Annotated in this window: 45 protein-coding genes, 1 tRNA gene, 1 other RNA gene and 1 pseudogene (1 of these 48 cut by a window edge); 20 read left to right on the top strand and 28 right to left on the bottom strand. The window is 63.2% G+C overall.

The features are described 5' to 3' along the window. The 3 genes from recQ to FFY45_RS00555 all read left to right on the top strand — a co-directional run. Positions 1 to 1,198, top strand: the 3' portion of a protein-coding gene (recQ, locus tag FFY45_RS00565) for a DNA helicase RecQ (protein WP_115040745.1). 605 nt of this gene lie to the left of the window's left edge; only the last 1,198 of its 1,803 coding nucleotides appear in the window; its start codon lies beyond the left edge, outside the window; it ends in the stop codon at positions 1,196 to 1,198. Positions 1,199 to 1,335: 137 nt separating this feature from the next. Beyond that, complete coding sequence (locus tag FFY45_RS00560; RefSeq protein ID WP_176338935.1) at positions 1,336 to 1,818, top strand: hypothetical protein; 483 nt, start codon at positions 1,336 to 1,338, stop codon at positions 1,816 to 1,818. 78 nt (positions 1,819 to 1,896) lie between these two features. After that, positions 1,897 to 2,301 carry a response regulator gene (locus tag FFY45_RS00555; protein WP_043910889.1) on the top strand — a complete coding sequence of 135 codons (405 nt, stop codon included), beginning with the start codon at positions 1,897 to 1,899 and terminating at the stop codon, positions 2,299 to 2,301. Between the two features lie 549 nt (positions 2,302 to 2,850). Here the strand turns inward: FFY45_RS00555 and FFY45_RS00550 are convergent. Further along, positions 2,851 to 3,561 (bottom strand): rRNA pseudouridine synthase, encoded by a 711-nt coding sequence (locus FFY45_RS00550; protein ID WP_104550431.1) that lies wholly within the window; start codon positions 3,559 to 3,561, stop codon positions 2,851 to 2,853. Positions 3,562 to 3,805: 244 nt separating this feature from the next. Between FFY45_RS00550 and FFY45_RS00545 the strand changes: the two genes are divergently transcribed. Next, complete coding sequence (locus tag FFY45_RS00545; RefSeq protein ID WP_006448620.1) at positions 3,806 to 4,012, top strand: hypothetical protein; 207 nt, start codon at positions 3,806 to 3,808, stop codon at positions 4,010 to 4,012. Positions 4,013 to 4,538: 526 nt separating this feature from the next. After that, entirely contained in the window at positions 4,539 to 6,707 is a 2,169-nt protein-coding gene (locus tag FFY45_RS00540) for a methyl-accepting chemotaxis protein (RefSeq protein WP_176338934.1), read from the top strand. 199 nt (positions 6,708 to 6,906) lie between these two features. On the opposite strand, the gene FFY45_RS00535 is transcribed toward FFY45_RS00540, so the two are convergent. Both FFY45_RS00535 and FFY45_RS00530 read right to left on the bottom strand, forming a co-directional pair. Then, the gene (locus FFY45_RS00535; RefSeq protein ID WP_176338933.1) at positions 6,907 to 7,341 is read right to left on the bottom strand and encodes a GNAT family N-acetyltransferase; all 435 of its coding nucleotides are present in this window, start codon (positions 7,339 to 7,341) and stop codon (positions 6,907 to 6,909) included. A 27-nt stretch (positions 7,342 to 7,368) separates the two neighbouring features. Next, positions 7,369 to 7,995 carry a LysE/ArgO family amino acid transporter gene (locus FFY45_RS00530; RefSeq protein WP_176338932.1) on the bottom strand — a complete coding sequence of 209 codons (627 nt, stop codon included), beginning with the start codon at positions 7,993 to 7,995 and terminating at the stop codon, positions 7,369 to 7,371. A 106-nt stretch (positions 7,996 to 8,101) separates the two neighbouring features. Here FFY45_RS00530 and FFY45_RS00525 point away from each other — a divergent pair, with 106 nt between their 5' ends. Further along, positions 8,102 to 9,007, top strand: coding sequence for a LysR family transcriptional regulator ArgP (locus FFY45_RS00525; protein ID WP_176338931.1), 906 nt, complete (start codon positions 8,102 to 8,104; stop codon positions 9,005 to 9,007). 94 nt (positions 9,008 to 9,101) lie between these two features. On the opposite strand, the gene FFY45_RS00520 is transcribed toward FFY45_RS00525, so the two are convergent. Together FFY45_RS00520 and FFY45_RS00515 are read right to left on the bottom strand one after the other, a co-directional pair. Continuing rightward, positions 9,102 to 9,461: a response regulator gene (locus FFY45_RS00520; RefSeq protein ID WP_176338930.1), complete on the bottom strand. Its 360-nt coding sequence runs from the start codon at positions 9,459 to 9,461 to the stop codon at positions 9,102 to 9,104. Beyond that, positions 9,458 to 10,465 carry a sensor histidine kinase gene (locus tag FFY45_RS00515; RefSeq protein ID WP_176338929.1) on the bottom strand — a complete coding sequence of 336 codons (1,008 nt, stop codon included), beginning with the start codon at positions 10,463 to 10,465 and terminating at the stop codon, positions 9,458 to 9,460. The genes FFY45_RS00520 and FFY45_RS00515 overlap by 4 nt, the downstream gene beginning before the upstream one ends. A 299-nt stretch (positions 10,466 to 10,764) precedes the next feature. Between FFY45_RS00515 and queC the strand changes: the two genes are divergently transcribed. From queC to FFY45_RS00500, 3 genes and pseudogenes are all read left to right on the top strand, one after another. Further along, complete coding sequence (queC, locus tag FFY45_RS00510) at positions 10,765 to 11,439, top strand: 7-cyano-7-deazaguanine synthase QueC (protein ID WP_176338928.1); 675 nt, start codon at positions 10,765 to 10,767, stop codon at positions 11,437 to 11,439. A gap of 47 nt (positions 11,440 to 11,486) precedes the next feature. Then, positions 11,487 to 11,562 (top strand) — tRNA-Lys (locus tag FFY45_RS00505). Positions 11,563 to 11,973: 411 nt separating this feature from the next. Continuing rightward, positions 11,974 to 12,226, top strand: a pseudogene (locus FFY45_RS00500) (DNA methyltransferase); the annotation flags it as partial. Between the two features lie 243 nt (positions 12,227 to 12,469). Here the strand turns inward: FFY45_RS00500 and FFY45_RS00495 are convergent. Together FFY45_RS00495 and FFY45_RS00490 are read right to left on the bottom strand one after the other, a co-directional pair. After that, entirely contained in the window at positions 12,470 to 13,981 is a 1,512-nt protein-coding gene (locus FFY45_RS00495) for a M61 family metallopeptidase (protein WP_176338927.1), read from the bottom strand. A gap of 1,148 nt (positions 13,982 to 15,129) precedes the next feature. Beyond that, positions 15,130 to 15,993, bottom strand: coding sequence for an SDR family NAD(P)-dependent oxidoreductase (locus tag FFY45_RS00490; protein ID WP_217902396.1), 864 nt, complete (start codon positions 15,991 to 15,993; stop codon positions 15,130 to 15,132). 46 nt (positions 15,994 to 16,039) lie between these two features. On the opposite strand from FFY45_RS00490, the gene FFY45_RS00485 reads away from it, so the two are divergent. After that, positions 16,040 to 16,702, top strand: coding sequence for a TetR/AcrR family transcriptional regulator (locus FFY45_RS00485; protein WP_176338926.1), 663 nt, complete (start codon positions 16,040 to 16,042; stop codon positions 16,700 to 16,702). 508 nt (positions 16,703 to 17,210) lie between these two features. Then, complete coding sequence (locus tag FFY45_RS00480) at positions 17,211 to 18,077, top strand: aldo/keto reductase family oxidoreductase (protein WP_176338925.1); 867 nt, start codon at positions 17,211 to 17,213, stop codon at positions 18,075 to 18,077. A gap of 170 nt (positions 18,078 to 18,247) precedes the next feature. Here the strand turns inward: FFY45_RS00480 and queE are convergent, their stop codons facing one another. From queE to aspS, 17 genes are all read right to left on the bottom strand, one after another. Further along, positions 18,248 to 18,931 carry a 7-carboxy-7-deazaguanine synthase QueE gene (gene queE, locus FFY45_RS00475; protein ID WP_176338924.1) on the bottom strand — a complete coding sequence of 228 codons (684 nt, stop codon included), beginning with the start codon at positions 18,929 to 18,931 and terminating at the stop codon, positions 18,248 to 18,250. Between the two features lie 42 nt (positions 18,932 to 18,973). Next, on the bottom strand, positions 18,974 to 19,792 hold the full coding sequence (gene ybgF / locus FFY45_RS00470; RefSeq protein WP_095575220.1) for a tol-pal system protein YbgF: 819 nt from the start codon (positions 19,790 to 19,792) through the stop codon (positions 18,974 to 18,976). Positions 19,793 to 19,798: 6 nt separating this feature from the next. Then, complete coding sequence (pal, locus tag FFY45_RS00465) at positions 19,799 to 20,317, bottom strand: peptidoglycan-associated lipoprotein Pal (RefSeq protein ID WP_176338923.1); 519 nt, start codon at positions 20,315 to 20,317, stop codon at positions 19,799 to 19,801. A gap of 56 nt (positions 20,318 to 20,373) precedes the next feature. After that, a complete protein-coding gene (gene tolB / locus FFY45_RS00460; protein WP_176338922.1) occupies positions 20,374 to 21,693 on the bottom strand; it encodes a Tol-Pal system beta propeller repeat protein TolB in 1,320 nt (439 codons plus the stop codon). 157 nt (positions 21,694 to 21,850) lie between these two features. Continuing rightward, positions 21,851 to 22,891 carry a cell envelope integrity protein TolA gene (tolA, locus tag FFY45_RS00455; RefSeq protein ID WP_176338921.1) on the bottom strand — a complete coding sequence of 347 codons (1,041 nt, stop codon included), beginning with the start codon at positions 22,889 to 22,891 and terminating at the stop codon, positions 21,851 to 21,853. Beyond that, positions 22,881 to 23,330, bottom strand: a complete 450-nt coding sequence (gene tolR / locus FFY45_RS00450; RefSeq protein WP_006452377.1) for a protein TolR — start codon at positions 23,328 to 23,330, stop codon at positions 22,881 to 22,883. Before tolR ends, tolA begins: the two co-directional genes overlap by 11 nt. A 139-nt stretch (positions 23,331 to 23,469) precedes the next feature. Continuing rightward, a complete protein-coding gene (gene tolQ, locus FFY45_RS00445) occupies positions 23,470 to 24,249 on the bottom strand; it encodes a protein TolQ (RefSeq protein WP_006452376.1) in 780 nt (259 codons plus the stop codon). Between the two features lie 11 nt (positions 24,250 to 24,260). Next, positions 24,261 to 24,692 carry a tol-pal system-associated acyl-CoA thioesterase gene (gene ybgC, locus FFY45_RS00440; protein WP_043910488.1) on the bottom strand — a complete coding sequence of 144 codons (432 nt, stop codon included), beginning with the start codon at positions 24,690 to 24,692 and terminating at the stop codon, positions 24,261 to 24,263. Continuing rightward, complete coding sequence (gene ruvB / locus FFY45_RS00435; RefSeq protein ID WP_006452374.1) at positions 24,682 to 25,719, bottom strand: Holliday junction branch migration DNA helicase RuvB; 1,038 nt, start codon at positions 25,717 to 25,719, stop codon at positions 24,682 to 24,684. Before ruvB ends, ybgC begins: the two co-directional genes overlap by 11 nt. A 129-nt stretch (positions 25,720 to 25,848) precedes the next feature. Beyond that, positions 25,849 to 27,756 (bottom strand): potassium transporter Kup, encoded by a 1,908-nt coding sequence (locus FFY45_RS00430; RefSeq protein WP_047127030.1) that lies wholly within the window; start codon positions 27,754 to 27,756, stop codon positions 25,849 to 25,851. A gap of 59 nt (positions 27,757 to 27,815) precedes the next feature. Next, positions 27,816 to 27,889: non-coding RNA, sX9 sRNA (locus FFY45_RS00425), on the bottom strand. 61 nt (positions 27,890 to 27,950) lie between these two features. Continuing rightward, positions 27,951 to 28,535, bottom strand: a complete 585-nt coding sequence (ruvA, locus tag FFY45_RS00420; protein WP_006450983.1) for a Holliday junction branch migration protein RuvA — start codon at positions 28,533 to 28,535, stop codon at positions 27,951 to 27,953. Between the two features lie 118 nt (positions 28,536 to 28,653). Then, positions 28,654 to 29,178: a crossover junction endodeoxyribonuclease RuvC gene (gene ruvC, locus FFY45_RS00415; protein WP_176338920.1), complete on the bottom strand. Its 525-nt coding sequence runs from the start codon at positions 29,176 to 29,178 to the stop codon at positions 28,654 to 28,656. Between the two features lie 129 nt (positions 29,179 to 29,307). Next, on the bottom strand, positions 29,308 to 30,036 hold the full coding sequence (locus FFY45_RS00410; protein ID WP_006451885.1) for a YebC/PmpR family DNA-binding transcriptional regulator: 729 nt from the start codon (positions 30,034 to 30,036) through the stop codon (positions 29,308 to 29,310). An 87-nt stretch (positions 30,037 to 30,123) separates the two neighbouring features. Further along, entirely contained in the window at positions 30,124 to 30,801 is a 678-nt protein-coding gene (locus tag FFY45_RS00405; protein ID WP_176338919.1) for an esterase/lipase family protein, read from the bottom strand. Between the two features lie 63 nt (positions 30,802 to 30,864). Beyond that, complete coding sequence (locus FFY45_RS00400) at positions 30,865 to 31,392, bottom strand: GNAT family N-acetyltransferase (RefSeq protein ID WP_016904140.1); 528 nt, start codon at positions 31,390 to 31,392, stop codon at positions 30,865 to 30,867. A 440-nt stretch (positions 31,393 to 31,832) separates the two neighbouring features. Further along, complete coding sequence (gene aspS, locus FFY45_RS00395) at positions 31,833 to 33,584, bottom strand: aspartate--tRNA ligase (RefSeq protein ID WP_176338918.1); 1,752 nt, start codon at positions 33,582 to 33,584, stop codon at positions 31,833 to 31,835. Positions 33,585 to 33,741: 157 nt separating this feature from the next. Between aspS and FFY45_RS00390 the strand changes: the two genes are divergently transcribed. After that, positions 33,742 to 34,512, top strand: coding sequence for a DUF3011 domain-containing protein (locus FFY45_RS00390; RefSeq protein WP_176338917.1), 771 nt, complete (start codon positions 33,742 to 33,744; stop codon positions 34,510 to 34,512). Between the two features lie 211 nt (positions 34,513 to 34,723). Here the strand turns inward: FFY45_RS00390 and FFY45_RS00385 are convergent, their stop codons facing one another. Continuing rightward, positions 34,724 to 35,338, bottom strand: a complete 615-nt coding sequence (locus FFY45_RS00385) for a hypothetical protein (protein ID WP_439333501.1) — start codon at positions 35,336 to 35,338, stop codon at positions 34,724 to 34,726. 92 nt (positions 35,339 to 35,430) lie between these two features. Next, on the bottom strand, positions 35,431 to 35,733 hold the full coding sequence (locus tag FFY45_RS00380; protein ID WP_006451727.1) for an FmdB family zinc ribbon protein: 303 nt from the start codon (positions 35,731 to 35,733) through the stop codon (positions 35,431 to 35,433). 456 nt (positions 35,734 to 36,189) lie between these two features. Here FFY45_RS00380 and FFY45_RS00375 point away from each other — a divergent pair, with 456 nt between their 5' ends. The 3 genes from FFY45_RS00375 to FFY45_RS00365 all read left to right on the top strand — a co-directional run bounded on the left by FFY45_RS00375 (position 36,190) and on the right by FFY45_RS00365 (position 42,931). Next, positions 36,190 to 37,434 (top strand): MFS transporter, encoded by a 1,245-nt coding sequence (locus FFY45_RS00375; protein ID WP_176338916.1) that lies wholly within the window; start codon positions 36,190 to 36,192, stop codon positions 37,432 to 37,434. Positions 37,435 to 38,147: 713 nt separating this feature from the next. Continuing rightward, the gene (locus tag FFY45_RS00370; protein ID WP_176338915.1) at positions 38,148 to 40,559 is read left to right on the top strand and encodes a TonB-dependent receptor domain-containing protein; all 2,412 of its coding nucleotides are present in this window, start codon (positions 38,148 to 38,150) and stop codon (positions 40,557 to 40,559) included. 227 nt (positions 40,560 to 40,786) lie between these two features. Then, positions 40,787 to 42,931, top strand: coding sequence for a phosphocholine-specific phospholipase C (locus FFY45_RS00365; protein ID WP_176338914.1), 2,145 nt, complete (start codon positions 40,787 to 40,789; stop codon positions 42,929 to 42,931). 787 nt (positions 42,932 to 43,718) lie between these two features. Here the strand turns inward: FFY45_RS00365 and bla are convergent. Next, positions 43,719 to 44,612: a class A beta-lactamase gene (gene bla / locus FFY45_RS00360; protein ID WP_176338913.1), complete on the bottom strand. Its 894-nt coding sequence runs from the start codon at positions 44,610 to 44,612 to the stop codon at positions 43,719 to 43,721. Between the two features lie 100 nt (positions 44,613 to 44,712). Here bla and ampR point away from each other — a divergent pair, with 100 nt between their 5' ends. Then, entirely contained in the window at positions 44,713 to 45,582 is an 870-nt protein-coding gene (gene ampR, locus FFY45_RS00355; protein ID WP_176338912.1) for a LysR family transcriptional regulator AmpR, read from the top strand. Positions 45,583 to 45,759: 177 nt separating this feature from the next. Then, positions 45,760 to 47,037, top strand: a complete 1,278-nt coding sequence (locus FFY45_RS00350; protein ID WP_176338911.1) for a lytic murein transglycosylase — start codon at positions 45,760 to 45,762, stop codon at positions 47,035 to 47,037. A gap of 183 nt (positions 47,038 to 47,220) precedes the next feature. Here the strand turns inward: FFY45_RS00350 and FFY45_RS00345 are convergent, their stop codons facing one another. After that, positions 47,221 to 49,083, bottom strand: coding sequence for an ABC-F family ATP-binding cassette domain-containing protein (locus tag FFY45_RS00345; protein WP_176338910.1), 1,863 nt, complete (start codon positions 49,081 to 49,083; stop codon positions 47,221 to 47,223). Positions 49,084 to 49,268: 185 nt separating this feature from the next. On the opposite strand from FFY45_RS00345, the gene FFY45_RS00340 reads away from it, so the two are divergent. From FFY45_RS00340 to FFY45_RS00330, 3 genes are all read left to right on the top strand, one after another. Continuing rightward, positions 49,269 to 51,668 (top strand): TonB-dependent receptor plug domain-containing protein, encoded by a 2,400-nt coding sequence (locus tag FFY45_RS00340; RefSeq protein ID WP_176338909.1) that lies wholly within the window; start codon positions 49,269 to 49,271, stop codon positions 51,666 to 51,668. 511 nt (positions 51,669 to 52,179) lie between these two features. Then, positions 52,180 to 54,567 (top strand): TonB-dependent receptor plug domain-containing protein, encoded by a 2,388-nt coding sequence (locus FFY45_RS00335; protein WP_176338908.1) that lies wholly within the window; start codon positions 52,180 to 52,182, stop codon positions 54,565 to 54,567. 338 nt (positions 54,568 to 54,905) lie between these two features. Beyond that, positions 54,906 to 57,305 (top strand): TonB-dependent receptor plug domain-containing protein, encoded by a 2,400-nt coding sequence (locus tag FFY45_RS00330; RefSeq protein WP_176338907.1) that lies wholly within the window; start codon positions 54,906 to 54,908, stop codon positions 57,303 to 57,305. Positions 57,306 to 57,671: the final 366 nt, after the last annotated feature.

Raw genomic sequence — 57,671 nt, 5'->3', positions numbered from 1 at the left:
CCCCAACATCCGCTACACCGTGGTGCAGAAGGACAACGCGCGCAAGCAGCTGCAGGAGTTCCTGGGCCGCCATCGCGGCTCGGCCGGCATCGTCTACGCCATGTCGCGGCGCAAGGTCGAAGAAACCGCGCAGCAGCTGTGTGCGCAAGGCTTCAACGCCCTGCCCTACCACGCCGGTTTGCCGGCCGAGGTGCGGGCGGAAAACCAGCGCCGCTTCCTGCGCGAAGACGGCATCATCATGACCGCCACCATCGCCTTCGGCATGGGCATCGACAAGCCCGACGTGCGCTTCGTGGCGCATGTGGATCTGCCCAAATCGCTGGAAGGCTACTACCAGGAAACCGGCCGCGCCGGCCGCGATGGCGACCCGGCCGAAGCCTGGCTCTGCTACGGCCTGGGCGACATGGTGCTGCTCAAGCAGATGATCGAACAGGGCGAAGCGGCCGAAGAGCGCAAGCGCCTGGAGCGCGCCAAGCTCGATCACCTGCTGGGCTATTGCGAATCGATGCAATGCCGTCGCCAGGTGCTGCTGGCCGGCTTCGGCGAGACCTATCCCAAGCCCTGCGGCAATTGCGACAACTGCCTCACCCCGGCGGCCGCCTGGGATGCCACGGTGGCTTCGCAAAAAGCGCTCAGTTGCGTGTACCGCAGCGGGCAGCGTTTCGGTGTGGGCCACCTGCTCGACATCCTGCGCGGCAGCGAGAACGAGCGCATCAAGCAGCTCGGCCACGACCAGTTGAGCACCTACGGCATCGGCCGCGATCTGGACGAGCGCACCTGGCGCGGCGTGTTCCGCCAGTTGGTGGCCGCCAGCCTGCTGGAGGTCGACAGCGAAGGCCATGGCGGTCTGCGGCTTACAGATGCCAGCCGCCAGGTACTCAAGGGCGAGCGACAGGTGATGATGCGCCGCGAGAACCCGGCTGCCGGACGCGAGCGTGAGCGTGGCACGCAACGCACCGGCCTGCCGGTGCAACCGCAGGATCTGACCTTGTTCAACGCCTTGCGCGGCTTGCGCGCAGAGCTGGCCAAGGAACAGAACGTGCCGGCGTTTGTGATCTTCCACGACAGCACGCTGCGCAACATCGCCGAACAACGGCCAACCAGCATCGATGCGCTATCGCATATCGGCGGCATCGGTGGCGGCAAACTGGCCCGCTACGGGGCGCAGCTGATCGAGATCGTGCGCGAACAAGGCTGATGCAACGGCGTGTGTCATCGGCATACCAACGCCGGCACAAAAATCCCCAAGATCGACAGCGCGCATTCAATCAGCCGTTGCTAGTTTCACAAGGCGATCTGGCACGCGCTGCCAGTCCCTCATGTAGAGTCCAATCGATGAAACGCAGCCTGCTTCTCCTGGCCACTCTGTTTGCCGCTGGCGGCGCGCTCGCCCAGGCCGGCGACGGCAGTGCCGAGCCGGTCACGGCGCGCTCGCTCGATCTGAGCATTCCGCAGGCACCGGTGCAGTACCGCTCCGATCCCGAGGTCCCCACCGATCCGCCAGGCACCTTTTACGGCGACAAAAGCGGTCCCCAGCCTGCGTTGAACCGGCCCAGTGCCGCTGCCATCGCCGCCGAACGCGCCGAGCAATGCCAGGGCAAGCTGCATGGCGCAGTCGAAACCGGCATGGGCTATGCCAGCCGCGGCGGCAACAGCAACTGGCAGGCGGTCAATCTGAATTCCTGCAAGACCTATTACGACGACGACGGCAAGGCGCACCAGATTGGCGTCAGCATCAGTGTCGGGCGTGGCGAAGGCCCGATTTTCGGCCCGCGTTATGGGCCTGGCGGCTACGGTCCCGGCCCGTTCGGCTGGTAACCATACGGCCCCGTCTGCGTTGACGGAGGGTTCACCCCTGCATCGCTGAGAATGCGGCTTGCCTTACGAGACGCGCTCATGTCACAGAACAAGGAACGGCCAGTTGTCTTCGTCGTCGAAGACGGCGATGGCACCCGACAACTCAGCTGCCTTGTGCTGGAGAGCTATGGGTTCACCTGCCGCAGTGCAGGCTCGGTCGAAGAAGCGCTGACCCTGATCGAAAGTGACCCACGCATCGATGTGCTGTTTTCCGATATCCACTTCCCGGGCGGCCTGACCGGCGTGGATCTGGCGGTCAAGACCGCGCAGGCGCCGTACAAGCTTCCGGTATTGCTCACCTCCGGCCTGGCCGTGGAGTACGTGGAAGAGATCCTGCCCGACGGCGTGGCCTTCCTGGAAAAGCCTTACACCCCCGAGCAATTGCTGACCGCCATCCGCAGCGTGATGGCCAAACACCGGGTGCTTCCCACCCCGGTGGCCTGACGGCGGCGGCCGCCACTGGACGGAGGCCCACAATCCCGGTATGAAATGCCAGCCGTCGCGCCATGCGCCGGCAACGGGGATTGATCAACACACGCGTGTGCCTAAGGATGCGGCGCCATCGCCCGCCTGCAAAAGCCGCTCAGTCAGCCAAACGCTGCAGGGTCTGCTTGCACGATCTGCGCCAGACATTGCGCTTCGACACCAATACACCGAACGTCCATCGCATGACGCCTCACGAATGCAACGTGCAAAGAACATTTGAACCACGCATACGTCGTATTTCACGCGATCAAGCACGGCGCTCGCTAGGCTGGTTCGAATGCAGCGCTTTGCTGCCAAAGAACTCAGGAGATCCCCATGGGCGACAACTCGTTTCTGTCACCGGCTTTCATCATCTTGGTCGTTGCGATTATCGGCGTGGTTTTCTGGCTGGTGACGCGTGCCAAGAAGAAGCGCAACAAGAAGTAAGCGACCTGGGCATCGGTTCGAAGGCTGCGAGTCGTCGCATTGCCTGCAGGTTGCCGCCAGCGTTGAACGCCAGCGGCACTCTCAAAAACGCTCGCCCGCCGGCAGGTAGCGCCATTCGCCGATCGCCAGTTTGCCCAGCGAGATGCGGCCCACGCGCAAGCGCCGGATGCTTACCACGTCCAGCCCGACTTCCTTGCACATGAAGCGCAGTTGCCCGGGCTGCACATGTTTGATCGCAAAGCGCAGCCGCTCTTCGTTCTGCCAACTCACCTTGCACGGCGACAGGCTGCGCTGCTGATAGACCAGGCCGTGCGCAAGCCGTGCCATGCCGTAGGGGCGCAGCTCGCCGCTGACTTCCACCAGGAATTCCTGCTCGATGGAGGTTGCATCGGCGCTGAGCCTGCGGAGCACGCGGCCATCCTGACTCAGGACCAGCAAACCGCTGGCCTCGTCTTCCAGCGGCAACGGCGCGCTCAGGCGCAGGAAATGCCGTTTCAGCACGCGTACGTTGGCCTGATCCAGACTGCTGCGCGCGGCCGGCACGGCCAACCCCAACGCGGCCTCGGCCGTCATTCCGGCAGGCTTGTGCAGCAGCAACGTGGCTGGCTCGGCAGGCGCAAGCACCGCATCGGCTGCCAGCGTCACCTGCTGCGCGGTGGCCAATGTCTGCGGCTCCTCGACCACCACACCGTCCACGCTGACCCAGCCGCCTTCGATGTACTGCTGGGCCTCGCCACGCGAGCAGCCGAACAGCGCGGCAACGCATTTGTCGAGACGGATCGGTTCGGACATCGGACGAGCTCAGCATCAGGGCACGGCAGTGTACGTGCTGGGTCCGTGGATGCGCGAGGTTGGCCTCACTGGCGCGGCGTTGAGGCTCTGCCAACACCTGGGGTATGTCGGCATCCATGTGAACGCCAACGAGTCAGCGCCTTCGCCGGGTACCCATGCAGACTTCGCCCGGCACGTTGCTGCCATCGCGCTTCTGCCGCACCCGACAAAATGGGAAACTGGGCGCTCACACAGGAGATTGCAGATGTTCATCAAATTCGGCACAACCCGGATCCGCCTTGCCCATATCTCCGTCGTCAACGACCCGTTCAACGCCGGCGAGAGCTTCGGTTCGTATTGCCACTCGGTGCGGGTCGGCCTGATCTCCGGCGACGAGGTGTTCGCACGCTTCAACAACGAGGCCGATGCCGAACAGCTTTACGCCAACGTCCTTGCCGCGCTGGAGAGTTGAGCGCAAGACAACACCCATCGCGCCATGCTTGCTGCGCGCGACGGCGCGATGGATCAGTGGCTCGCTAAAAAGTAGCCGGCACAGGCCGGCTCGCGATGTCACGGGCAGGCTGCTCTGCTGCCCAGCATCAACCGAATCGCTCGCGGCATTGATGCATTCGCAGCAATCTTGCGGTTCTCATCCGCCCATACCGCACACATCAGCGAACTCGACCATTCGTCAGTTCCAATCGTTGGCTGTGCGCGCTGCGTTATCCACTTCAGCGCGTCGGTAAAACGTCGGAAAATCGTCCTGCCATTGGCACGCTTCGATCCAGCAATGACGCATTAAACAAGGCGTTTTTGGCGGGATGTCAGGTAGCGGCGGACAGCTGTCGGGAAATTTCTTTCACGTCATGAATCCGCCATAAGTATTTCCGAATACAAGCCTTTAGCTCCTCACTCTCCGGCCGCTAGCTGGGCAAGACGCTTGAGTGGATGCACCCCGCATTCACTGAGCCCTTCAGCTGCGCAACCTGGATGCGGTGATGAACCAGTATCTGCAACACCTCAATGTCGGCCGCCGCTTGGGCGTGGCCTTCGGCATCTTGATCTTATTGTCCGGCCTGCTTGTGGCAACCGGCCTGGTCACCATGTCCACCGCCCGTCTCGAGTTGGACACCATCGTCAACAACAACATGGAGCGGATCAGACTCTCCACCGACATGCTGGACGCCAACACCAACGTGGCGATCGGCCTGCGCGACATCGTCATGGTGTCTGGCGATGCTGCCAACCGCAGCGCAATGGAGATGATCGAAAGCAACCGCGCCCGTTATAAAGCCGCGCACGATGCGCTGGCAGCCATGCCGAGCACCGACGGCGAAAAGAACGCGCTCAAGCTGGTGCAGGAAAAGCGCGACATCTCGGTCAAGTACAACAACCAGATTCTCGAATACGGCATTCATGATCAGAACCAGGAGGCGCAGGGGCTGTTGCAAGGCGCCGCCGCGGTGGCGATGAATGAACAACAAGCCGCCATTCGCGCCAACGCAGCACTGGAAAGCCGCCTCAGCAAACAGGCCTATGCCGCAGCGGTGGCATCGATGCATCGCGGCAAGGTCACGCTCGCCAGTGGCGGCATTGCCGCGTTGGCCATCGGCGCCCTGCTTGCGTGGATGATCACGCGCAGCCTGACCATGCCGCTCAGCCAGGCCACCCGCACTGCCGAGGCCATTGCCGCCGGCAATCTGCAGAACGACGTCCACACCACCGCCACCGATGAAACCGGCCGCCTGTTGCAGGCAATGGACAAGATGCAGTTGCAGCTGCGCAACCTGATCGCCGCGCAGACCGATATGGCCAAGCATCACGACAATGGCCAGATCAGTTTCCGCATCGATGTGGCGGCATTCCCCGGCGATTACGGGCGCATGGCCAACGACACCAATTTACTGGTCGCCTCGCATGTGGCGGTGCAAAACGATCTGGCCCGCATCATGGGGCGTTACGCCATCGGCGAACTCTCCGAAGACATGCAACCACTGCCGGGCGAAAAAGCCGCTTTCAGCGACACCATGTCGCAGGTCAAGCTCAATCTGTCGGCGATGAATCACCAGATCAAGCACCTTGCCCAGTCGGCCGCCAATGGCGACTTCACAGCGCGTGGCGATGTCGAGCGTTTCCAGTTCGATTTCCGCATCATGGTGGAAAGCCTCAATCATCTGATGTCCACCGCCGATGGCAATCTGCAGTCGCTATCGTCGTTGCTGCAGTCGATCGCCGCCGGCGATCTCACCGTACGCATGAGTGGCGAGTTCCGCGGCGTGTTTGCACAGATGCGCGACGATGCCAACGCCACCGCCAGCCAGTTGGCGCAGATCGTCGGCAACATCCAGCAATCGGCGGTCTCGATCAACTCGGCTGCCAGTGAAATCGCTGCCGGCAATCAGGACCTGTCGCAGCGCACCGAGCAACAAGCGGCCAACCTGGAAGAGACTGCTGCCTCGATGGAAGAGCTGACGTCCACCGTCAAACAGAATGCAGAGAGCGCACGCGAGGCCAATCAGCTCGCGATCGGCGCCGCACGCGTGGCCTCGCAAGGCGGCGAGGTGGTGGGCAAGGTCGTCCAGACCATGACCGGTATCGAAGCCTCGTCCAAAAAGATTGCCGACATCATCAGCGTCATCGACGGCATCGCGTTCCAGACCAACATCCTTGCCTTGAACGCCGCGGTGGAAGCCGCGCGTGCAGGGGAACAGGGACGCGGCTTTGCGGTAGTGGCATCGGAGGTGCGCACGCTCGCACAGCGTTCGTCTGGCGCGGCCAAGGAAATCAAGGGGCTTATCGACGATTCGGTGCAGCGTGTGGCCGAAGGCTCGGCGTTGGTGCACAGCGCCGGCAAGACCATGGGCGATGTGGTGGCCAGCGTGCAACGCGTGACCGACATCATGAGCGAGATCTCTGCGGCCTCGCAGGAGCAGTCCGCCGGCATCGAGCAGGTCAACCAGACGATCACGCATATGGACGAGGCCACCCAGCAAAATGCCGCGCTGGTGGAAGAAGCCACGGCCGCCGCACGCTCGATGGAAGAACAGGCTGTGCAGCTCACCGACGCGGTGGCGATCTTCAAGATCGATGCACGGCAGACAAGCCAGGCACAGACGCGCGCGGCAGCACCGGTCGCGCATTTGTTGAACAAGGTCCGTAGCGCCTGAGGAATTGGGCGGTGAAACCAGCTCTGCCCTCAACAGCGTCGTCGGCGTGGTTCCGCTGACGGCACTGGCTGGGGCTTGCATAGATCCGCCCTCGGAATGTCGTCTACGAAAAGCGTCTGGCAAAGCGCTTTTCGTTGTTTCCGACCGTTTAAACCGCGGACACGCAGATCACGTCCACGACTGCAGGCCTGATCAGTTGCTAGGCGCGGTCGCGGGTATATATCCCGGGGAGGTAACGCTCCATCAGCGACTGTGGATACAACGGTGACGTAAACCCGTAGCGCGCGTATAACCCGTGCGCATCGCTGGTGGCCAGGCTGAAACGGCGCAATCCCTGCAGCTCGGGGTGCGCCATGACCGCATCCATCAGCAGCTTGCTATAGCCCTTGCCTTGATGCTCGGGCAGCACGAAGACATCGCCCAGATATGCAACGGTTGCGTAATCGGAAACCACCCGCGCGAACGCCACCTGCGTGCGCTCCACAAACCCGCCAAAGCACAGCGAATTGGCGATGGAGCGCTGCAGCAGCGACAACGGAATGTCCTTGGCCCACGTGGTGTGCTGCGACAGATAGCGGTGGATCATCGGCACATCGAGCTCGGACGTGTCGGTGGTAATGCGCAACGGCGGCATGACGGTGACTCCAGTCATAGGGGGGCGTCAGAGTAGCGCAGCATGCGATGGCAGCAGCAACAAGGCGCACAGCACCAGCATGAACACCGCAATCAATGCATCCAGGACGCGCCATGCGCGCGGATCACGAAAGGCCGGCTGCAGCAAACGCGCGCCATATCCCAAGCTGGAGAACCAGGTAACACTGGCAAGGCACGCACCCGACGCGAACGCCCAGCGCAGCTGGTCTGGATAGCGCGCAGACATGCTGCCCAGCAGCACCATCGTGTCGAGATAGACGTGCGGATTGAGAAACGTGAATGCCAGACAGGTCAGCATGGCGCGCTGCCAGGATTGCGCGCCGCCTGCTGCCGGTGCCAGTGCTCCCTTGCCATGCCAGGCCCTGCGTGCAGCCAGGATTCCGTACGCTGCCAGGAACGCAGCGCCGGCATAGCGAAGAACTTGCAGCACGTCCGGCCACTGCTTCACCAACGCACCGATCCCGGCGACGCCCAGCACGATCAGCGCGATATCGCCGGCTGCGCAGATCAGCACGATCAGGCCCACATGCTGGCGCTTGAGCCCCTGCCGTAACACAAACGCATTTTGTGCCCCGATCGCAATGATGAGACCTGCGCCAGCGATCAAGCCGGCCGCTGCTGCCTGAAGGACCATATGCATCTCCCGAGAACCAGGCCTGCATCGTGATGGCAGCGAGCGATTCAGAAAAACTAAATATTCTGTAGGCTAGTTAGAACTTCTAATCCAGTGAAGAGATGCCATGGATCTGCTGCATCCACAGCTGGCGGCGTTCGCGGCCGTGCTGGAAGAAGGCAGCTTCGATGCTGCTGCGTATCGGCTGTCGGTCACTCCCTCGGCCATCTCGCAGCGCATCAAGGCACTCGAAAACCGGCTTGGCCAGGTGCTGGTGATCCGAAAAGCACCCTGCCGCCCCACCCCGGCGGGTGAACGCCTGTTACGTCGGGTAAGACCGATGCAGGTACTCGAAGCCGAGGCAATGGCCGACTTCCTGCCCGGCGACCACGCAGCTGGACATCCACGCAGCATTGCCATCGCCGTCAACGACGATTCGCTGCAGACCTGGTTCCTGGCCGCATTGGCGTCCTTGCATCAAACGCATGGGTTCCTCTTCGACGTCCATATGGACGACCAGGACCACACCCTGGACTTGCTGCGTGCCGGCACCGTGCTTGGCGCCGTCACCTCGGAGCGCAAGCCGCTGCAAGGCTGCAATGTCGACGCATTGGGTGTGATGCGTTACCACGCCATCGCATCGGCCGCCTTCGTTGCAAGGTATTTCGAGCAGGGTTTCAACGCTACGGCGCTGACGCGTGCGCCGATGCTGGTCTTCAACCGAAAAGACACGCTACAAGCCCGCTTCGTTCGCCGCATCACGCGCGCGCAGGTGGCGCCACCGGTGCACTATCTCCCCACCTCCACCGGCTTCGTCGAAGCTGCCGCGCGTGGACTTGGATGGTGTCTGGCCCCGGACTCGATGGTCACTCCGGCAGTCCGGAACAAGCAGGTGGTCATCATCGATCCCACGCGCTGGCTCGATGTGCCGCTGTACTGGCAATGCGCCGCAGTGCGCTCAAGCGCCTTGCACCATCTCAGTCAGGCGCTGAGTAAGGCGGCAGCTGTCAGTTTGCTGGGTGGCAGGCAGTAGCTTTTGCCGTCGCGCGCACCCGCACGGTGCCTCGATCAGGCAAAGCGTTATTCACTCGCTTTGGCTGGCCTCGACAATTATGCAAAAGCGCGGACTAGCCGGCGTTTGTCTGCTGCAGCAGCGCCAATGCGGCCTGCAGATCACGTAAGTGGAAGGGCTTCTGCAAACCGTGCCGATGCTGGAATTTCTCGGGGATGCCACCCACAGAATAACCAGTCACGAAAATATACGGCACTCCGCGGGCATCCAGTTCCTCGGCGATCGGAAAGGAATAGTTGCCGCCAAGATTGACGTCCAGCAACGCCAGATCAAGATTCCCCTTCTTCACTTCCTCAAGCCCGGCATCCACGTCTCCCACCGTTGCCGCGATCTCGTATCCCAGTTCGATCAAGCAGTCTTCCAGCAGCATGGCAACCACGGATTCGTCTTCGACCAACAAGACGCGCCCGGTCACGTGTGCGCCTCGACCAGCTGGGCCGGCAGCGGCATGCAGACACGGAACGAAACGCCCGCAGGGTCGAAAACGAGTTCGACATCGCCCTTGAGGTCGTGCTTCAAACCACGCTCCAGCAATCGGGAGCCGAAGCCTTTGCGCGTTGGTGGGCGGACAGCCGGCCCGCCGCGTTCCTGCCAGATCAGTTCGAGCTGCGCGTCTGCATCCTGCATTCTGCGTTCCCACGCGATCAGCACGCTGCCTTCCGGAACAGACAGGGCGCCATGCTTGAGCGCGTTGGTACACAGCTCGTGCAGCGCCATCGATAGTGCCAACGCCCGCCGAGGATCGAGCCGGCATGATTGGCCCTGCAGCGCGAAGCGCACGCCATCGTGGGTTTCATACAGTGCGGCAGCATCGCGGGTCAGCTCGAGGATATCGGCACTGACCCAGTTCTCGCGAGTAAGCGTGTCATGGGCTCTGGAGAGCGCCAGCAGACGCGCATCGATCTTTTCTTGCGCATCCGCAAGGCTGGTCGCGTTATTGAACGACTGGCGAGCCAGCGACTGCACCATGATCAGCGAATTGTTGACGCGATGATTGAGCTCGTTGATCAGCAACTGCAGGTGCTGCTCATGCTGTTTGTGTTCGGTGATGTCACGCGTGGCGCCAGCGATCGCCTCCACCTCGCCATCAGGCCCAAAGACCGGTGTAAAGATGTACTCGTACACACGCAGGCCCTTGGTGGTATGCGGAAACGGCACCTCGCCTCGCAGCGGCTGGCCGGTCGCCTTCACCTGCTCGATTTCGGTATCGTGCATCGCCGCGTGCCACGGCTCGTAGCCAATTTCAAGGCAGGTCTTGAGGTGCGCCTCTTCCCAGCGCATCCCCCACATCGTCAACAATGCCTCGTTGGCGTAGATAAAACGATGCTGGATATCGAACACGTACAGAAGGTCCGGAGTCGCTTGTAACAGCGCCTTGTAGATACGCGATTTCGCGGCGTCTTCCTGCTGGTCGGCCATCACGTCATGGACTCCGGATTCGATCCGCACAATAAACCGGTAACCGTGAACAAAAAATCATGCGGCCGCCACTGCAATGTTCACTGGCTGGGCGGTGTAACGGTGCGGCGTGCAGGGAGCCATGCACTATCTCTAGCAGCGGCATCGCGTCAATAAACAAGCGCTAAAAACATTCAAACCCTAGGCCTCGACCGGATGCCGGAACTCCTTGGCAGGACCATGCGGCAATAGCGCGCTGTCGCCGTGCAACGCCGACCCTGCTAGCCTCTCCGCTTCCGTTGTTACAGCCTGATTCCGTCATGAAAAAAGCCGTAGTTCTCCTGTCCGGTGGCATGGATTCCGCCGCCGTCGTCGCGCTCGCGCAGGAACAGGGCTTTGCCGTGCACGCCCTAAGCGTGCGCTACGGCCAGCGCCACACCTCCGAACTGGACGCGGCCGCACGCGTGGCCACCGCGCAAGGGGTCATCGCCCACAAGGTGGTCGACGTGGACCTGCGCAGCATCGGCGGCTCGGCGCTCACCGCCGACATCGACGTGCCCGATGCCGGCGGCGACGGCATTCCGGTTACCTACGTGCCTGCGCGCAACACCATCATGCTGTCGCTCGCGCTGGGCTGGGCCGAGGTGATCGGCGCCAACGACCTGTTCTGCGGCGTCAACGCGGTGGACTATTCGGGCTATCCCGATTGCCGGCCCGAGTTCGTCCGCGCCTTCGAAGTGCTGGCCAACCTGGCCACCAAGGCAGGCGTGGAAGGCGCCGGCCTGCGCGTGCATGCACCGCTGCAGTTCCTCAGCAAGGCCGATATCGTCCGCGAAGGCGTGCGCCTGGGCGTGGACTTCAGCCTCACCGTGTCGTGCTACCGCGCCGACGCCGATGGACGCGCCTGCGGCCACTGCGACGCCTGCCGCCTGCGCGCCGCCGGCTTCACCGACGCCGGCATCCCGGACCCCACCCACTACGCCATTTCGTCTTGACGCCGGTGTAGGGTAGAATGCGCACCCCGGCGCACTGCCGGGACAGTGGGCCGTTAGCTCAGTCGGTAGAGCAGAAGACTTTTAATCTTTTGGTCGATGGTTCGAATCCATCACGGCCCACCAATCAAATCAGTCACTTGAAGAGCGCCTAAGGCGCTTTTTTTGTGCCTCCGGAAAAATTGGCGGAAAAATGAGCGGCAGGGACGATGTCCCACGGCCACACACGTCGGATGGGATTCACGGCCTGCCTGGTCTGGCGTGGCGGCTTCACCGCCGGGATATCATGCCAATCACGTTGCGTCATCTTGCATGTCATGCGGCGCGGCGCATGCTGCCAATTCTTCCTCGCTGATCACATGGTCCGCGTCTTTTGGGTAGGCAATTGCGTGCACCGTGTTCATCGTACGGCTCCGTTGGCGCGCGCGTGGCTCCTCAGCCAAGTGAAGACTTCGACTGCGGGATCAACATGCATGCAAACATGCAGCCGGCCACGCACGACGCTCTGCGCATCGTCGCCCAACAAAACGTCATCGCAGCAAGGGCAACATGCCGCTAGATCGCCGCGCGCCCGTGTTGCCGGGTGTCATCCGTGAATCGGTGCGCAAGGCTGACAAGCATCATCTGACCGGCAAGCCCACCGAATTGATGCGTCAGCCAGTGCGGATCTGCGAGGCGGATGGGCGCGTGCTCGATCCGTTCGCTGGTTCTGGCACAACGTTTGGTTTCCGCGCAGTTAGAGGGCGTCGAGGCGGCCGGCATTGAGATGACAGAACTCTACGCTGAGTAACCCGCAACCGCATGGAAGAGGTCCGGTAGAAAGCCATCTACTCAAGTGGCAGTAGTCGCCTAGCTAACGGCTAATGCCACGGATGCATTTATTCAACTCGTCTAGCGCACGATTTACCTGGAATCGTCTGCCAAGTAAGTGCCTCAGTAGATCCCGACCGTGGAATATACGAAATGGTCATGCGATTCCCATTCCTCTTGATTGACAAAGGGAGTAATCGGTCGACATCGGAGAACAACGGCTTTAATAAGGTGTTGCCCGCCAAAGATCTCCTACTCGCAGTCCAGCGCGCTCGGCATTTGAGCCGGGAGAAACTGAAGCGATCCGATTTCCTCCAGGCTCTTTTGTATATTGCAAGTCAAATATGCCGATTTTTGTTTTGGTGGCCTCTAAGCACGGCCCGAATGCGCCCGCGACTGGGAAGATCGTGTTTCCAGCTAGCATTGCATCTAAGGCCTCAACACCCTCTTTACCGGCGTGGCGCTCGACGACTCCTCGCCATTGGGCAAGACCATGTGGCCTGTTCTGATTTGATTCTTCCTGAAATTCTTTCAGTAGCGTGAAGATCGTATCCTTTCCCTGGCTCCTGCCGCGCACGCGAGCATCGAGGTCGGCGAAGTACAGGGCGCCACGTGTGTATGGGACGGTCCAGGCGTCTGGGGACGCCCACATTTCTTCAGGAATAGATGAGTTCGGAATGTTGCGCCTTGAAGTTCCGTAGTATTGGGTCACCTTGGAATTTATCTCACGCAGATAATCTTCTGGCGAAATGAGTCCCGCTTCATACGGAATCAAAATTGCTAAATATTCAGCAGATCCTTCCGTGAACCAGAGGCTGTCCTCGTCGTCATCAAGGCTTGGCTGAAAGACATGAACAAGCTCGTGAGCAATCAGTTGCTTGAGATTTTCTTTTTTTAATGCTTCATCATGAGTTGGCGCAATATAGAGTAATACTCCATTGGAGTCTGCTCTTCCGCTGTCGAGCGGGCCGCCATCAAAGCTTCTATAAAAGGCTCGGAATGAATCTTTTTCGGCGCCAGAAAAGGCTAGTCGTGTGGCTTCATACTCTTTTGCTGACCAAGAAAAAAACTCGTCAAGGTTTATGTCGTTATCGCCCAATCCATAAGCAATGAATTCACGCTTCCCGGAAGATGGTTGGAATTTCCTCAATTTTCCAGCGAGATAAAAAGCATTTCGTATTTCCCAGGACTGACGTGTTGTGGTGACATCCCCTTGACCAAAACTGCTGATTGCCTCGAAGCCATGAGGTAGCTTCCAGCGGAGACGCAAGTCAATGTCACCCTGTATCTGCGGGAGCATGAGAATGCCATCACCGCTTGTTGTGAAGCCTCCGCCCGCAACAATCAGCTCGCGATGGGCTCCGCGCCCATTGGGTGCAGATGGATCCGCTGGAGAGACGGTATAACTTACGGATACTGCGCCGACATTACTTCTGTCGCTCGTATAAAGAATATTTAAGCCATTATTGCCGGGCGATGAACTCATCATCAATGGCCCCTGCGAATCGCGCACTACTAAGTTTTCGACCTTGTCGGTGGAGCGTCCAGGTGTCGGCGCGAGGAGATCCCACTCTAAAACTAGTGGCGAGTCATTGCCATTGCCCGACAATGTGTAATTGACGTTTATATCGTGCCCGCCATCCTTAGAGATGATTGGGGAGAGCACGAGGTCTAAGGATGCAGTTTTCGCTACTTTTCCCTCTGTGGAAGGGCTGGCCAGAGAAATGGTGCTCATCAGCGACGCATGGGCGATTAAAAATAGAACTAAAATTTGTCGCGAGCGTCGCATCTTGCATCCTAATCTTAGATGAGTTGGGAGGTACAGCTTATCTGGCTTGGTTTCTGCTTGCATTATTTGCAGATGATACTTTTTTAGAACTACCAAAATGTATTTCAAGCAAGTCGACGGATGTGTTGCCCTTGGCAAAAGGCCGCAAAACAAGAGTGTCGGTAATGCAAGACTGTTGCCAGGCCCAACGCGTGGAGGGCTGCGCTCAGCAATCGAGCGTATCAACTATGACACTATTTCAGCGGTTTCAGTCGACGTCTGCTGCGTATTTTCCGCTTAAGAGACGGCCTCATTATTCAGCAAGAATTGATAACTTGTTGCGATCACATCAATCACGCATGGCTAATGCAATCCAAAATTAAAAAGACGCGCAACTAGGTCGCCACGCGTCGTTCGACCGTCAAAAGCCCCCCTCTGGGTTATTTCTTAGATGGGCGTAGTCATGTATCTCGCTATGCGCCATTTTCCGTCGTCTTCCTTCCGAAGAATAAACAACTCCTCAAAAGCCGCAGCCTTAGATTCACCAGTTGCGACAGTGATGGCGGTGCCAGTCGAACTAGTACGGACAAAAGCCCATGTCGGCGCCATGATTGTCACGGCAGTGGCCTTGTGTTTCATTTCAAACCGAACCGCCTTGAACAGATGCTCGTACGCCGTGCGCAAAGCGGACTTGCCCGCAGCCGGTTGTGAAGCGGGCGCTAAGCTCGCCGTCCTCGCTGTATAAAAAGAGCACCAAGCCAATGTTCTGGTCGCGGAGCGCACTCTGCCCTATATAGAAAGATGGCAAGCGGGTTACGCATCGGCACCCAGTTCAGATTGAGCTCGTCCTCTTGGAAGTCTCGGCGGGTGAAGCGAAGCCCAGCTGGATCCGGAGCGCGCTGACGGCAGGCAGAGCCGGATCGGATCGAGACAAGCCGATCCTAGCAAGCGGGCGTAGGTGTGAGGGGGAGGTAGGGCCAACATGACGCGAACTCTCGCGAAGCAAAGTCTCAAAGGTCGAGACGGGCTAAATGTTAGCAAAATTACTAAATTTCAGTTGTCGACAATCCGTGCTGCGTTCAGCAACTACGCCCCGACCGGGGGAGTTGAGCCCTTCAATCATTCATGACGCGCGCAAACAGTGGTTGGTGCAGCCAGCGCGGGGTGGCCCAGATCATGGCCGCGCTGATCTTATTGCCCAACCCGGGGACAATGCTGATACGACCCTTGTGGAGTGCACGGATGCCCGCACGGACTACCGGAGCTGGCTGCATCATCGCCAGCTTCAATCCGAGGGTGATCTTTTGCTGCGCAGCCTGAGCGAATCCTGTGTTGGACATACCCGGGCACAGCGAGGTGACGGTGACGCCGTCGCGCTTGAATTCGCGGTATAGCGCGTCCCCCAAACGCAGGACGTATGCCTTGGATGCACCATAAACAGCCATGTCCTCCACTCCCCAGAGCGCCAGCAGACTGGCAACCAGCAGGATCCTGCCGTGACCGCGCTGGCGCATTTCGGCGCCGAACAGTCGGGTCATGACGGTGAGGCTGGCGATATCCAGCTGCACCATATCCAGGGTGCTTTGCAACGAAGTGTCCAGAAAGGTGCCTTGTAGCCCGTGGCCAGCGTTGTTGATGAGGATTTCCACCTCAATGCCGCGCTCACGGAGGCTGGAATGCAGGGTCGCTATGGCGGTTACTTCTGACAGGTCAACTTGTTCGGTGATGATTTCCACTCCGTGTTCGTGGCGCAGCGTAGTTGCCAGAACCTGCAGGCGGTCCAGCCGACGCGCGACGAGAATCAGCGGGTGGCCCTTAGCTGCGTATTGCCTAGCGAATTCTTCGCCGAAACCGCTGGAGGCGCCGGTGATCAGGACCCAGTCTGTGTTGTTGCTTGGCATGGTGATAGCTCTGTGCGTGGTGGGCGACGTGGCCTGGATCTTGGCTTTCAGGCAAGATTGGAGACCGATGGTCTTCAATTTAGAAGACCATCGGTCTTTTATCAAGTGAGGTGCAGGTTTCCGTATGAATTCGTTCACGCCATATGTCCGCGCACGCTCGGTTGAACAAAAAGAAGAGCGCCGCCGCCACCTTCTAGCCACTGCTCGCGCGATGCTGGATGACAGCCCGGGCGCGCTCGATCTGGGGATCAATGAACTGGCGCGCCAGGCGCAGATGACAAAGTCCAACGTCTATCGCTACTTCGAAAGCAGCGAAGCTGTACTGATAGACGTGCTCGTAGAGGAATACGCGGGCTGGCAGGCCGAACTTGGAGTAGCGCTGGCACTGGACGGCAAGGCCGAGGCAACTGTCGAGGACATTGCAGCGGTCTTTGCGCAGACGTTGTGCGCTCGTCCGTTGCTGTGCCGGCTGACAAGCATCATGCCGTCCATTTTGGAGCGCAAGTTGTCGTTCGAGCGCATGGTCGAATTCAAGCTCAACTTGTTGGCGTTGCGCCATCAGGCTGCGCAGGCCTTCCATGCGCGCTTGCCAGAGATGTCGGTAGATGCGTTCGAGCAGGTGATCAAATACGCGCTGCCGCTGATCATCGGGTTGTGGCCGCTCAGCAATCCGGTCGATGTCGCGGCACAGGTGATTGCGCTTCCAGAGTTAGAGGGGCTGCGCTACGACTTTCAGCATGATGTCGAGCGCGCGGTGCTTATCTTGATGCGTGGTGCCTGCGACTGATTGCGACGGGAAGCCAAGGCGCGGAAAAAAGAGACACGAACCTCCTGCGGCGTGGTGGTTTGCCGCGCTGGTGCCGGGAAAAATAATGGGCATAAGTTATTGATTAAAATCATAAACTGGCTTGCTTTCAATCTTTTGGTCGATGGTTCGAATCCATCACGGCCCACCAATCAAATCAGTCACTTGAAGAGCGCCTAAGGCGCTTTTTTTGTGCCTCCGGAAAACCAAACCGGTTCCGTGTTTAGCGCCGGCCGCATGCATCGCGCATCCGCGTGAGGATCAACAGGCGAACTCAAGTTTGTCGCCATTCAAGCCGCAGACAAGATCCTTCAGGCCGTCAAAACCTGAAACACCGACACGTTTGGCCATACGAATATCTCAGCCGACGCCCCTGCGCCCATGCAGTGCAGGCCTCGGCAGCGACAGCCAGGGCCACATCAAACGCGAATTCACAAGCCGCACCACGTTTCCTATCGTTGTTGGCTCAACGACACGCGAGCACAATGCCATGACCAACATCGACAAAGCCGGAACGTTTCTCCTTGGTGACCGTCAGGTCACCCGCGTCGGCTACGGCGCAATGCAGCTTGCCGGGCCTGGTGTGTTCGGCCCGCCCAAGGATCGCGATGCGGCGTTGGCGGTGCTGCGCGAAGCCATTGCGCTGGGCGTCAACCATATCGATACCAGCGATTTCTACGGGCCGCACATCACCAATCAGCTGATCCGCGAAGCACTGCATCCGTATCCGCACGATCTGACCATCGTCACCAAGATCGGTGGAGCGCGTGGCACGGATGGAGCGTGGCTGCCGGCTCACTCATCGCAGGAGCTGGTCAAGGCCGTGCACGACAACTTGCGCAATCTGGGCCTGGATGTGCTGGACGTGGTCAACCTGCGCGTGATGTTCAAGGCCCAGGAGCCGGCAGAAGGCTCCATTGCCGAGCAGTTGGAGACCTTGGTCAACCTGCAGCGCGATGGCCTGGTGCGGCACATCGGCATCAGCAACGTCACTGCAACGCAGGTGGCCGAGGCACGCGCCATCACCGACATCGTCTGTGTGCAGAACATGTACAACATCGCGCATCGACACGACGATGAAATTATCGACGCGCTCGCGCGCGACGGCATCGCCTACGTGCCGTTCTTCCCGCTGGGCGGTTTCTCGCCGTTGCAATCGTCCACGCTTGCCTCTGTTGCCGAGCGCCTGGCCGCAACCCCGATGCAGGTGGCACTGGCATGGCTGCTGCAGCGCTCACCCAACATCCTGCTGATCCCGGGGACGTCGTCGGTGGCGCATCTGCGCGCGAATCTAGTTGCAGCCGAGCTGAAACTTCCGGCCGATGCCCTGGACGCATTGAACAAGATCGCAGTGTAGAAACGCGGGCGATTGCTTGCAGCGGCTGACAAAACGTAGCGCGTGGTGGCCACGGCACTGTAACCGGAGTGCAACGAGTACGATTTCAAGCAACCGCCGTGCCCGCCTCGCGTCTACGCAATAGCTTTGTCAGAGGCTCTTATTAGCAAGCGGCGCCTGGCAACAGGGCGTCAGCGCCCTGGCTCGTCGTTCCACAGCAGCTTGTGCAACTGCATCTGGAACCGCACTGGCAGACGATCGGCAACGATCCAGTCTGCCAGCTGCCGAGGCGTCACTTCGCTTTTGCTGGGCGAAAACCACACCGTGCAGCGACGGTCCAGCGCATGTGCGGCAACAATCTCGCGCGACCATTCGTAATCGGCGCGGCTGCAGATCACGAACTTGATCTGGTCGCGCGCGGTCAGTAATGGCAAGTTGTCCCAGCGGTTGCGCTGTTCTTCGCCGGAGGCGGGCGTCTTGATGTCGACCACGCGCGAGACGCGAGGATCCACTGCAGAAACGTCCAGTGCGCCAGAGGTCTCCAGCGAGACATCAAAGCCGGCGTCGCAGAGTTTCTTCAGCAGCACCAGGCAGCGCTTCTGCGCCAATGGCTCGCCGCCGGTCACGCAGACGTGGCGCACACCGTGGCTGGAAACCTCGGCGACGATCGCATCGATATCGTGCCATTCACCGCCATGGAAGGCGTATGCGGTGTCGCAGTAATGGCAGCGCAGCGGGCAGCCGGTCAGGCGCACGAATACGGTCGGCCAACCGGCAGCCTCGGCCTCGCCTTGCAACGACAAAAAGATTTCGGTGATCTTCAATCGCGGCAATGGCGATTGGACGATCTCGCTGGGGACGGCGGCGGCGTTCATAGGCAAAGTATGCGCCGCGCCCAAAGGCACCGACGCGCGGGCTCAGCGCAGTTGCTGGCCGAGACGGATGGACTGCAGGCGTTCCTGGGCGACGCGCGCCGCATCGGAGCCGGGATACTGCGAGACGACTTGCTGCAAGGTCTGCTGGGCTTCGTCGTTTTTGCCTTCGCCATACTGCGACAGGCCGAGCTTCAACAAGCCGCCAGCGGCCTTGTCATGCGTGGGATAGCGGCCGACGAGATCGCGGAACTGCGCCTCGGCCAGCTGAAAATTTCGGGTGGCGTAATAGCTTTCGCCCAGCCAATACAACGCATTGGGGGTGTAGACGCCGTTCGGATAGAGCTCCAGAAAGCTCAAGAACAGTTGCGACGCATCGTCGTACTTGCCGTTCTTCAACGCATCGAACGCCACGTTGTAAGCCGTGCGTTCTTCGTTACTGGCGGTCAGCGTGCCGGGGTCGCCATGCACACTGGGCGGCTTCTCGGAAGTTGCCGCCGCTGCGGGCCGCGCGGCCGGAGCCGGGGCTGGGGTGACGCTACCGGTAGCCGGTGGCAATGGCGGTGTTGCGCCACCTGCACCTTCCAACCGATTCAGACGCCCGTCCAGATCCAGATACTGGTCCTTGGACTGTTGTTTGAGTTGTTCGTTGTCGTGCTGCAGCTGTTCCACCGTCGCTCGCAATCCCTGCAGGTCAGAACGCGCCTGCTGTAGCTGATTGAGAAGATCGTTGTTGGCCTGACTGTTGGCCTGCTGCTGCTCGAGAACGGCAACACGATCAGCGAGACTGGCTCGCTGCGCGTAAGCCGGCGCGGCGACCACAAGGGCCGCCGCGACGAACAGAGATGTCACTCGAAAGCGCATCGCTTCTTACTGAGCCGTGTACACGATTTCGACGCGACGGTTCTGCGACCAGCAGCTTTCGCTGGTTTCGGTGCAGACCGGACGCTCTTCACCGTAGCTGACGACGGTCAGCTGGCTGGCGGAACCGCCAGCAGCCTGCAGCGACGACGACACGGCATTGCCGCGACGCTCGCCCAGGCCCATGTTGTACTCACGCGAGCCGCGCTCGTCGGCATTACCCTGCAGGGTGATGCGCGAGGAAGGACGGTCACGCAGGTACTTGGCGTGGCAAGCCATGATGGCCTGGAATTCCGGCTTCAGGGAGTCCTGATCCAGATCGAAGTAGACAACGCGCTGGCGCAGGCAGGCATCGGTATCCAGGTCGCTCGGGCCGTACAGGCCTGAGGTTGCCGGGCCAGTGGGAACGGAGGAACCGGTGGTGGTGTCGGTCGGAGCAGGCGGAGTTTCCTTCACCTTTTTCGAACAACCAGCCAGCACGGCAACAGACAGCAGGGAGACAAGCAAGACGCGGGTGGACTTGTTCATGGGATACCTATGGTGGCTCCTGGGCCAATGGGGTTTAACGCAGCGAAATATTAACATTAATGCGCGGTTCGGTAAGGCCCCCATGCAGGTTCTCTTACATCACCATCGGCCAGGACCAGACGCTGGCGTACCCGAGCGTCGGAAGAGACGGCATACAGCACGCCCCGGCCACCCTCGCGAGCGGCATACAGAATCATGCTGGCGTTAGGCGCGAAGCTCGGCGATTCGTCCAGCGAACCCGGCGAAATCGTGCTCCAGCTGGGCGAACCCAGGCTGCGATCCATCATGGCGATATGGTAGGTATTGCCGCTGCCCTGCGCCACGGCGACCTTCTTGCCGTCGAACGAGACGCTGGCAGTGGCGTTGTAATTACCCTGGAAGGTCACGCGGTTGGCGCTGCCGCCGCTTGCAGCTACCTGATAGATCTGCGGGCGACCGCCGCGATCGGAGGTGAAGTAGATGCTGCCGCCATCCGGCGCCCAGGTCGGCTCGGTATCGATGCCGAAGTGGTTGGTCAGCTGGGTCAGCTGCTTGCTGCCCAGATCCATCACGTAGATCTCCGGGTTGCCGCTGCGCGACAGCGCCAGCGCAAGGCGACGGCCATCGGGCGAGAACGAGGGCGCACCATTGATGCCGCGGAAGCTGGAAACCAGTTCACGCGCGCCAGTGGAGATGTCCTGCAGATAGATCGAGGAATTGCCGCGCTCGAAGCTCACATAGGCCAGCTTCTTGCCGTCCGGGCTCCAGTTCGGCGACAGCAACGGCTCTGCCGAACGCACGATGGTCTGCGGGTTGTAGCCATCCGAATCGGCCACCATCAGCGCAAAACGCATCGAACCGCCGCTACCGCTGGCAGTGACATAGGCAATACGGGTCCAGAACGCGCCACGCACGCCGGTGATCTTTTCGTAGATCGCATCGGCCATCTGATGCGAGACATCGCGCATCGCATTGGCGCGTGCGGTCATCGCCAGGCCAAGCAGGCGCTCGCCCTTGGCCACGTCGAACAGTTCGTACTCGACGCGGTAAGCGCCTTCGCCGGCATCCATCACGCGGCCAACCACGATGTAGTTCTGCTTGAGCGTGCGCCAGGTCTGGAACTGCACCTCTGTCCCACGGGTCGGCTTTTCGACGATCTGCGCGGCCGGCAAGGTCCGGAACTGGCCGGAGCGGTCCAGATCTGCGCCAACCACGGCCGCCACATCGGTCTGCGGCGCGGTGCCGGAGCCCTGGTAGGCCATCGGAATGACAGCGATCGGCGTAGCCGAAGCGCTACCGCCGACGATATCGATAGTGAGCCCCTGCTGCTGGGCGAGGGCACTCAGCGGAAGCAACAAGGCGGTCAGGGCAGCTAACCAACGCAGCGGTTTTTTCATGGACGGCTCGGATCGGGCAGGAAAAGTGTGCAAGAGATACCAATCAACGAGTGAACATACTCGCAATCGTGAACGAGACAGCGTGAAAGTGGAGCGAGTAGCCGCAGACAGCACGACACCTCTGTATTGCCAACCGACCGGTCGTCCAGACCGGCCGTTACTGATCCTGCGCAGTGAACACAAAGGTCAGATTGCGCTGGAACACCGATTCGTAGCCGCGATACGGCAGCGGCTGCGCGCTCAACACGGCGGCCTCGATCGAGCGCTGACCCGCCTCATCGTACGGGCAGCCCGGCGCGACCTTGGCTTCCATCACCTGCCCGCCCGGCAACTGGCGGATGTTGATGGTGCATTTCTGACCCGGCGGCACCGACGGCGGGCGCACCCACTGCCCCAACACCTTCTGCTGGATGGCGGCGGCGTACTTGGCCGACAGGTCGGTATTGGTGCCGCCCTGCCCTGCAGTCGGTTGGGCAGTGGCAGCGGCGGCCGAAGACGCCTGTTGCGCACGTGCGGCGGCCACCTGGCGTAGCTTCTGCTCGGCCAGCGCGGCTTCCTTGGTGGCCTGTTCGCGCTGCCGGCGGATATCGGCGATCTTCTTTTGGCGTTCGGCGTCCTCGGCCTGCTGTGCGGCAGCCTGCTTCTTCTTGGCGTCGGCCTCTTCCTGCTGCTTGGCCAGGCGCAGCTTCTGCTCGGCCTCTTCCTGGCGTTTGCGCTCGGTGAGGTCGATCTGCTCCTGACGGCGCTTGGCCTCCTGCTCCTGCTTGGCCTTTTCTGCCGATAGCGCAAGCGCATCGACACGCTCCTGATCGACCTTGTCCGGCTGGGCCACGCGCTCCTGGGCCTGCGCCTGTTGCGGCGTGGGCGCATCCTGCGGGCGCGGCTCGGGGATCGGCTGCGGTGGCGGCACGCTTTCTTCCGGCGCGGGTTCGGGCACCGGTGCGGGCGGTGGCGGTGGCGTCTCCACCGGTGTCGCCTTCAACGCCTGCCGCGCAACGCGCGCTTCGGCTGCGGACACGTCCAGCGAGGCTTCCATGCTGGGATCGCCAGCGGCCGGCTCGACCGAACGCTCGGGCGACCACAGCCAGCCGGCGATGAACACCAGCGCGACCAGCACATGCACGACCAGGGCCAAAGTGACCGGTCGGAACCAGCCATCCTCGCGCGCGGTCTGGGTGGGGAGTGCGTCAGCGTGCATCGCTACCTGCAGCACCGCCGGAGTCGGAAATCAGGCCGACCTTTTCGACCTTGGCCTGCTTGAGCACGTCGATGGCATCCATGATCTTTTGATAGGGCGCGGCGCGATCGCCGGCCACCACCACGCGGGCCTCCTTGTCCTGGGCCACGATGGCGGCCAGCTGCGCCTGCAGCGCGGCCACGTCCATTGCCTGCGGCTTGCCCTTGGGCAACTGCAGTGCGAGCTGGCCGTCGGCGGCCACCACCACCACGATCGGATCCTGCTTGCTCTCCAACGCCTTGGCGCGCGAGCTCGGCAGGTTGACGTCGGTGCTCAGGGTCAACAGCGGCGCGGTCACCATGAAGATGATCAACAGCACCAGCATCACGTCGATGTACGGCACGACGTTGATGTCGGATTTGAGCTTGCGCTTCTTACGGCGGGAAATACTGGAAATCATCGCGACACGTTCCTAATTAATCCCTCGCACATGCGCGTGCGGACTGCTCCGAGGGACTCGCCCATCCTGTCCCCGCACACGAAGGTGCGGGCGTCTGCGAGGCACTCGCATGCAAGCCGGCTATTGCGAGGGAGCGGCATCACTCGTCGGCGCCGGCCTGGCGCTGCAGGATCGAGCTGAACTCGTCGGCGAAGGTTTCGTAACGCACCGACAGCCGTTCCACGCGGGTGGTGAAGCGGTTGTAGGCCCACACGGCCGGAATCGCCACGAACAGGCCGATGGCGGTAGCGAACAAGGCTTCGGAGATACCCGGTGCCACCGCAGCGATGCCGGCCTGTTCGCCGCTGCTGACCATGTCGTGCATGGTCACCATGATGCCGAACACGGTACCGACCAGGCCGACATACGGCGCGGTAGAGCCGATGTTGGCCAGCAATTCGAGATTGCGCTCGAGCTGGTCGACTTCGCGGGTGAAGGCGGTGCGCATGGCGCGCTGAGCGCCTTCCAGCTGCACCCGCCCATCCAGACGGCGGCGATCGCGCAGGCGCGAAAATTCGCGGAAGCCGCTTTCGAACATCGACTCAAGGCCGCCGACGGTGCGGTTGCGATCGGTGGCCGAGGCGTACAGCTTGGCCAGATCGGCGCCGGACCAGAAGCGGTTTTCGAACTCGTCCGCCTCGCGGTTAGCCTGTTTGAAGGCGCGCGCCTTGCGGAAAATGATCACCCAGCTGATGAACGAGCCGATCAGCAGCAACAGCACGATGATCTTGACCGGGATGCTCGCCCGCAGGATCAACTCGACATAGTTGATGCCGCTGTTGTGCGCCACGCTGGCGGTCTGTGCCGCAGCGGCGGCAACGTCCTGCGGTAGTGCTTCCACTACCGTGTCCTGCAGGGCCAGGAGCAATGCAATCGACATCCGTTTGTTCCTCAGTCTTCTGATTCTGTGGTTTCTAAAGCTTTCAACACGTCGTATAGCGCATCGTCCATGCCGCGCGGGCGGAAGTCGCTGGCACTGAGTGCGGCAATGCGCACCTGCGCGGTCAGCAGCACTTCGCCCTCGCGACGCACCGACTGCGCGAACAGCAGGCTGGCACGTTTACATCTGAGCAGGACCGCCGACACCGACAGCGCGTCGTCGAGCCGGGCAGGCTTGAGGAAATCCAGTTGCATCGAGCGGACCGCGAACACCAGATCGTGCTGCTGGCGCAGGCGTTCCTGCTCATAACCGAGTGCGCGCATCCATTCCGTGCGCGCCCGTTCCATGAAGGCGACGTAGCGCGCGTGGTAGACCACCCCACCGGCGTCGGTATCTTCCCAATACACGCGTGTCGGCCAACTGAATCGGGGATCAACCGACATCCTCGTCCTCCACGAACAGGTCCGGCGCCGGCGCGGCCTTGGGCTTGAGGCCGAGGTGGCGATAGGCCTTGTTGGTGGCCATGCGCCCACGCGCGGTGCGGATCAAAAAGCCCTGCTGGATCAGATAGGGCTCGATCACGTCTTCCAGGGTGCCGCGTTCTTCCGACAGCGAGGCGGCCAGCGATTCGACGCCGACCGGGCCGCCGTCGAAGTGATCAACGATCACCCGCAGCATGCGCCGGTCGAGCTCGTCAAAACCTTCCGGGTCGACCTTGAGCATCTGCATCGCCGCCTGCGCCACCGGCAAATCGATATGACCGGACGCCTTGACCTGGGCGAAGTCGCGCACCCGCCGCAGCAGGCGATTGGCGATGCGCGGGGTGCCGCGCGCGCGGCGTGCGATCTCGGCGGCGCCATCGGGCGTGCAGTCGATGCCCAGGATTGCGGCCGAGCGGATCACGATGCGGGTCAGCTCTTCCGGCGAATAGAACTCCAGCCGCTGCACGATGCCGAAGCGGTCGCGCAACGGCGCGGTCAGCAGGCCGGCACGGGTGGTGGCGCCGATCAGGGTGAACGGCGGCAGGTCGATCTTGATCGAGCGCGCGGCCGGGCCGTCGCCGATCATGATGTCGATCTGGAAATCTTCCATCGCTGGATACAGCACTTCTTCCACCACTGGCGAGAGCCGGTGGATCTCGTCGATGAACAGCACATCGTGCGGCTGCAGGTTGGTCAGCAGCGCGGCCAGATCACCGGCTTTTTCGATTACCGGGCCGGAGGTCGAACGCAGGCTCACCCCGAGTTCGTTGGCGATGACGTGACTGAGCGTGGTCTTGCCCAAGCCCGGCGGGCCGAAGATCAACACATGATCCATCGCTTCGCCGCGCGCCTTGGCCGCCTGGATGTAGATATCCATCTGCTCGCGCACCGGCTGCTGGCCGAGATAATCGGCAAGTCGCTTGGGGCGGATGCTCGCATCGGCGGCATCGTCTTCCCGGGTGGCACTGCTGGCGATGATGCGGTCCATTGAGAGCCGGGATTGGGGATTCGTTATTCGGGATTTGCAGCCCACTAGTATGGGCTGCGAGGCGCCTCCGGCGCTACGCTCTTGCTAGTCCAGACTCTCCAATCCCGAATCCCGGCCACCACGGGCGGCTCAGATCTCGACCTGCGCGCCCAGCTCCACCAGGCGGTTGCCGGGGATGCGGAAGAACCCTGTAGCCGGGGCGGCGTTGCGATGCATCAGCGCAAACAACTTGTCGCGCCAGATCGGCATGCCGCGGTTGGCGCTGGCCACGATGGTCTCGCGGCTGGCGAAAAAGGTGGTGTCCATCGGGTCGAAATGGATGCCGCCCTGGTCGCAGGAACGCATCAGTGCCAGCGGCACGTCGGGGGTTTCCATGAAGCCGAAGCGCACGTAGACACGATAGAACTCGTCGCCGATCGATTCGATCTGCAGGCGCTTGTCGGCCGGCGCATACGGAATCGGCAAGGTATCGACGTTGAGGAAGATGTTGCGCTCGTGCAGCACCTTGTTGTGCTTGAGGTTGTGCATCAGCGCATGCGGCACGACCATCGGGTCGGCGGTGAGGAACACCGCCATGCCCGGTACGCGCGCAGGCGGCGCCAGCATCAGGCCGGGCAGGAAGCTGTCGATGCGGATGCCGTCCTTGCGGATTTCCTCGCGCAGCAGCGCGCGGCCGCGGCGCCAGGTGCGCATCAGGGTGAACACCACGATGCCCAGCGCCAGCGGGAACCAGGCGCCCTGCAGCAGCTTGGCGCCGTTGGCGATGACAAAGGCCAGTTCGATGATGAAGAACACCACGCACAGCGGCAGCACCCAGTTGCGCCAGCGCGGCCACAACGAACGCGCCACCAGCGCCAGCAGCAAGGTGTCGATCAGCATCGTCATCGACACCGAGATGCCGTAGGCCACGGCCAGATTGGTGGAGCTGCGGAAGATCAGCACCAGCGCGATCACCATCACCATCAACAGCCAGTTGATGCCGGGCACGTAGATCTGACCGATGGTGGTGCGCGAGGTGTGCTTGATCAGCATGCGCGGGATGTAGCCCAGCTGCATCGCCTGACGCGCCACCGAATACGCACCGGTGATCACCGCCTGCGAGGCGATCACCGCCGCCAGCGTGGCCAGGATGATCATCGGATACAGCGCCCAGCTCGGCACCGCTTCGAAGAACGGGTTCTTCAGCGCGGACGGGTGGTTGAGCACCAGCGCGCCCTGCCCCAGGTAATTGAGCAGCAGCATCGGCAGTACGAAGAAATACCAGCCGTGGCGGATCGGCTTGGCGCCGAAATGGCCCATGTCCGCGTACAAGGCTTCGCCGCCGGTCACTGCCAGCACCACCGCACCGAGAATGAAGACACCGTGCCAGCCGTGCTGCATGAAGAAGCGGATCGCCCACCACGGGTTGAAGGCCTTCATCACTTCCGGCGCATCGACGATGTTCCAGATGCCGATCGCCCCCAGCGACAGAAACCACAGGCAGGTGATCGGGCCGAACACCTTGCCCACTTTTTCGGTACCGAAGCGCTGCACCATGAACACCACCAGCAGCACCACCACGGTGATCGGCACGATGAAGGGATGCAGGCTGGGCGCGGCGATTTCCAGACCCTCCACCGCGCCCATCACCGAGATGGCCGGGGTGATCACGCCATCGCCGAAGAACAGCGAGGCGCCGAAGATGCCCAGGATGCCGACCACATACGCCGAGCGCGACCCGTTGCGCATGGTGCGCTGGGTCAGCGCCATCAGCGCCATGATGCCGCCCTCGCCCTCGTTGTCGGCGCGCATGATGATGGTGACGTACTTGAGCGTCACCGTGACCATCAGCGCCCAGAACGCCAGCGACAGCACGCCCAGCACGGTGTCGTGATCGCTGGTCAGCCCGTAGTGCGGCGAGAACGCCTCCTTGAGGGTGTACAGCGGACTGGTGCCGATGTCGCCGAAGACGACGCCGATGGCGCCGATGACCAAGGCCATATGGCTATTGGCAGGCGCATGGCCGTGGCCAGCTGCGGAAGTGGGGGTCTGTGACATGAAGTGGGCAGGGTATCGCCAAGTGGCGTGAAGGAGAGGAAGACGGCGCGGCGTTGAGTAACTAAAAACGTAGCGAGCGGGGGTCAGCTGGGTGCGGGCGGCGCGCAGGAGCCGCAGTGTACGAGTGGTACATGCCGATTCCGAGCACCGGCCGCGCCCGCCTGGCGACCGCGCAGTCGTTTTGCTAGTCGCCCTTAACGCAGTGCGGCCTGGAGGGCCTTGCGGATGACCGTGGCGACTTCGTCGCCTTCTGCCCCGGCCTCGCGTGCCATGCGTGCGGCCTCGGCCGGCTTGTAACCCAGTTGCTGCAAGGCCACGGTGGCTTCGGACACCGCATCCGGGCCGAGCTGGCCGGTGATCGGCGCGCCACTGCTGAAATCGGCGGCGCGGTCGCGCAGCTCCACCACCATGCGCTCGGCGGTCTTCTTGCCGATGCCTGGGATGCGGGTCAGCGCGGTGATGTCGCCGCTGGTGATCAGACGGGCGAACTCGTCCACGGTGACCCCGGACAACACCGCCAGCGCGATCTTGGCGCCGATGCCGGTGACCTTCTGCACGTCGCGGAACAGCCGCCGTTCGCCTTCGCGCAAGAAGCCGTACAGCGACACGCTGTCTTCCTTCTGCGCGTAGTGGGTGAACAGAATCACGTCGCGGCCGACATCGGGCAGGTCGTAGAAGGTGCTCATCGGCGCCTCCAATTCGTACCCCACCCCACCCACATCGATTACCAGCCATGGCGGCTGCTTGTAGGCCAGGATCCCGCGCAGGCGGCCGATCATTGGGCACCGCCTTGGCGGTGCCGGGAATCGGGAGTCGGGAATGGGGAATCGCAAGAGCGCGTGCTGCTCTGGACCCTGCGTTTGCAATTCCCGATTCCCGATTCCCGATTCCCGATTCTCATTTCTTGCGGCTCCAGGCCTGTTGGGTATTGACGCCTAGGCGCTGCGCGGTGGCGCGCACGTGGGCGTGGGTGATGGCGACTGCCAGTGCGTCGGCGGCGTCGGGCTGCAGCTTGCCTTTCAGGTTGAGCATGATGCCGACCATGTGCTGGACCTGCACCTTGTCCGCCCCGCCCTTGCCGACCAGCGCCAGCTTGATCTCGGTGGCAGCGTACTCGTGTACCGGCAGGTCGCGTAGCACCACCGCGCAGATCGCCGCGCCGCGCGCGTGGCCGAGCTTGAGCGCCGAGTCGGCACTCTTGCCCATGAAGACCTTCTCGATCGCCACTTCCTGCGGCTGGTAGGTGTCGATCACCTCGCCCAGCCCGTGCAGCAGGCGCTTGAGCCGCTGCGCAAAGTCGCCCTCGCCCAGCAGCACCAGCGGCGCGTGATAGACATGCCGGCTGCGACCGCTCTCGTCGATGTCGATGACGCCAACCCCGGTGCGCTGGGAGCCGGGGTCGATGCCCAGGATGCGGGTCATCGAGGGGCCGGGAATCGGGAGTTGGGAATCGGGAATGGGTAGAGCGGCCTGCTGGCATGCCCGGAGATACTGGGCGGTGCCAGATGCAGCTTTTTCAATTCCCGATTCTCCATTCCCGATTCCTGGCGCTTACGCGCCTAGCGCCGCTTGATCGACGTTCGAATACACATCCTGCACGTCGTCCAGGTCTTCGAGCATATCGAGCAGCTTGCGGACCTGCAGGGCGGTGTCGCCGTCAACGGCGATGTCGTTTTCGGCGCGGAAGGTGATTTCCGCATGCACCGGCTCCAGGCCGGCGGCGGCGAGCGCCTGCTTGACCTGGGCAAAGGCGTCCGGGGCGGTCAGCACGTCGATGGCGCCGTCTTCCGGGTACACCACCACGTCGTCGGCGCCGGCTTCGATGGCCGCGTCGGTGAGGGTGTCTTCGTCGGTGCCGGCGGCAAAGCTGAGCACGCCCAGGCGCTTGAACATGAAGGCCACCGAGCCGTCGGTGCCCATGTTGCCGCCGCACTTGCTGAAGGCATGCCGCACGTCGGCCACCGCGCGCACGCGGTTGTCGGTGAGGCAGTCCACGATCACCGCCACGCCGCCGGGGGCATAGCCCTCGTAGCGCACTTCTTCGTATTCCACGCCTTCCAGCTCGCCGGTGGCTTTCTTGATGGCGCGTTCGATCACATCCTTGGACATGTTCGACGACAAGCCCTTGTCCACCGCCACGCGCAGGCGCGGGTTGTTGGCCGGATCACCGCCGCCGCCGCGTGCAGCCACGCTGATCTCGCGGATGATCTTGGTGAACATCTTGCCGCGTTTGGCGTCGGAGGCGTTCTTGCGGCCTTCGATCGAGGGGCCTCTACCCATGGGTGGTTCCAGACTGGCTTGGATGACAGGGCGCGGATTTTACCTGATTGCTCGCCCGCACCGGGGCGGCAGCGTTCAGTGGCGGACTCAGTGGCGAAATCGGCCGGTGCGCAGGAAGCTCAGCGCCTGCTGCGCGGCCTCGGGCGAACGTAACAGACCGCTATGACTTGCCGGCACCACGCAATGGTCGCGCAGCCCGGGCAGGCGGGTTTCGGCCAGTGCCACGGTGCCGTCCGAGCCGCCGTCCAGCGGCGCCAGCCAGCGCCCGACCCCGCGCGCAACATTGCCGGCGACCTGACCGATCTCGGCCTCGCCCTCCCACTGCATGAAACCCTGCTGCAGCAGGGCAGCGCTACGCCCCAACGCCCATCGCCCGCCACGTTGGGCCAGGCCGCGCGCGGCGGCGCTGCCGCATAACGGCGAGCCCAGGCAGACCACACGGCGCACCGGCAGCTCGGGCGCCGCGCGCAGGGCCTGCAACGCCATCAGCCCGCCCAGGCTGTGACAGACCAGCAGTTGCGCGCCGGTCGTCTGCAGGCGTTCGATCAGCCGCGGTACCGCCTGCGCGGGGCCGCCGAGCACGCTGGCGTAGCCGAACAGCGCAGGCGCCAGGCCCTCTGCACGCAATCGACGCGCGAGCGGCAGCAGCCAGTGCGCGGTATTCCAGATGCCGTGCACCAGCAGTACGTCGGCAGTTGCGGTGGTCGGTGCCGTGCGCGGGGTGCGTCTGGATGCAGCTGGAAATGCCGAGAAGCTGCTAGGCATCAGCGCGGTTTCCAGGACGTGGCACGCGATCGCCGGGCTGCTGCGGACGGCGCCTGCATGCGCTCAGTCGGCCGCGACGATCGGCTTGCGGCGCAGGATGTGCTCGCGATCGACAATCTTGCCGACCGGGAAGTCGTACTCGCCGACTTTTTCGAATCCGTAGCGGGCGTAGAAACGTTGCGCACCGAAATTTTCCGACCACACGCCGATCCACAGCGTGCGTGGGCCGTTGCGTTCCAGCCATTCCAGTGTGGTTTCGAACAGGCGGCTGCCCCAGCCGCTGTTCTGGTAGTCCTTCAGCAGATACAGCCGCTTGAGCTCCCCATCGCCGGGGCGCACGTCTTCATGCGGCAGCCCGCACGGGCCGGCGGCGGCGTGGCCGACCAGCAGGTTGTCCATCTCCAGCAGCCAGATCGCGTAGTCCGGATGCGCCAGTACGATGCGCGCGCGCTCGACCGCATAGGTCTCCTCGAGAAAACCGCGCAGGTCTTCTTCCGGATACAGATGCCCGAAGGTTTCGGTAAAGGTCTGTGCGGCCAGCAGCGATAACGCTTCGGCATCGTCCGGTGTGGCGCGGCGGATGCGGGTCATGCGGGGCCTCTCGTGCCTGGTTGATCTGCCAGCTTCTCGCATGCAGACGCGCTACCGCAAGCGGGGATTGGGGATTGGGGATTGGGGATTGGGGATTGGGTGAATCGGGAATCGGGAATCGGGAAAGCATCTGCGATGCGTGGATTCCGCGTGTGCAGGATTCGGCATGGGCGCTGACGGGTTCAACCAAGCGCGCACGACCGGCTCCGCATGGCACCGCGCAGGAAAGATAAACACTGCGAGGGATGGCTATCTACTTGCGGAGCTCAGGCGCGCTTGGGACGGACCTGCAGGACGCACTGCCGCCGGTGATCGGCGGCGGTGCCCCGTGCGCAACACCCAGCCGGCGCTAACGGTTCCACCAAAGCGCGCAGCGCTGGCTGCGCTGGGCGCCTTGTACAAATGACCACGCACACGGCATGGCCATCTGCTAGCGCAGGTCAGACCTGCTTCGGCCGCACCTGCACGTGCACTTCGGCCAGCTGCTCGGCCGGAATCGGCGACGGGGCGTCGGTCATCAGATCCTGCGCGCCAGTGGTCTTGGGGAACGGGATCACGTCGCGGATCGATTCGGTGCCGGCCATCAATGCAGCGATGCGGTCGATGCCGAAGGCGATGCCGCCGTGCGGCGGTGCGCCGTAGTTCAAGGCATCCAGCAGGAAGCCGAACTTGGCGCGCGCTTCTTCTGCACCGATGCCCAGCAGCTCGAACACCGCGCTCTGCATGTCCGGGCGGTGGATACGGATCGAGCCGCCGCCGATCTCGTTGCCGTTGAGCACCATGTCGTAACCGCGCGACACCGCCGTGCGGGCGTTGGCGCGCAGGTCGGCGATGTCGTCCACGGCCGGCGCGGTGAAGGGGTGATGCAGGGCGACGTAGCGCTGCGCCTCCTCGTCCCATTCGAACATCGGGAAGTCGGTGACCCACAGCGGTGCCCAGGTGTCGGCGACCAGCTTGAAATCCTTGCCGGCCTTCAGGCGCAATGCACCCATGAAATCGGACACGGTGTTATAGCCGCCTGCACCGAAGAACACGATGTCGCCGTTGCCGGCACCGACGTGCGCGAGTAGCGCAGCAAACGCCTCTTCGGAGAAGAACTTGGCGATCGGCGAGCTGACTTCGCCGGTTTCCGACAGCTTGATGTAGGCCAGGCCCTTGGCGCCGTACTTGGCGGCGTGCGCGGCGTACTCGTCGATCTGCTTGCGCGACAGCGCGGCACCGCCGGGGATACGCAGCGCGGCCACACGGCCGTCGGCATCGTTGGCGGCGGCGGTGAATACCGGGAATTCACTGGACTTGACCAGCTCGGCCACATCGACCAATTCCAGCGCGATGCGCAGGTCCGGCTTGTCCGAGCCGTAGCGACGCATCGCCTCGGCCCAGGTCATGCGCGGGAACTGCACTGCCAGCTCGACATCCACCACTTCCTTGAAGATGGCGCGGATCATGTCTTCGACAAAATCCTGCACGTCGCGCTCGCGTACGAAGGCGAACTCCATGTCGAGCTGGGTGAATTCCAGCTGGCGATCGGCGCGCAGCGCTTCGTCGCGGAAGCAGCGCGCGATCTGGTAGTAACGGTCGAAGCCGGCCACCATCAGGATCTGCTTGAACAGCTGCGGGCTCTGCGGCAAGGCGTAGAACTCGCCCGGATGCATGCGCGCCGGCACCAGGAAGTCGCGTGCGCCTTCCGGGGTGGCCTTGGTCAGAATCGGGGTTTCGATGTCCTGGAAATCGCGCGCATCCAGATGCCGGCGCAGCGCCTGCACCAGCTTGATGCGGGTGCGCTGCATGCGCTGCATTTCCGGACGACGCAGGTCCAGATAGCGGTACTTCAGGCGGGTTTCTTCGCCCGGGTTCTCATGCGCATGGAACGGCAGCGGCGCGGCCTTGTTGAGGATGGTGATACGCGTGGCGATCACTTCGACCTTGCCGCTGCGCAGCTTGTCGTTGACCGCATGCCGCGCACGCACCACGCCTTCGACCTGCAGCACGTCTTCGTAGCCCAGGCTGGCGGCCACCGGGAACACCTCGGCGTTCTCCGGTTCCACCGTCACCTGCACGATGCCTTCGTGGTCGCGCAGGTCGATGAAGCACACGCCGCCCAGGTTGCGGGCCACGTCGGTCCAGCCGGCGAGAGTGACGGTTTGGCCGATCATGGTCTCGTCGACCAGGCCGCAGAAGTGGGTACGCATCGAAAGCTCCGCTGAAAACCCGACGCAGGACAGCGCCGGAGAGCCGGATATTCTGGGGCCGGCGAGCGGCAGGAGCAAATGCGCGGGCGCTCATGGTCGCTTAAGTCAGCGCCCGGCTGAATAGGCGCAACGCCCCTCCCGCACCAAGGACGACACGATGCTGCGCACTGCCCTGCTGCTCTCCGGCTTCGGCCTGATCTCCCTGACCGGCCTGCTCACCAGCATTCCAGCCGCGGCGCAGGACCGCGGCTGGAACGGCCCCAGCATCACCTGCTCAAGCAACGACAACCGCCGCCGCGAGTGCGATACGCCGTTCCGCGGCCGCGCGGTGCTGGTCGAAAACATCTCCGGCACGCGCTGCATCGAAGGCCGCAACTGGGGCAGCGACCGCGGCCGCGTGTGGGTGGACAACGGCTGCCGCGCGCGCTTTGTCGATGGCCGCAGCGGGGGCGGCGGCTGGGGCGGCAACAACGGCGGCGCTGGCGGGGTCGCAGGCACGGTGCGCTGCGAGAGCAACGACCAGCGCCAAAAGATCTGCGATACCGGTTGGCGCCGCGCCATGCTGGTGCGCCAGCTCTCCAACACGCCCTGCGTGGAAGGCCGCAACTGGCGCCAGGACGGGGGCCGGATCTGGGTGGACGACGGCTGCCGGGGCGAGTTTGCGCAAGCGCGCGGCGGCGGTTGGGACCGTGGCGATGGCGGCTACGGTGGCCGCGACGACCGCCCGCGTAACGATTACGCCATCACCTGCAGCAGCGACGACCGCCGCCTGCGCACCTGCGCCTGGGATGGCCGCTACGGCCGTCCGGTGCTGACCCGCCAGTTGTCCGACACCCGCTGCGAAGAGGGCCGCAGCTGGGGCTACGACGAGCGCCGCGCGACGGTGTGGGTGAATGACGGTTGCCGGGCGCGGTTTGAGGCGCGTTGAGGGATCGCGCGTTGAAGCAATGCGTGCGCGGGCCGGTCCTGGATGGGTTCGGGATCGGCCTGCGCGCCCCACCTGTCATCGATCGATTGGCAGATGACACGCGTTCCCGGGGAGAGAGTGCGCTACTGCGACGCTGTTTGATCAGGTCTCCAGCTGGAGACGCGCGTCCTGGGACCGCAGACGATGCCGACTGCCCGGCCAATCGACCGGCTCAACTTCCCCAAGGCGCGGGCGGCAAAGCAACCGGCTGGGTGAGATCGAATTCGACCCGGAACAGCCGGCCGCCTTGGCGGCTCAGTTCGTAGACGACGCGGCGGCCGGGCTGGATTTCCATCGCCCAGGTATTACTCAGCGAAGCGGTCGAGCCAAGGCGTTTGAATAGCGCGATGGATTCGGCATCGACCGGGAATTCCTGCCGGTTCGCGCTGCCTGCATCGATGGTAGCGCCGCCGTATTGGGTCAATGCGTCCGCGCTGCCGTCGGCATGCCGATGATCGTGCTTGAGGCCCAAACCGCTGCTGGTGCGGGTCAGCACCCAGGTGCGCGAGTGGTCGTCGCCCACGTGGAACGGCACGCGCAGTTCGCGTGCAGGGTCGTCGCAGCCGCGCACATGCATCACCAGTGGCTTGCCGACAAAGGCGCTCGGGGCGGTGGATGCGGGCGTGTCGATAAGCACGCGGCCGGCGAAGGCTTGGCCGCAGTGCACAGCGAGCGCAGCCAGGAAGCGGTCGGCGGGTACGGCGCTCATCGGTGTGGGCGACGTCGCAGACGTGGACTTGGACCTGGAAGAAGTGGCGCATCCGGTCACGGCAGCGACCAGCATCAGCACGGCAAGCCCTGGAGTGGCCAACGAAACGCGGTGAGCGAGCGCTGTTCTCAGCGACGCGCCGCTCTCCGGCCTGCGCGTGCGGCCGTGGATCATGCCGGATCGGATGCTGGCTTGGACGCAGGCTTGGCGGCGGGTTTGCTCTCGGCGGCTGCGGCCGGCTTGGCTTCGCCACCGCTGCTGCTCTCGGTGAGGTTTTTCTTCTTCTCGCCTGCCGACTTGAAGTCGGTTTCGTACCAGCCGCTACCGGACAGACGGAACGAGGGCGCGGTGATCTGGCGCTTGATCGTGGCCGCCGCGCAGGCCGGGCAGGTCTGCGGATCGGGGTCGGCCATCTTCTGCAGGCGGTCGAAGGCGTGACCGCAGGTGGTGCACTGGAAACCGTAGATGGGCATGGCAGGATCAGCTGATGATGATGCAGGGGCGCAGATTCTAGTCGTATGCGGGCAAGCAGGTGCAGCAACCGTCTGCGCGGCGGGCACGCGGGAGCTTGTTGCGGGCAACAAGCATCGATCAATCGTCGCTTTGTCACACCTGCACGCCGACGGCACACGTTCAACGCCGCGGTTGCCGCCTGCAGATGCAAACGCCAACTGCGCATGCCGACGTCTCGAGCAAACGTGACGAGTCGTTGTCAGGTCAGCGAAATTGCGCGGAAGACAGCGTTCGTCCTGCAGCGCGCAGACAACCGGCACGTTGCGCCGACTTGACGACTACCAGCGACTGTCGGGAGTCGCAGAGGAGCCACTTGAATCAGCCTGCCACACACGTTTCGATCAAGCCGCCACACAGCGGCCTGCTACACTCGAACACGTGATCGACGCGCCTTTTCCCCCACAAGAGCCGCATCCATGTTGCGACTGACCGCCTTATTGCTGGGCGTGGCCCTGTTGCTGACCGGCAGCGGGCTGCTCGGCACCTTGCTTGCCGTGCGCGGTGGTCAAGCCGGCTTTGATGCGCGTGCGCTGGGCCTGATCATGTCCGGGTATTTTGCCGGCTTCTTTCTCGGCACCTTCTTCGCGCCGCCACTGATTCGCCGCATCGGGCATATCCGTGCGTTTGCTTTTTATGCGGCATTGGCCGCCATTGCAGTGCTGCTGCATCCGATCTGGTTGAACGCCTGGGGCTGGGGATTGCTGCGATTGGTCACCGGCGCGGCCCTGGTCGGCCTGTACACGGTGATCGAAAGCTGGCTCAACGCCGAGCCGGATGCGCGCCGACGCAGCCGGGTGTTTTCGGTGTACATGGCGATCAATCTGTCCGCGTTGGCGCTGGGCCAGATCCTGCTCACGGCCGGCGATGCAACTGCGCCGGCGATGTTCACGCTGACGGCGATCCTGATTTGCGCGGCGGTCATGCCGGTGATGACCACGCGACTGATTCCGCCTGAGGTGCCGCACGTGTCGCGTTTGCGCCTGAAAACGCTCTACGCATTGGCGCCGGTGGCGACCATTGGCGCGGGGTTGTCGGGCTTGGCAATGGGCGCGTTCTGGGGCTTGTTGCCGGTGTACGCCAACCGCATCGGGCTGGATGCCGATGGCGTGGCGATGTTCATGCTCACCGCGATCATCGGCGGCGCGGTGTTGCAATGGCCGATCGGGCGCATCAGCGATGGCCATGACCGGCGCATCGGGCTGGTCACGGTGAGTGTGCTGGCGGCCGGCATTGCGATTGCCGCCGCGCTGCCGATGGTGCAGTCGCAGACCACCATGCTGTTCGTGTTGTTCTTCGTGTACGGCGGATTGGCATTCTCGCTGTATCCGTTTGCGGTGGCGCACATGCTCGATTATCTGCCGCGCGAAGATCTGCTCTCCGGCTGCAGCAGTTTGTTGCTGGTGCATGGCGTGGGCGCGGCGATCGGCCCGGCATTGGCCGGCGGCGCAATGCAGAAATTCGGGCCTGCGGCACTGCCGGTGTACTTTGCTGTGATGCTGCTGGCATTGGCCGGCTTCACGCTGGCGCGCTTGCTGCGCTTCACGCGCCGCCGCACCCATCCGATCTCCTTCCGCCCGATGCTGCGTACGACGCCATCGGCGCTGGAATTGATGCCGGAAACGCAGCAGACCGAAGCGGCGCCACGCACCCAAAATGGCTGACAGAACTAATACGCCTTGGTCTATTGCAGAGCGGATGATCAGGGAATTTGCTGCGGGGGCTGATCTGCGGCTTGGCTGCAGGGCCCTTGCCCGCCCACCATCGCGGGACACGCCGCCACTTACGCGGCATCCATGCCGCGTAAGGTCCCGCGACGGTGAGCGGGCAAGGACCAGTCGAGAGTGTCGGTGTGCATGGTGCAAGCAGTGCGTCGCGTGCCTCTAGCTCGCTAGCTCACATGTAGTTATGCGAGCAGCATTGGCAAGCCAAGGCAACTCGCGAGAAGGCCAGCCTTTTTAACCAGCTACCGACTAACTCTCTGGTGCGGTGTCCTTACCGATTGCGGGACCGTGTGGCGGCATGGATGCCGCCACCGAGCCTCCAGGGACGGATTCACGGCGTGTCCCGCAAGCGGTGAGGGCACCGCGCACTCGACTAGCCATGCCTTTGACCTAAGCCCTTGACTGCATCTACAACGGCGCAACGATTCCAAATTTATCGTCTTGGAGTGAATAGACCACGCTGCCGCACGACATTCGGGGTGTTTTGAAACCAACCTGACCTGGAATATCCAAACACCGCCAGATCGTCGTCGTCCTGGCGGTGAGGTTTTACCCATCTACCCGTGATCGCGGCCTCACCTGTAGCGCGGTCATCATCACGCAACGCAAGTGCGGGAGTCTTCGCAGACTCCCTCCCCGCTTGTTGGATTGCAATGGATTCGACGTCTTCATCGCGCATGCGCCATCCGGCCACGCTCGCGCTGCTGCTGGTTCCACTCACCCTGCCCGCCTACGCACAGCAGGTCCCGGATGGCGCCGCGTCTGGACCGGCCGCGGCCGAACCGACCAACGCTGGCGAACAGGTGTCTACGCTGGACCAGGTGCAGGTCGTGGGCCAGGCGATGACCTATTCCAAGACCACCGTCAGCAAGGAAATGCTGGACCGCCAGTTCGTGCTCGGCAGCGTCAACGATGCGCTCAACGAACTGCCTGGCGTGGTGGTGACCGAGGCCGATGCGTTCGGCTCGTCGGACTGGGGCACGCAGATCAGCATGCGCGGCTTTGTCAGCAATCGCGATACGCAGCAGATCGGCACCACGATCGACGGCGTGCCCAACGGCGGCTCGGCGTATGGCGGCGGCTCCAAGGCCAACCGCTTCATCGACATGCCGGATCTGGAAACGGTGGAAGTCAGCCAGGGCACCGCCGACATTGCCTCGCGCTCCAATGAGGCGCTGGGCGGCACCTTGAATTACCTCACCGGCGAGCCGCTGGAAACACAGCGCGTGCGCGTGATCGGCGGCATCGGCGACAACCAGGGGCGCAAGTATTACGCGCGCTACGACACCGGCGTGCTCGGCGGCAACACGCGCGCCTGGGTCAGCGGCTCGTCCGCGCGCAACGACGACTGGATCGACGGCAGCGGCCACACCAGCCGCGATCACCTGGCCGGCAAATTCGTCAGTACCTTGAGCAAGTGGACACTCAGCGGCTATCTGTCGTACGACGATGCCGACGAATCCGAATACACCAGCGTGACGCCCGAGCAGTTCGCGCGCGATCCCGAGCACGATCTGTTGACCGGCACGCTCACCGGCATTCCGTATCTGGACCAGAACTACCGCTCCGGCTCGCGCGCCTTGCGCAAGAATACGTTTGGCTATCTGCGCGGCGCCTTCGATGGGGGCAACGGCTTCAAGACCACGCTCACCAGCTACGCGCATCGCATGCAAGGCCGTGGCGACTGGATTCCGCCGTATCTGGTGGACGTGACCAACGACGGTGCGGGCGCGCCGGAATCCGAAGCGCGTGGCGGCAACACCGTGTATGCCGGCAGCGACCTGGGCAAGCTGTATTACCTCACTCCGGGCGGCGCAGCCGCGACGATGCTGGCCGGTTGCGCCGGTAGCGATGCGGTACCGGCCGAATCCAACCCGGCCTGCTATCCCGCAGGCTCGGTGCCGGTGCAGTCGTATCGCCACAGCCACTACGACAACCACCGTGCCGGCGCGATGGCGGATGTGGAATGGCGCGCGGATCTGGGCGCCATGGACAACACCGTGCGTGCCGGTGCGTGGCTGGAACGTTACGACCGTAGCGTCACCCGCGACTGGCATCGCCTGCTCAATGTGGGCACCAATATCAGCTTCGATCATCAGCCGTACTGGGTGCAGTTCAAGGACGCATACCAGACCGACGAGCAGATGTATTACGTGGAAGATGTGATGCGCTATGGCGCGTTTGCATGGCGGGTGGGCGTCAAGCAGTTCTTCGTCGACCAGACCCGCGACCGCCGCATCGGCGATGCGCAGCATGTTGAATCGGATTCGCATTCGGACCCGCTGCTGTCGGCCGGCCTGACCTGGACCACCCCGGTGCAAGGGTTGGAAGCGTTTGCCGGTTACTCGCAAAATTTCGCCGCGATTCCGTCCGGAGTGCTGGGCGAAACCGACCCGGTCGCGCTGAGCCGCGTGCAACCGGAAACCGCGGACAACGTCGAGCTCGGCCTGCGCATCAGCCGCTGGCCGTTGACCGGCAGCGTGACGCTGTACGACATCCGTTTCGATAACCGCATCGTGTATGTGCCGGCCAACTTCGTCACCGGCATCGACTATCTCGGCGAAACCGATGGCGTGTACGAAAACTTCGGCGGCGTGCATGCGCGCGGTGTGGAGGCAGCGCTGGGTTATGGCTGGGACAACGGCTGGCGCATCAACGGTGCCTACACCTATAACAAGGCCGATTACTTGGGTAGCGGCGATGCCGCGCGCGATGCTGCGCTGGAGATCACGCCCGGCGCGCAGGTGATCGGCCAACCGCGCAACACCTTGGTCCTGTCGGCCGACTGGCGCGGGCAGGCGTGGCGCTTTGGCGTCTCCGGGCGTTATCTGGGCAAGCGCTATCTGGATGCATCCAACCGCGCCGCACTCGACGGGGTGACCACCTTCGATGCGAACCTGGGCGTGGAACTGTCGCAGCTGACGTCGCAGCTGCAGGGCCTGCAACTGGCACTCAACGTCAGCAATCTCACCGACAAGCGTTATCTGGAAGGTGTGGACGGCAGCGACAGCGCGTTTATCGGCGCACCGCGCACGGTTGGTTTGACGTTGACGCTGGATCTCTAGCGTAGACGGCGCATTGCCGACCTGCGCGGGATGGTTTTTGCGACGTGCAGGGAGCGGGTCGGCTAAAGGCACGCCACCCGATCCGCTCCCTGCGTCGCCTCCTGCACAAGGGCAAAGGGACATGACCGGCAGTTTGCAGGCAGGCAAGAGAACACACACGCTGACGAGTTGGGTACGCTCGACCCGCTCCAGCGCAAACAGGATTGGCGCGCCAACCAGGTGACACGATGATCGATCTTCCCCGCCGCCGCGTGTTGCAGACCGGACTCGCCGGTGCCGCGGCCGCGTTATTGCCCAGCATCGCGCGCGCCGCGGCCATCGCGCCGGACCGTCGCAGCGGCACGTTGGAAGACCTGCAGCATGTGGTGATCCTGATGCAGGAAAACCGCGCCTTCGATCATTACTTCGGCGCGCTGCCCGGCGTGCGCGGGTTCGGCGATCGTTTTCCGATTCCTGCTCCACCACTGCCAGGTGTGCCTGCACGCACGGTGTGGCTGCAGCCCAGCGAAGATGGCAGCCAGTGGCTGACGCCGTTTGCGCTGGATACTGCGGCGCAGTTCGGCTTCATGCGCGTGCAAGGCACTCCGCATAGCTGGGTGGATGCGCAACGCGCCTGGGACCACGGCCGGCTCGGGCATTGGGCCGCCGCCAAGCACAATCACGCCCTGGGGTATTACGGGCGCGCGGATATTCCGTTTCAGTACGCGCTCGCCGATGCCTTCACCATTTGCGATGCGTACCACGCCTCGATCCAGACCGGCACCAACTCCAATCGCGTATTTTTGTGGAGCGGCGGCAACGACCCGCAGGCGCGCGCCGGTGGGCCGGTGATCGGTAACTCGCACGACAACTTCCCGGAGCTGGGCGGTTTCGCCGAGCCGTATCACTGGACGACATACGTCGAGCATCTTCAGAAAGCGGGTGTGTCCTGGCAGATCTATCAGGACATGCGCGACAACTTCACCGACAACCCGCTGGCGGGCTTTGCGCCGTTTCGGCAGGCGTTCAGTGCTGCGCCGGGGCATGATGCGCAACTGCGCGCGCGTGGCGTGAGCACGCGCGGTGTTGAGCAATTGCGTGCCGATGTGCTTGGCGGGCAACTGCCGTCGGTGAGTTTCATCATTGCCGATGCGGCCGGCAGCGAGCATCCGGATCCCTCCAGCCCTGCGCAAGGCGCGGCCTACACCGCACGCGTGCTGGATGCGCTGACCGCCGATCCGCAGGTATGGAGCCGCACCGCACTGCTGTTGATGTTCGACGAGAACGACGGCTTTTTCGATCACATGCCGCCGCCGGCGCCACCGTCGCCGGATCCGCGTGCGGCCGCCGGTTTTGCGGGTGCATCCAGCATTGCCACCGACGACGAATACCACCGTCAGCCAGCACCCGGCGAGCAAAAAGTGGATCTACCGGAACTGCGTGGCCGCCCCTATGGACTGGGCCCGCGTGTGCCGCTGTACGTGATCTCGCCATGGAGCCGCGGCGGCTGGGTGGATTCGCAGGTGTACGACCACACCTCGGTATTGCGCCTGCTGGAACGCCGCTTCGGCGTGCCGGCGCCGGAGATCACGCCATGGCGGCGTGCAGTCTGCGGCGATCTCACCACCGCATTCGATTTTAGTACCGCGGATGCGCGCCCGTTCGTCGCTGCATTGCCCGATGTCAGCGCCACTGCAGCGCGCGCGGCAGCGATGCGCGAGCACACGTTGCCGCCGCTGCCTGTTTCGTTGCAAGCGCCGCAGCAGCCATTCGGTGTACGGCGTTCGCGCGCAGTGCCGTATCGCCCGACTGTGCAACTGACTTATGTGCAGGAGCGCGGCGACGTGGTGCTGCGCATGTCCAACAACGGTGCTGCGGTCGTGCTGCACGTCTACGACCGCTACGACCTGGCGGCGATTCCGCGTCGCTACACGCTCGGCAACGGTGCCACGTTGGAAGGCAGCTGGAGCACCTACGACGGTCGCTACGATCTGTGGTTGCTCGGCCCCAATGGCTTCCATCGTCACTATCGCGGCGATCTCAGCGCTGCGCTACTGCTGGCCGATATTACGCAGGACGCCAACGATCCAGCCGCGTTGTCGCTCTTGCTGCACAATCCCGGCACCACCGCAGTGCAGGTGGCGTTGCAACCGGCGGCCTATGCGAATGCGCAGCCACGCGAGCAACTGACCGTGGCGCCGGGCAGCACGCAGCGACGCAGCTGGAAGGCCGCAGCAAGCGGCGGCTGGTACGACCTGTGGCTGGAGCAGGATGGTGCGCGTCAACGCCTGGCAGGTCGCGTCGAAACCGGCGCCGATAGCGTGAGCGATCCGGCGATGGGTGGGCCGGCGCAGTTGTATCAGACCGAATTGACCCATGCGCCAGGATCTTGAGTGATCGATGCTGCGGCTTGACTGGATAGGCCGGATTGGCCAGACCGTCGATGTCGAGATCCTCCACTGCGGCCATGGTCTCGTCGGCTGATGTCGACCCACAGGCTTTCGCGCACTTTGGGTATCGGCATCGCGCTTGATCAGGATTTAGAGCGGCTAACAAAACTACTTTACGCCAGTCCACTGCAGGCCGGCTGATCTGCTGCCTGGCTGCAGGGCCCTTGCCCGCCCACCATCGCAGGACACGCCGCAAGTACATCCATGTAGGCTCTTACGCGGCATCCATGCCGGGTACGGTCCGGTGGGGGGGCAAGGACCAGTCGAGATGGTCGGTGTGTATGGTTTTAAACAACGCAACCGATCAACTCTCTGGTGCGGTGTCCTCGCCGCTTGCGGGACCGTGTGGCGGCATGGATGCCGCCACCGAGCCCCCAGGGACGGGTTTACGGCGTGTCCCGCGAGCGGTGAGGGCACCGCGCATTCGACCCACTCAGCGTTTGATCTGGACTTTTGACTGCATCCACCAAGATGCGGCCGACAAAACCACTGCACTCACTTTCAGGCGCTCGCTCGCTAGGTTTTGTTAGCCGCTCTTAGTCACTGGCGTCGAAAAAACGCCCGCCGCGCTGCTTGCAGACATGGCCTCGAGGCGGAGTGCAGCAACTGCAGTCCGCTGCAGACACTGCGTCGACCTCCAACAGCCGACCACGCTGGTTCGCAGCTTGCAGAGCGGCAATTCGATCGCGCTGTGAAACGGGCCGCTCCAGAGCAACCCGCCGCGCACGCATCAAGCAGACACGTGGCTCGCCACTGCCTTTAACGCCGCATCGCGCGCATCGCTGTCGACGCTGGCGCCATTCAAGTACGTGGTGAGCAGCAGTGGTGCCCTGCCCTTCGGTGGCCAGAGGATGGCGATGTCGTTGCGGGTGTCGGTGCCGTTGCTGCCGGTCTTGTCGCCGATCTTCCAGCTGCGCGGCAGGCCCGCGCGCAGGCAGGTATCGCCGGTGCGGTTGTCGATCATCCAGTCGTTCAGTTGCTTGCGCGAGGAAGGTTGCAAGGCATCGCCGAGCAGCAGCGTGCGCAGCGTTAAAGCCATCGCGGCCGGGGTGGTGGTGTCGCGCGGGTCGTCCTGGGCGAACCGATTCATCTCCGGCTCGTGACGGTCGCTGCGGGTCTGGGTATCGCCGATGCCGCGCAGGAAAGCAGTCAGGCCTTGCGGATCGCCGACCAGCGGGAACAACAGGTTGGCGGCCGGGTTGTCGCTGTAGATCATCGTGGCCCGGCACAGCTCGGCCACGCTGAGCGAACCGCCGACATGGCGCTCGGTCACCGGCGCATGCGACAGCATGTCCGAGGCACGGATTTTGACCCGTTGCGCCAGCGTCAGCTTGCCCTGGTCCACCCGCTGTAATACTGCCGCAGCCAATACAAATTTGAAGGTACTGCACATCGGAAATCGCTCGTCTTCGCGCTGCCCGAAGTGCTTGCCGGTGGCGCTGTCGAGCAGGCCGATACCCAGGCGGCCACCGGTGCCACGTTCGATCTCGGCCCAGCGTGCCCGCAGCAGATCGCCCGTTGGCTCGTGCAATGTCGCCACACGGGAGAGCGGCCATGCGGATTTGGACGCCGCAAGCAACACACTCGCACCGGTCACGGACAGGAACTGCCGTCGGTTCAACATGGGGCCACCTCATTGGGAGAGCCCGCAGTATCGATGCAGGCGAAGCAGCCGACCATCGCGATGTTTCGATCCCAGGCATGAATTGAACTAATCTCTACGCATGCCCCGGCCCCGCCTCCCGCTCAATGCCCTGCGCGCCTTCGAGGCCGCTGCGCGTCATCAGAACCTGACCCGCGCGGCCGGCGAGCTGTGCGTGAGCCAGGCCGCACTCAGCCACCAGATCAAGGCACTTGAACAGCAGCTGGGCACCAACCTGTTCCACCGCCTGCCACGCGGCGTGGCGCTCACCGACGAGGGCGCGGCGTTGGCTCCGGTGCTGGGCGAGGCCTTCGACCGCATTGCTGCCACCCTGGAGCGCTTTGCCGATGGCCGCTATCGCGAGGTACTCAGCGTCGGCGTGGTGGGCACCTTCGCCACCGGCTGGTTGCTGCCGCGCGTGGATGCCTTTCATGCGGCGCATCCGGAGATCGAGCTGCGTCTGTCGACCCACAACAACCGCGTCGATCTGGCTGGCGAAGGGCTGGATCTAGCGATCCGTTTCGGCGATGGCGACTGGCACGGGCAGATCGCCCATGCGCTGATGGAGGCGCCGTTTGCACCGGTCTGCGCGCCGGCAATCGCGCGCGCGTTGCGCACGCCGGCCGATCTGGCACAGGTGCAATTGCTGCGCTCGTATCGACTGGACGAGTGGCCGCAGTGGTTTCGCGCGGCGGGTGCGACCGAGGTCGCAGCGCGCGGTGCGATGTTCGATTCGTCGCTGACATTGGCCAGCGCCGCGGCGGCAGGTGCCGGGGTGGCGTTGTTGCCGTTGCCGATGTTTCGCCAGGATCTGGATGCAGGGCGCCTGGTGTGCCCGTTCCCGATCAGGATCGACGCTGGACGCTATTGGCTGACCCATCTGCGTTCGCGGCCGGCCGGAGCCGCCGCGCTCAGCTTTCACCGCTGGCTAGCGCAAACCATTTCCGCATGAGCGGTCCAGTGGCGCCTGTTCCCTCTGGACCGGCGCAGAAGAATCGGCACGCCGACACATTCTCTGTTGGCCACTTGGTTTAGAGATGAAAGAAGTGATGAAAACGAATAGCTGCGATAGTTTTATTCCCGGAAACTGAGGGCTACGTTGGGCTCCCATCCCGCATCGGGCAGACCCATGATCACGCCTTCGCACCTTCTTCGTTTCTCGCTATGTATCGGCGCATGTGTTGCTGCCGCCAACGCAACAGCGCAAGCCACTGCCCCTGGAACAACCTCGCCTCCCGCAACGAACGCCGCTGCCCAGCAGGATCCCGCGCCCACGCCCAGCTTCGAACAATGGTTGGTCGACTTCCGCCAGCGTGCGCTTGCTGCCGGCATTGAAACAACCACGCTAGACACTGCATTCGCTGGCGTCACACCCGATCCATCGGTGCAGGCACTGGATCAGCAGCAGCCCGAATTCACCCGCTATCTCTGGGATTATCTCGACGACCGTGTCACACCGTCCGCCATCCAGGAAGGACAGCAACTGCTGATCAGCCAGCGCGCCCTCTTTCAAAAGTTGCAGCAGCAATACGGTGTGGATCCGGGCATCCTGACAGCCATCTGGAGCATGGAAAGCGAGTACGGCAAACAGATCGGCGACCGCTACGTGATCCGTTCGCTGGCGACGCTGGCGCATGAGGGTCGGCGCACCCGCTATGGCAATACGCAACTGCTTGCGGCGTTGCAGATCCTGCAGACGGAAAAAGGCGTCGATCGATCGCAGTTTGTGGGCTCATGGGCCGGCGCCATGGGACAGACGCAATTCATTCCCAGCACCTATCGCGACTACGCGGTCGACGACGATGGGGACCACAAACGCGATGTGTGGAATTCCAGTGCGGATGCGTTGGGCTCTGCCGCGAATTATCTCAAGCAGAGCAACTGGAGCAGCGCTGTTCCCTGGGGCCAGGAAGTGCATCTGTCAGCCGGCTTCGACTACGCGCAGGCCGACCTGACGATCAAGAAAACCGTTGCCCAATGGCTGCGCCAGGGTGTGGTGTGTGGCAGCAAGCCGATTGCGCCCGCACTGGCCCAGGAACAGGCATCGGTGCTTTTGCCCACAGGGTATCGCGGCCCGGCTTTCCTGGTGTTCGACAATTTCCGCAGCATTCTGCGTTACAACAATTCCACCGCCTATGCGCTGGCGGTCGGTCTGCTGGCCGATGGCTATGCGGGTGGAGCCGGGGTCGAGCAGCCCTGGCCCAAAGACGATCCGCCGCTTAATAGCGTGGCAGAGATCACCGAGCTGCAGCAGCGGCTTACCGACAAGGGATTCGACGTGGGCGGCGTCGACGGTGCGCTGGGGGCGCGAACTCGCCAGGGAATCCGTGCATTCCAGCGCAGCCAGCAGTTGCCGCAGGACGGTTATGCCAGCAGCGCTTTGCTAGCGCGGCTGCGGGCACGCTGATCGCGTCATCGCACCGCCAGGCCATACTGACCACCGGTCCGGCCCATGCTGCGGCTGCTCATGCAGCGAGGAGAAGCGCTTGGCGTTGCCAAACGCTGCACGCTCGCGCGGACTGCATGACCGCGCGACGAACTGGCTGGCAGGATCAGCCTGCGGGCATGGCTGCAGCCGCAGCACGCGCGATCAGGCGGCACCGTCGATCAGTTCCATCCACGCCGCTTCCGCGGCCGCCAATAACTGCGCGGTGGCCTCGCGATCGCGGCCCAGCACGGCCATCTTCTCGCTGTCGGGGTAGTTGGCCGGATTGGCCAGTTGCCGGTCCAGTTCCGCCAATGCCGCTTCCAGCTCGCCCACACGCTTTTCGGCGCTGGCCAGCTTGTGCGGATTGACGACCTTCTTCGGCGGCAGCGGTTTGGTCGGCGGTGGCGGGGTCGGGGCGACCTCGGCCAGCTTCTGCTTGGTGCCTTGCGCGGCCGGGCGACTGCGCAGCCAGGCGGCGTATTCGTCCAGGTCGCCGGCGAACGGTTCGACCACACCGTCGGCCACGCGCCAGAAGCTGTCGCAGACCAGGCCGATCAGATGGCGGTCATGCGAGACCATCACGATGGCGCCTTCGAAGTCGCTCAGCGCCTCGGCCAGCGCTTCGCGCATTTCCAGGTCCAAGTGGTTGGTCGGTTCGTCGAGCAGCAGCACGTTCGGCTGCTGCCAGGCGATCAGGGCCAACGCCAGACGCGCACGCTCGCCGCCGGAGAAACCATCCACCACTTCGAAGGCGCGGTCGCCGGCGAAGTTCCACTTGCCCAGGAAGTCGCGGAACGCCTGATTGGAGCCATCTGGCGACAGCTCGCGGAAGTGGTCCATCGGCGACTGGCCTTCGTGCAGCGACTCCACCGTGTGCTGGGCGAAGTAGCCAATGCGCAGATCCGGATGCGCGCTGCGCTCGCCAGACAACGGCTCCAACTCGCCCACCAAGGTCTTGACCAGCGTGGTCTTACCCGCACCGTTGGGACCGAGCAAGCCGATACGGTCACCCGCCTCCAACCCGAACCCGACGTCGTGCAGGATCACCGAATCCGCGCCGTAGCCGGCGTCCAGATGATTCAGCCTGATCAGCGAAAACGGCAGCCGATTCGGCTGTGCGAATTCGATGCGGAATTCGCGCTCGGCGCGCACCGCTTCGGTGCCGGCCATCTTGGCCAGCCGCTTCATGCGGCTCTGTGCCTGACTGGCCTTGCTGGCCTGCGCCTTGAAGCGGTCGATGAAGCTCTGCAAATGCGCGCGCTCGGCCTGGCCCTTTTCGTGCGCGATCTGCTGCTGGCGCAGGTGTTCGATGCGCTGGCGTTCGAAATCGGTATAGCCGCCGACGTACAGCTTGGCGGTGCCGCCGTGCAGATGCAGCGTATGCGTGGCCACGTTGTCGAGGAACTCGCGGTCATGCGAAATCAGCAGCAAGGTGCCCGGGTACTTGAGCAGCCATTGCTCCAGCCACAGCACCGCGTCCATGTCCAGATGGTTGGTCGGTTCGTCGAGCAGCAACAGGTCGCTGGGCATCATCAGCGCGCGCGCCAGATTCAGGCGCACGCGCCAGCCGCCGGAGAACGAAGACACCGCGCGGTGATGGGTCTCGGCCGGGAAGCCCAGGCCGTGCAGCAACTTGCCGGCGCGCGCTTCGGCGTCGTAGGCGCCAAGCTCGGCCATCTTCTGGTGCGCGTTGGCGACAGCTTCCCAGTCCTCGCGCGAGGTGGCCGCCGCCTCTTCCTGCAGGATGGCCGACACCTCGATGTCGCCACCGAGCACGAACGACAGCGCCGGATCGGGCAGCGAGGGGGTTTCCTGCGAGACGCTGGCGGTGCGCACCTTGCCGGGCAGGTCGACATCGCCCTTGTCCGCTTCCAGTTCGCCCTTCACCGCGGCGAACAGGCTCGACTTGCCGGTGCCATTACGGCCCACCACACCGACGCGGTAGCCGGCATGCATGGTCAGGTCGACGTTGGACAACAGCAGACGCTCGCCGCGTCGCATGGAGAAGTTGCGCAGGGAAATCATTGATGGACAGTCCGATAGAACGAAAAGGAATGAGCAGATGAGCAGCATTCCTGCGACGCCATTCTAGCGTTAACGAATAATTAGCGCCTTCAGGCTGGCCGCTGGCTTCATTCGCGATTGGCTTTTTGCGCCCAGACCCTGCCCAGTCTTGCTGGTCCTGCTTGGACCCATGTTTCGGAGTTGTCATGAATTACCCGTTGTCCACGCTCGCAGCCGCCGTCGTTGCGGCGCTGCTCGCCTCCCCCGCCCTCGCCCAGACCACCGCGCCGGCCACTGCCCCAGCTGATGCGCCCGCGAATACGCTCGATACGGTCATCGTCACCGGCACCCGCGTGTCCGACCGTACTGTGGCCGAATCGCAGTCGCCGATCGACATCATCAGCGCCGAATCGCTGCAGGCCACCGGCACCTCCGAACTGGCCACCGCGCTGGCGCGTGCGCTGCCCTCGCTGAACTTCCCGCGGCCGGCGTTGAGCGACGGCACTAGCGCGATCCGTCCTGCGCAGTTGCGCGGCCTGTCGCCGGACCAGGTACTGGTGCTGGTGAACGGCAAGCGCCGCCACACCTCTTCGCTGCTCAATCTCAACGGCACGATCGGGCGTGGCGCGGCAGCGGTGGATCTGAACACCATTCCGGTCGCCGCCATCGCGCGCGTGGAAGTACTGCGTGACGGCGCCTCGGCGCAATACGGCTCCGATGCCATCGCCGGCGTGATCAACATCGTGCTCAAGGGCGCTGAAAAGGGCGGCAGCCTGCAGGCCGGTTTCGGCCAGTACTCGGCCGGCGACGGCAGCAACTACGAGCTGTCCGGCGATACCGGCGTGGCTTACGGCGGCGATCGCGGCTGGCTGCATGTGGCGGCCCAGCTCAATCAGCAGGACCCCACCGACCGTGCGCGTGGCTATGCCGGCGCACCCAGTGCTTCGCAGCCGGCCGTTGGCCAGAAGGCGTTCAAGATCGGCGACCCCGACGTCAACGCGCAGGCGGTGTCGGCCAATACCGAGTTGGCCTTCAGCGACAGCATCACCGGCTATGCGTTCGCCACCGCCAGTAACCGCGACATCACCTCGTTTGCGTTCTTCCGCGCGCCGGGCAGCACCACCCAGAACATCCTGTCGGTCTATCCGCAGGGCTTCCTGCCGGAAATCCAGACCTACGCCAAGGACCGCTCGCTGGTGGCCGGCGTGCGCGGCTCCACCGCCAGTGGCTGGGACTGGGATGCCAGCTACAACTACGGCTACAACAAGATCGATTTCCACACCCGCAACACGCTCAACGTGAGCCTGGGCCCGACCTCGCCGACCTCCTTCTACGATGGCGCGTTGGAGACCACGCAGAACATCGTCAACCTGGACGTCAAGCGCGGTTTCGACTGGGGCCTGGCGTATCCGGTGACGGTGGCCTTCGGTGCCGAATACCGCAACGAAAAGTGGAACCAGTCGCCGGGCGAAGTGGGCTCGTATTTCCAGGCCGGCACGCTGGCCGGCGGTGCACAGGGTTTCGGCGGATTCGCGCCGAGCGTGTCCGGGCAGTATTCGCGTGACAGCTACGCGCTGTACGCGGATCTGGAAGCCGATTTCACCGACAAGTTCTCCGCCGGTCTGGCCGGGCGCTACGAGGACTTCAACGATTTCGGTAGCCAGGCCTCGGGCAAGTTGTCCGGGCGCTATGCCTTCACCGACAAGATCGCGTTGCGCGGCACGGTGTCGTCCGGCTTCCGTGCGCCGTCGCTGGCGCAGCAGTATTTCCAGTCCACCAGCACCACCTTCCTGGCCGGCAATCCGAACCCGTTCGAGATCCGCACCTTCCCCGCCGACAGCACCGTGGCGCGTGCGCTGGGGTCTGAGCCGCTGGATGCGGAAACCTCGCTGTCCTACAGCCTGGGCCTGGTGTTGCAGCCGACCGATGCGCTCTACCTCACCGTGGATGCGTACCAGATCGATGTGGACGACCGCATCGTGCTCTCGTCCAACCTCACCGGCACTGCCGTGCGTAATCTGCTCGAATCGCAGGGCATCTTCGGCATCAACGGCGGGCGCTACTTCACCAATGCGGTGGACACACGCACGCGCGGTGTGGACGTGGTCGGCAGCTACCGCTGGCAGCTGGCCGCCAGCAGCGTGGACCTGACCGCCGGCTACAACTATTCGGAAACCGAAGTCCGCAACGTGGCGGCCAACCCGGCGGCGCTGTCGGCCAACGGACTGAGCCTGGAGCGCATCGACCGTACCGAACGTGGTCGCATCGAAGAAGGCTTCCCGCGCGACAAGTTCCTGATCAACGGCAGCTGGAATCTGGAGCACTGGACGTTGGCATTGGGTGCGACGCGCTACGGCAAATACAGCACCCGTCCGGCCGCGGCGATCAACGACCAGACCTTTGGCGCCAAGTGGGTGGTGGATGCCTCGGCCAGCTACAAGGTCGACCGCTGGACGCTGACGCTGGGTGCGGACAATCTGCTGGACGAATACCCGGACGAGAACAACTTCGCCAATTCCACCAGCGGGCAGTTTCCGTACAGCAATCTGTCGCCGTTCGGTTTCAACGGTGCGTACGTGTACGGGCGCATCAACTACCGTTGGTAAGTTCTGCGGCTGCACAGTTTGAGGTTTGACCACACGCCCCGGCCAGTCCGGGGCGTGTGCGTTTCAAGACATGGCAGCAGCGGTTGTTGCGTTGGCGAGTGCAACGACGTTGCTTCCAATCAACAGGCACGTAAGACATACCGCCACACATACGCGTGAGTCCGAGCGCGGCACCGGCGCGGCCGTCTCCGTTCTCCTGCGCAATACCGCACTCATGCGGGGTAAATCACGTTCTGATGCACAACTTTCATAACTGGTATCGATGTCCAAGATGGTGCAAGCAAGGCCGTGCCACAGCAGCTCTGGTGCAAGCAACGCATCACTTTGGTGCACGATGACAACGATGCCATTAGCACATCCTCAATGACGGTTGCACGCGCAACATAACCAAAATTTGACATGTGGTTACACGTGGTTAATGGTTGGGAACGCACCGCAGCTGCCGCAACGGACGCGGCCCGGGAGGGGGGCCCCTGCGATGCATCCGTTCCCCACTCGGAGTTGTCACCGCATGAATTGCAAGACCAGTCCACTCGCAGTTGCCGTTGTTCTTGCACTGTCGTTTTCCGCTTCAAGCGCATCCGCGCAGTCACAGGCTCCCACCCAGAAAACCCTCGATACCTTGATCGTGACCGGCACGCGCGTGGCCGATCGCACTGTGGCCGAATCGGCATCGCCGATCGACATCATCTCGCCGCAGGCATTGGAATCGACCGGCACCACCGAGCTGGCTACCGCGCTGTCACGCGCGATCCCCTCGTTGAATTTCCCGCGCCCGGCCATCTCCGACGGCTCGGACGCGGTGCGGCCGGCGCAGCTGCGCGGCCTGTCGCCCGATCAGGTACTGGTGCTGGTCAACGGCAAGCGTTACCACACCACCGCGCTGATCAATCTCAACGACACCCAGGGCCGCGGTTCGTCGCCGGCCGATCTCAATACCATTCCGATCGCTGCCGTAGAGCGCATCGAAGTGCTGCGCGACGGTGCGTCGGCGCAATACGGTTCGGACGCCATCGCCGGTGTGATCAACATCGTGCTCAAGGGCAGCGGCGAAGGCGGCAGCATCAGCGGCCGCTACGGCAAGTACAGCGCCGGCGACGGCGAGCAGTACCAGCTGTCCGGCGATGCAGGCTTCAGCTTCGCCGGCACCGGCAAGGTGCATCTGGCCGCGCAGGCCGGGCATTCGGATCAGACCAACCGCGCGCTGCCGTTCCAGGGCCGCGTGGAGCAGCGCTACGGCGACCCGGACATCGACCAGGGCGCAGTGTCGTTCAACGGCGAATACAGCCCCACTGATTACCTCACCTTCTACTCGTTCGGCATGGTCAGCCGTCGCGAAGTGCTGTCCAACGGTTACTTCCGCTTTGCCGGCGACAGCCGCAACCGCCCGGAAATCTATCCGGACGGCTTCCTGCCGCAGATCTACAACGTCAGCAAGGACGTGTCGTGGGTGGGCGGGTTGAAGACCTCCACCGAAGGCGGTTTGAACATCGATCTGAGCTACAACTACGGCCAGAACAATCTCACCTTCGATGTACGCAACAGTTTGAACAACAGCTTGGGGCTGGCCAGCCCCACCGACTTCCACGCAGGCACGCTGGAAGTCACCCAGAACGTGCTCAATGCCGACTTCACCAAGACGCTCGATTGGGGCCTGGCCTACCCGGTCACGCTGGCCTTCGGTGCGGAATGGCGCGGCGAGAAGTTCAACCAGTCGCCCGGCGATGCGGCATCCTCGGCCAATGGCGGCATTCCGTCGGCGGCCGGTACGCTGATCCCGGGCGCACAGGTATTTCCGGGCTTCAAGCTCTCCGATGCCGGTTACTACAACCGCAACAGCCACTCGGCCTACGTGGACCTGGAAGCGGATCTGACCGAAAAGCTGTCGGCCGGTCTGGCCGGGCGCTACGAGAAGTACAGCGACTTCGGCGACACCGCCACCGGCAAGCTGTCGTTGCGTTATGCCTTCACCGAGAAGGTCGCGTTGCGCGCCACCGCCTCCACCGGCTTCCGCGCGCCGTCGTTGCAGCAGCAGAACTTCCAGTCGATCGCCACGCAGTTCCTCAACGTGGCGCAGCCCAACGGCACGGTGACGGCGATTCCGTTCGAGATCGGCACCTTCCGTACCGACAATGCCGCTGCGATCGCACTCGGCGCCGAGCCGTTGAAGGCCGAGGAATCCAAGAACTACGGCCTGGGCTTGGTGTTGCAGCCGGTGGAAAATCTGTACGTCACCGTCGATGCGTACCGCATCGATATCGATGACCGCATCGTGCTGTCGGAGAACCTCACCTCGACCGCAGCGCGCAACTATCTGCAGGCCAATGGCTTCCCGGGCATCGGTGGCGGGCGTTACTTCACCAATGCCGTGGACACCAAGACCCAGGGCGTGGATGTGGTCGGCACCTATCGCTGGAATCTGGACGGCAGCAGCGTGGAGCTGACCTCCGGCTACAACTACAACAAGACCGAAGTGGAGAAGATCGCCGACAACCCGGCAGCGCTGGTGGCGATCGATCCGAACGCGGTGCGCATCGGCCGTGCCGAAATCGGTCGCATCACCGAAGGCACGCCGCGCGACAAGTTCTTCCTGGGCGGCACCTGGGCACCGGGCAACTGGTCGTTCACCGGCACCGCCACGCGCTGGGGCGAGTTCACCACCTTCGGCACCAACGCCGGCAGCGACCAGACCTACAGCGCCAAGTGGACGCTGGACCTGGCCGCGTCCTACAAGCTGGACAGCTGGAACTTCACCATCGGCGGCGACAACGTGCTCAACGAATATCCGGACCGTCAGCAGGCCGGCCTCGGCACGCGCACCTACCTGCCCTACAGCGGTTCCTCGCCGTTCGGCTTCAACGGTGCGCTGGTGTACGCCAACGTGAGCTACAAGTGGTAAAGCGCTGCGCGCTGGTCGGCAACGGCCAGCGCTTGTCCTACCTCGCAAAACGCACCACACACCACGCAGCGCTGGGGCGCTGCAGGTAACGCCGCAGCATCGCTCCCCTCTCGCATCGATGCGCGAGGGGGAGATCAACGCTCTTCTTCAGCAAGGATGCGCAACGCAGCAGCATGGCTGCGTCACCGGCCGACGTCATTGCTGCACACGCCGTCTCCGCCACGCGGAACACATCTGGCGCGCAAGCACGACGGGCCACGCAGTACGCAGTCGCACTCCCCCGAGCAACACGCGCATTTCCTTCCTGCGTCCTTCATCCCCTTTGAGCCTTCATTCCCATGCACACCTCCAACGCACTTTCGCTTGCGATTTCGGTCGCACTCACCGTCTGCACGTTCGCCGCCAGTGCGCAGTCGCAATCGACCCAGCCGCAGAAAACCCTGGATACCCTGATCGTCACCGGCACACGCGTGAGCGATCGTACGGTGGCCGAATCCGAGTCGCCGATCGACATCATCACCGAGCAATCGCTGCAGGCCACCGGCGCGACCGATATCGCCAGCGCGCTGGGCAAATTGCTGCCGTCGCTGAACTTCCCGCGCCCGGCGATCTCTGACGGCAACGATGCCGCGCGCCCGGCCACCCTGCGCGGCCTGTCGCCGGATGCGGTGCTGGTGCTGGTGGATGGCAAGCGCTATCACACCTCGTCGTTGATCAATTACAACCCGTACGTGGGCCGTGGTTCGGCACCGGCGGATTTGAACTCGCTGCCGATGTCGGCGATCGCGCGCATCGAAGTGCTGCGTGATGGCGCCTCGGCGCAATACGGCTCCGATGCGATCGCCGGTGTGGTCAACATCGTGCTCAAACATGGCGCCGATACCGGCAGCAATACCGTGTCGATCAACGGCGGCATCATGGACAAGGGCGATGGCGAGCAGAACGGCATCGACGGCTCGGTCGGCATGCCCTTCGGCGGCACCGGCGGCGATACGGCACCGGGCTGGGTGCGGCTGTCCTGGAACTACCAGAACACCATGAGCACCAACCGCGGCGAGAACACCAACCGCGCCACCACCGTGCCGGGCACGCCCAATCCGGGCGGTGTGCCGTATCAGCGCCATGGCGACCCGGCCTCCAACTTCTATCAGGGGCTGGCCGCGTTCGGCTATGAGTTCTCGCCGAACCTGGAGCTGTACGGTCACCTCAGCATGAGCCGCCGCGAGGTCACCTCCAACGGCTATTACCGCGCGGCCGACAACACCGCGCGCAATGTGCAGGCGATCTACCCGAATGGCTTCCTGCCGCAGATCTACAACCCCACCAACGATCGCTCGGCGGTGCTGGGCATCAAGGGCAGCACCGAAAGCGAGTGGAACTGGGACCTGTCGGCCGTGTACGGCAAGAACGACATGACCTTCAACATCCTCAACAGCATCAACACCAACCTGTTCTGGAGCACCGGCAGCTCGCCGACCAACTTCAATTCCGGCGGTTTCGAAACCGAGCAGGGCACGGTCAATCTGGACGTCAGCAAGACGTTCGACTGGGGCCTGGCGTATCCGGTCAATGTGGCCTTCGGCGCCGAGCATCGCCAGGACCGTTACCAGATCAGCGCCGGTTCGCCGGAGTCGTACTTCTTCGACCCCAATACCATCAACCCCGACACCGGCGCGCCCTATCCGGGCGGTGCACAGGTGTTCTCGGGGTTGGAGCCGTCGGTGGCCGGCAAGTTCGGCCGCCACAGCAATGCGGTCTACGCCAACCTGGAAGCGGACATCACCGACAAGCTCTCCGGCGGCATCGCCGGGCGCTATGAAAACTACAGCGACGCCGGCTCCACGCGCTCGGGCAAGTTGTCGGCGCGCTATGCCTTCAGCGATACCTTCTCGCTGCGCGGCACCATCTCCAACGGCTTCCGTGCACCGTCGCTGGCGCAGCAGAACTATGCCTCGGTGGTGACGCTGATCCAGGACGGCGAGCTGGTGCAGGTAGGTACCTATCGCACCTCCGATCCGGTTGCCGTGGCGCTGGGCGCACAACCGCTGAGCCCGGAAAAATCCACCAACTACGGTCTGGGCGGTGTGTGGCAGCCGACTGCCAACTTCACCTCCAGCCTGGACGTCTACCAGATCCGCATCTGGGACCAGATCCTGTATTCGGACCAGTTGCAGCTGGCGCAGCCGATCGGCCAGGTGGCGGCGGTGCAGTTCTTCGTCAACGGCGCCACCAGCCGTACCCGTGGCGTGGACTGGATCAACAGCTACCTGGCCGATCTGGGCAACTACGGCAAGCTCAATCTCAGTGCCAGCGCCAACTACAACAAGACCACCATCCTGGAGTTGACCAACCCCAACTTCGGCCGCGCCAGCCAGGGCCTGCTCACCGATGCCACGCCACGCACCAAGTACATGGCGGCAGCGGACTGGACCTTCGGCGGATTCGGGCTCAATTTCAACGCCACCCGCTACGGGTCGATCAAGCGCATCAGCGACCCGGTCGATGGCAGCCAGGATCAGACCTACGACGCGCGCTGGTTGTTGAATCTGGCCGCCAGCCAGACCTGGAACGCGTTTACCTTCACCGTGGGCGCGGACAACATCACCAACCAGTATCCGACCAAGGCGCAATTGAACACCGCCTACGACGACCGCGCCGGCGGCCTGCAGTATTCGTCGTTGTCGCCGTTCGGTTTCAACGGGCGCTACTGGTATGGCCGGGTTACCTACCGGTTCTGAGTAGCGACGCTTGATCGTAATTTGCTGATCGAAAGTTCCGATCAGTACATCTATCACGCAAACACCGCCGAGCGATCGGCGGTGTTTGTCGTTTTGGGCATCGCAACACGCGTGCAGCGGCTCTTAGCCATCTGCCACAATGATGTTTGTCCCGTTGAACTACTCCGTATCGATGGCACACAGTGCGTAGCCAAGAGCGGCCAACAAAAAGACTGCACTCACCGCCTGATAGGCACGGCCGGCAGTGCAGTTACCGCCAGCACACGACCAAGTTGGCAGGTGCGATGCCCTCACCGATTGCGGGACCTTACGCGGCATGGATGCCGCGTAAGGTCCCGCGACGGTGGGCGGGCAAGGACCCGCCGG

Origin of the sequence: Xanthomonas hortorum (genome assembly GCF_011305375.1) — a bacterium.
In the GTDB taxonomy this organism is placed as follows: domain Bacteria; phylum Pseudomonadota; class Gammaproteobacteria; order Xanthomonadales; family Xanthomonadaceae; genus Xanthomonas; species Xanthomonas hortorum_E.
The sequence above is the reverse complement of the archived record's forward strand: the minus strand, read 5'-3'. Positions and strand labels throughout refer to the sequence as shown.

What these genes read in the sequence shown, in the direction of transcription:
- FFY45_RS00560 (WP_176338935.1), top strand. Translation starts at nt 1,336, where the DNA reads ATGAAACGCAGCCTGCTTCTCCTGGCCACTCTGTTTGCCGCTGGCGGC.
- FFY45_RS00555 (WP_043910889.1), top strand. Translation starts at nt 1,897, where the DNA reads ATGTCACAGAACAAGGAACGGCCAGTTGTCTTCGTCGTCGAAGACGGC.
- FFY45_RS00550 (WP_104550431.1), bottom strand. Translation starts at nt 3,561, where the DNA reads ATGTCCGAACCGATCCGTCTCGACAAATGCGTTGCCGCGCTGTTCGGC.
- FFY45_RS00545 (WP_006448620.1), top strand. Translation starts at nt 3,806, where the DNA reads ATGTTCATCAAATTCGGCACAACCCGGATCCGCCTTGCCCATATCTCC.
- FFY45_RS00540 (WP_176338934.1), top strand. Translation starts at nt 4,539, where the DNA reads ATGAACCAGTATCTGCAACACCTCAATGTCGGCCGCCGCTTGGGCGTG.
- FFY45_RS00535 (WP_176338933.1), bottom strand. Translation starts at nt 7,341, where the DNA reads ATGCCGCCGTTGCGCATTACCACCGACACGTCCGAGCTCGATGTGCCG.
- FFY45_RS00530 (WP_176338932.1), bottom strand. Translation starts at nt 7,995, where the DNA reads ATGGTCCTTCAGGCAGCAGCGGCCGGCTTGATCGCTGGCGCAGGTCTC.
- FFY45_RS00525 (WP_176338931.1), top strand. Translation starts at nt 8,102, where the DNA reads ATGGATCTGCTGCATCCACAGCTGGCGGCGTTCGCGGCCGTGCTGGAA.
- FFY45_RS00515 (WP_176338929.1), bottom strand. Translation starts at nt 10,465, where the DNA reads ATGGCCGACCAGCAGGAAGACGCCGCGAAATCGCGTATCTACAAGGCG.
- queC (WP_176338928.1), top strand. Translation starts at nt 10,765, where the DNA reads ATGAAAAAAGCCGTAGTTCTCCTGTCCGGTGGCATGGATTCCGCCGCC.
- FFY45_RS00495 (WP_176338927.1), bottom strand. Translation starts at nt 13,981, where the DNA reads ATGAGCACCATTTCTCTGGCCAGCCCTTCCACAGAGGGAAAAGTAGCG.
- FFY45_RS00485 (WP_176338926.1), top strand. Translation starts at nt 16,040, where the DNA reads ATGAATTCGTTCACGCCATATGTCCGCGCACGCTCGGTTGAACAAAAA.
- FFY45_RS00480 (WP_176338925.1), top strand. Translation starts at nt 17,211, where the DNA reads ATGACCAACATCGACAAAGCCGGAACGTTTCTCCTTGGTGACCGTCAG.
- queE (WP_176338924.1), bottom strand. Translation starts at nt 18,931, where the DNA reads ATGAACGCCGCCGCCGTCCCCAGCGAGATCGTCCAATCGCCATTGCCG.
- ybgF (WP_095575220.1), bottom strand. Translation starts at nt 19,792, where the DNA reads ATGCGCTTTCGAGTGACATCTCTGTTCGTCGCGGCGGCCCTTGTGGTC.
- pal (WP_176338923.1), bottom strand. Translation starts at nt 20,317, where the DNA reads ATGAACAAGTCCACCCGCGTCTTGCTTGTCTCCCTGCTGTCTGTTGCC.
- tolB (WP_176338922.1), bottom strand. Translation starts at nt 21,693, where the DNA reads ATGAAAAAACCGCTGCGTTGGTTAGCTGCCCTGACCGCCTTGTTGCTT.
- tolA (WP_176338921.1), bottom strand. Translation starts at nt 22,891, where the DNA reads ATGCACGCTGACGCACTCCCCACCCAGACCGCGCGCGAGGATGGCTGG.
- tolR (WP_006452377.1), bottom strand. Translation starts at nt 23,330, where the DNA reads ATGATTTCCAGTATTTCCCGCCGTAAGAAGCGCAAGCTCAAATCCGAC.
- tolQ (WP_006452376.1), bottom strand. Translation starts at nt 24,249, where the DNA reads ATGTCGATTGCATTGCTCCTGGCCCTGCAGGACACGGTAGTGGAAGCA.
- ybgC (WP_043910488.1), bottom strand. Translation starts at nt 24,692, where the DNA reads ATGTCGGTTGATCCCCGATTCAGTTGGCCGACACGCGTGTATTGGGAA.
- ruvB (WP_006452374.1), bottom strand. Translation starts at nt 25,719, where the DNA reads ATGGACCGCATCATCGCCAGCAGTGCCACCCGGGAAGACGATGCCGCC.
- FFY45_RS00430 (WP_047127030.1), bottom strand. Translation starts at nt 27,756, where the DNA reads ATGTCACAGACCCCCACTTCCGCAGCTGGCCACGGCCATGCGCCTGCC.
- ruvA (WP_006450983.1), bottom strand. Translation starts at nt 28,535, where the DNA reads ATGATCGGCCGCCTGCGCGGGATCCTGGCCTACAAGCAGCCGCCATGG.
- ruvC (WP_176338920.1), bottom strand. Translation starts at nt 29,178, where the DNA reads ATGACCCGCATCCTGGGCATCGACCCCGGCTCCCAGCGCACCGGGGTT.
- FFY45_RS00410 (WP_006451885.1), bottom strand. Translation starts at nt 30,036, where the DNA reads ATGGGTAGAGGCCCCTCGATCGAAGGCCGCAAGAACGCCTCCGACGCC.
- FFY45_RS00405 (WP_176338919.1), bottom strand. Translation starts at nt 30,801, where the DNA reads ATGCCTAGCAGCTTCTCGGCATTTCCAGCTGCATCCAGACGCACCCCG.
- FFY45_RS00400 (WP_016904140.1), bottom strand. Translation starts at nt 31,392, where the DNA reads ATGACCCGCATCCGCCGCGCCACACCGGACGATGCCGAAGCGTTATCG.
- aspS (WP_176338918.1), bottom strand. Translation starts at nt 33,584, where the DNA reads ATGCGTACCCACTTCTGCGGCCTGGTCGACGAGACCATGATCGGCCAA.
- FFY45_RS00390 (WP_176338917.1), top strand. Translation starts at nt 33,742, where the DNA reads ATGCTGCGCACTGCCCTGCTGCTCTCCGGCTTCGGCCTGATCTCCCTG.
- FFY45_RS00380 (WP_006451727.1), bottom strand. Translation starts at nt 35,733, where the DNA reads ATGCCCATCTACGGTTTCCAGTGCACCACCTGCGGTCACGCCTTCGAC.
- FFY45_RS00375 (WP_176338916.1), top strand. Translation starts at nt 36,190, where the DNA reads ATGTTGCGACTGACCGCCTTATTGCTGGGCGTGGCCCTGTTGCTGACC.
- FFY45_RS00370 (WP_176338915.1), top strand. Translation starts at nt 38,148, where the DNA reads ATGGATTCGACGTCTTCATCGCGCATGCGCCATCCGGCCACGCTCGCG.
- FFY45_RS00365 (WP_176338914.1), top strand. Translation starts at nt 40,787, where the DNA reads ATGATCGATCTTCCCCGCCGCCGCGTGTTGCAGACCGGACTCGCCGGT.
- bla (WP_176338913.1), bottom strand. Translation starts at nt 44,612, where the DNA reads ATGTTGAACCGACGGCAGTTCCTGTCCGTGACCGGTGCGAGTGTGTTG.
- ampR (WP_176338912.1), top strand. Translation starts at nt 44,713, where the DNA reads ATGCCCCGGCCCCGCCTCCCGCTCAATGCCCTGCGCGCCTTCGAGGCC.
- FFY45_RS00350 (WP_176338911.1), top strand. Translation starts at nt 45,760, where the DNA reads ATGATCACGCCTTCGCACCTTCTTCGTTTCTCGCTATGTATCGGCGCA.
- FFY45_RS00345 (WP_176338910.1), bottom strand. Translation starts at nt 49,083, where the DNA reads ATGATTTCCCTGCGCAACTTCTCCATGCGACGCGGCGAGCGTCTGCTG.
- FFY45_RS00340 (WP_176338909.1), top strand. Translation starts at nt 49,269, where the DNA reads ATGAATTACCCGTTGTCCACGCTCGCAGCCGCCGTCGTTGCGGCGCTG.
- FFY45_RS00335 (WP_176338908.1), top strand. Translation starts at nt 52,180, where the DNA reads ATGAATTGCAAGACCAGTCCACTCGCAGTTGCCGTTGTTCTTGCACTG.
- FFY45_RS00330 (WP_176338907.1), top strand. Translation starts at nt 54,906, where the DNA reads ATGCACACCTCCAACGCACTTTCGCTTGCGATTTCGGTCGCACTCACC.